Annotated in this window: 49 protein-coding genes and 2 pseudogenes (1 of these 51 cut by a window edge); 24 read left to right on the plus strand and 27 right to left on the minus strand. The window is 39.9% G+C overall.

Translation table 11 applies throughout. From position 1 onward, the window contains the following. The 13 genes and pseudogenes from D0T85_RS01865 to D0T85_RS01925 form a co-directional block, all read right to left on the minus strand. Positions 1-470: the 5' portion of a GyrI-like domain-containing protein gene (locus tag D0T85_RS01865; RefSeq protein ID WP_163209609.1), read on the minus strand. 391 nt of this gene lie to the left of the window's left edge; only the first 470 of its 861 coding nucleotides appear in the window; the start codon lies at positions 468-470; its stop codon lies beyond the left edge, outside the window. Between the two features lie 14 nt (positions 471-484). Then, positions 485-958, minus strand: coding sequence for a hypothetical protein (locus tag D0T85_RS01870; protein ID WP_163209610.1), 474 nt, complete (start codon positions 956-958; stop codon positions 485-487). 114 nt (positions 959-1,072) lie between these two features. Further along, on the minus strand, positions 1,073-1,279 hold the full coding sequence (locus D0T85_RS01875) for a hypothetical protein (RefSeq protein ID WP_239060617.1): 207 nt from the start codon (positions 1,277-1,279) through the stop codon (positions 1,073-1,075). 99 nt (positions 1,280-1,378) lie between these two features. Beyond that, positions 1,379-2,176, minus strand: coding sequence for a helix-turn-helix domain-containing protein (locus tag D0T85_RS01880; RefSeq protein WP_163209614.1), 798 nt, complete (start codon positions 2,174-2,176; stop codon positions 1,379-1,381). 1 nt (position 2,177) lies between these two features. Next, positions 2,178-3,107, minus strand: a complete 930-nt coding sequence (locus D0T85_RS01885; RefSeq protein WP_163209616.1) for a hypothetical protein — start codon at positions 3,105-3,107, stop codon at positions 2,178-2,180. Then, positions 3,104-3,601: a GNAT family N-acetyltransferase gene (locus tag D0T85_RS01890; RefSeq protein ID WP_163209617.1), complete on the minus strand. Its 498-nt coding sequence runs from the start codon at positions 3,599-3,601 to the stop codon at positions 3,104-3,106. Before D0T85_RS01890 ends, D0T85_RS01885 begins: the two co-directional genes overlap by 4 nt. A 96-nt stretch (positions 3,602-3,697) precedes the next feature. After that, entirely contained in the window at positions 3,698-4,930 is a 1,233-nt protein-coding gene (locus D0T85_RS01895) for a site-specific integrase (RefSeq protein ID WP_163209619.1), read from the minus strand. Between the two features lie 253 nt (positions 4,931-5,183). After that, complete coding sequence (locus D0T85_RS01900) at positions 5,184-5,714, minus strand: dihydrofolate reductase family protein (protein ID WP_163209621.1); 531 nt, start codon at positions 5,712-5,714, stop codon at positions 5,184-5,186. A gap of 272 nt (positions 5,715-5,986) precedes the next feature. Then, a pseudogene (locus D0T85_RS23150) lies at positions 5,987-6,831 on the minus strand (RteC domain-containing protein). 313 nt (positions 6,832-7,144) lie between these two features. After that, entirely contained in the window at positions 7,145-7,618 is a 474-nt protein-coding gene (locus D0T85_RS01910; RefSeq protein WP_163209623.1) for a hypothetical protein, read from the minus strand. 11 nt (positions 7,619-7,629) lie between these two features. Then, positions 7,630-7,836, minus strand: coding sequence for a GyrI-like domain-containing protein (locus D0T85_RS01915; RefSeq protein WP_163209907.1), 207 nt, complete (start codon positions 7,834-7,836; stop codon positions 7,630-7,632). After that, a complete protein-coding gene (locus tag D0T85_RS01920; protein ID WP_163209909.1) occupies positions 7,749-8,159 on the minus strand; it encodes a YbaK/EbsC family protein in 411 nt (136 codons plus the stop codon). Before D0T85_RS01920 ends, D0T85_RS01915 begins: the two co-directional genes overlap by 88 nt. A gap of 136 nt (positions 8,160-8,295) precedes the next feature. Continuing rightward, positions 8,296-9,018 carry a DNA alkylation repair protein gene (locus D0T85_RS01925; RefSeq protein WP_163209625.1) on the minus strand — a complete coding sequence of 241 codons (723 nt, stop codon included), beginning with the start codon at positions 9,016-9,018 and terminating at the stop codon, positions 8,296-8,298. Between the two features lie 95 nt (positions 9,019-9,113). On the opposite strand from D0T85_RS01925, the gene D0T85_RS01930 reads away from it, so the two are divergent. The 3 genes and pseudogenes from D0T85_RS01930 to D0T85_RS01935 all read left to right on the plus strand — a co-directional run. After that, positions 9,114-9,878: a LuxR C-terminal-related transcriptional regulator gene (locus D0T85_RS01930; RefSeq protein WP_163209627.1), complete on the plus strand. Its 765-nt coding sequence runs from the start codon at positions 9,114-9,116 to the stop codon at positions 9,876-9,878. A 112-nt stretch (positions 9,879-9,990) separates the two neighbouring features. Beyond that, entirely contained in the window at positions 9,991-10,245 is a 255-nt protein-coding gene (locus D0T85_RS23155; RefSeq protein ID WP_370459910.1) for a hypothetical protein, read from the plus strand. Further along, positions 10,215-11,441 (plus strand): annotated as a pseudogene (locus D0T85_RS01935) (3'-5' exonuclease); the annotation flags it as partial. The gene D0T85_RS23155 and the pseudogene D0T85_RS01935, both read left to right, overlap by 31 nt. Here the strand turns inward: D0T85_RS01935 and D0T85_RS01940 are convergent. From D0T85_RS01940 to D0T85_RS01955, 4 genes are all read right to left on the minus strand, one after another. Then, positions 11,424-11,882: a GNAT family N-acetyltransferase gene (locus D0T85_RS01940; protein ID WP_163209629.1), complete on the minus strand. Its 459-nt coding sequence runs from the start codon at positions 11,880-11,882 to the stop codon at positions 11,424-11,426. The pseudogene D0T85_RS01935 and the gene D0T85_RS01940 sit on opposite strands and share 18 nt — an antisense overlap. 212 nt (positions 11,883-12,094) lie before the next feature. After that, positions 12,095-12,679 (minus strand): phosphoglycerate mutase family protein, encoded by a 585-nt coding sequence (locus D0T85_RS01945; RefSeq protein WP_163209631.1) that lies wholly within the window; start codon positions 12,677-12,679, stop codon positions 12,095-12,097. A gap of 6 nt (positions 12,680-12,685) precedes the next feature. After that, positions 12,686-12,949 carry a hypothetical protein gene (locus tag D0T85_RS01950; RefSeq protein ID WP_163209633.1) on the minus strand — a complete coding sequence of 88 codons (264 nt, stop codon included), beginning with the start codon at positions 12,947-12,949 and terminating at the stop codon, positions 12,686-12,688. A gap of 20 nt (positions 12,950-12,969) precedes the next feature. Then, positions 12,970-13,473, minus strand: a complete 504-nt coding sequence (locus D0T85_RS01955) for a ClbS/DfsB family four-helix bundle protein (protein WP_163209635.1) — start codon at positions 13,471-13,473, stop codon at positions 12,970-12,972. Positions 13,474-13,583: 110 nt separating this feature from the next. On the opposite strand from D0T85_RS01955, the gene D0T85_RS01960 reads away from it, so the two are divergent. Continuing rightward, positions 13,584-14,789, plus strand: coding sequence for an NmrA family NAD(P)-binding protein (locus D0T85_RS01960; protein ID WP_163209637.1), 1,206 nt, complete (start codon positions 13,584-13,586; stop codon positions 14,787-14,789). Here the strand turns inward: D0T85_RS01960 and D0T85_RS01965 are convergent. The 3 genes from D0T85_RS01965 to D0T85_RS01975 form a co-directional block, all read right to left on the minus strand. Then, positions 14,699-15,946: a M28 family peptidase gene (locus D0T85_RS01965; protein ID WP_163209639.1), complete on the minus strand. Its 1,248-nt coding sequence runs from the start codon at positions 15,944-15,946 to the stop codon at positions 14,699-14,701. The two genes, D0T85_RS01960 and D0T85_RS01965, sit on opposite strands and share 91 nt — an antisense overlap. 86 nt (positions 15,947-16,032) lie before the next feature. Continuing rightward, on the minus strand, positions 16,033-16,827 hold the full coding sequence (locus D0T85_RS01970) for a helix-turn-helix domain-containing protein (protein WP_163209641.1): 795 nt from the start codon (positions 16,825-16,827) through the stop codon (positions 16,033-16,035). Between the two features lie 157 nt (positions 16,828-16,984). Beyond that, on the minus strand, positions 16,985-21,025 hold the full coding sequence (locus D0T85_RS01975) for a glycoside hydrolase family 2 TIM barrel-domain containing protein (RefSeq protein ID WP_163209643.1): 4,041 nt from the start codon (positions 21,023-21,025) through the stop codon (positions 16,985-16,987). A 273-nt stretch (positions 21,026-21,298) separates the two neighbouring features. On the opposite strand from D0T85_RS01975, the gene D0T85_RS01980 reads away from it, so the two are divergent. Beyond that, entirely contained in the window at positions 21,299-21,823 is a 525-nt protein-coding gene (locus D0T85_RS01980; RefSeq protein WP_163209645.1) for a hypothetical protein, read from the plus strand. A gap of 677 nt (positions 21,824-22,500) precedes the next feature. Here D0T85_RS01980 and D0T85_RS01985 read toward each other — a convergent pair. Further along, on the minus strand, positions 22,501-22,884 hold the full coding sequence (locus D0T85_RS01985) for a hypothetical protein (protein ID WP_163209647.1): 384 nt from the start codon (positions 22,882-22,884) through the stop codon (positions 22,501-22,503). A 505-nt stretch (positions 22,885-23,389) separates the two neighbouring features. On the opposite strand from D0T85_RS01985, the gene D0T85_RS01990 reads away from it, so the two are divergent. The 15 genes from D0T85_RS01990 (at position 23,390) to fabG (ending at position 40,025) form a co-directional block, all read left to right on the plus strand. Then, entirely contained in the window at positions 23,390-24,373 is a 984-nt protein-coding gene (locus D0T85_RS01990; RefSeq protein WP_163209650.1) for a site-specific integrase, read from the plus strand. Positions 24,374-24,842: 469 nt separating this feature from the next. Beyond that, positions 24,843-25,181, plus strand: coding sequence for a hypothetical protein (locus D0T85_RS01995; protein WP_163209652.1), 339 nt, complete (start codon positions 24,843-24,845; stop codon positions 25,179-25,181). Positions 25,182-25,200: 19 nt separating this feature from the next. Further along, positions 25,201-25,797, plus strand: a complete 597-nt coding sequence (locus D0T85_RS02000) for a DUF3575 domain-containing protein (RefSeq protein WP_163209654.1) — start codon at positions 25,201-25,203, stop codon at positions 25,795-25,797. A 154-nt stretch (positions 25,798-25,951) separates the two neighbouring features. Beyond that, positions 25,952-27,484: a DUF3868 domain-containing protein gene (locus tag D0T85_RS02005; RefSeq protein WP_163209656.1), complete on the plus strand. Its 1,533-nt coding sequence runs from the start codon at positions 25,952-25,954 to the stop codon at positions 27,482-27,484. Positions 27,485-27,657: 173 nt separating this feature from the next. Beyond that, the gene (locus tag D0T85_RS02010) at positions 27,658-29,322 is read left to right on the plus strand and encodes a hypothetical protein (protein WP_163209658.1); all 1,665 of its coding nucleotides are present in this window, start codon (positions 27,658-27,660) and stop codon (positions 29,320-29,322) included. A gap of 93 nt (positions 29,323-29,415) precedes the next feature. Beyond that, positions 29,416-31,026 (plus strand): Mfa1 family fimbria major subunit, encoded by a 1,611-nt coding sequence (locus D0T85_RS02015; protein ID WP_163209660.1) that lies wholly within the window; start codon positions 29,416-29,418, stop codon positions 31,024-31,026. Between the two features lie 61 nt (positions 31,027-31,087). Beyond that, complete coding sequence (locus D0T85_RS02020; RefSeq protein WP_163209662.1) at positions 31,088-32,146, plus strand: FimB/Mfa2 family fimbrial subunit; 1,059 nt, start codon at positions 31,088-31,090, stop codon at positions 32,144-32,146. Between the two features lie 34 nt (positions 32,147-32,180). Beyond that, positions 32,181-33,275: a hypothetical protein gene (locus tag D0T85_RS02025; RefSeq protein WP_163209664.1), complete on the plus strand. Its 1,095-nt coding sequence runs from the start codon at positions 32,181-32,183 to the stop codon at positions 33,273-33,275. Between the two features lie 44 nt (positions 33,276-33,319). Then, positions 33,320-34,381 carry a fimbrillin family protein gene (locus D0T85_RS02030; RefSeq protein WP_163209666.1) on the plus strand — a complete coding sequence of 354 codons (1,062 nt, stop codon included), beginning with the start codon at positions 33,320-33,322 and terminating at the stop codon, positions 34,379-34,381. Positions 34,382-34,398: 17 nt separating this feature from the next. Then, positions 34,399-35,646: a fimbrillin family protein gene (locus D0T85_RS02035; RefSeq protein ID WP_163209668.1), complete on the plus strand. Its 1,248-nt coding sequence runs from the start codon at positions 34,399-34,401 to the stop codon at positions 35,644-35,646. A gap of 2 nt (positions 35,647-35,648) precedes the next feature. Beyond that, complete coding sequence (locus tag D0T85_RS02040) at positions 35,649-37,508, plus strand: fimbrial protein (RefSeq protein WP_163209670.1); 1,860 nt, start codon at positions 35,649-35,651, stop codon at positions 37,506-37,508. Continuing rightward, positions 37,505-37,771 (plus strand): hypothetical protein, encoded by a 267-nt coding sequence (locus D0T85_RS02045; protein WP_163209672.1) that lies wholly within the window; start codon positions 37,505-37,507, stop codon positions 37,769-37,771. The genes D0T85_RS02040 and D0T85_RS02045 overlap by 4 nt, the downstream gene beginning before the upstream one ends. Beyond that, complete coding sequence (locus D0T85_RS02050; RefSeq protein WP_163209674.1) at positions 37,758-37,976, plus strand: hypothetical protein; 219 nt, start codon at positions 37,758-37,760, stop codon at positions 37,974-37,976. Before D0T85_RS02045 ends, D0T85_RS02050 begins: the two co-directional genes overlap by 14 nt. A 236-nt stretch (positions 37,977-38,212) precedes the next feature. After that, positions 38,213-38,893 carry a DUF1566 domain-containing protein gene (locus D0T85_RS02055; RefSeq protein WP_163209675.1) on the plus strand — a complete coding sequence of 227 codons (681 nt, stop codon included), beginning with the start codon at positions 38,213-38,215 and terminating at the stop codon, positions 38,891-38,893. Between the two features lie 403 nt (positions 38,894-39,296). Then, positions 39,297-40,025: a 3-oxoacyl-ACP reductase FabG gene (fabG, locus tag D0T85_RS02060; protein ID WP_163209677.1), complete on the plus strand. Its 729-nt coding sequence runs from the start codon at positions 39,297-39,299 to the stop codon at positions 40,023-40,025. A gap of 231 nt (positions 40,026-40,256) precedes the next feature. On the opposite strand, the gene D0T85_RS02065 is transcribed toward fabG, so the two are convergent. Beyond that, positions 40,257-40,616, minus strand: coding sequence for a hypothetical protein (locus D0T85_RS02065; RefSeq protein ID WP_163209679.1), 360 nt, complete (start codon positions 40,614-40,616; stop codon positions 40,257-40,259). 109 nt (positions 40,617-40,725) lie between these two features. Between D0T85_RS02065 and D0T85_RS02070 the strand changes: the two genes are divergently transcribed. Beyond that, a complete protein-coding gene (locus tag D0T85_RS02070) occupies positions 40,726-41,739 on the plus strand; it encodes a YafY family protein (RefSeq protein ID WP_163209681.1) in 1,014 nt (337 codons plus the stop codon). Between the two features lie 65 nt (positions 41,740-41,804). Beyond that, positions 41,805-42,221 carry a PaaI family thioesterase gene (locus tag D0T85_RS02075; protein ID WP_239060619.1) on the plus strand — a complete coding sequence of 139 codons (417 nt, stop codon included), beginning with the start codon at positions 41,805-41,807 and terminating at the stop codon, positions 42,219-42,221. Positions 42,222-42,685: 464 nt separating this feature from the next. Here D0T85_RS02075 and D0T85_RS02080 read toward each other — a convergent pair whose 3' ends face one another. Continuing rightward, positions 42,686-45,505: a xanthan lyase gene (locus tag D0T85_RS02080; protein ID WP_163209683.1), complete on the minus strand. Its 2,820-nt coding sequence runs from the start codon at positions 45,503-45,505 to the stop codon at positions 42,686-42,688. A gap of 181 nt (positions 45,506-45,686) precedes the next feature. Beyond that, a complete protein-coding gene (locus D0T85_RS02085; RefSeq protein WP_163209685.1) occupies positions 45,687-48,518 on the minus strand; it encodes a sugar-binding domain-containing protein in 2,832 nt (943 codons plus the stop codon). Positions 48,519-49,172: 654 nt separating this feature from the next. Here D0T85_RS02085 and D0T85_RS02090 point away from each other — a divergent pair. Next, positions 49,173-49,616, plus strand: coding sequence for a hypothetical protein (locus D0T85_RS02090; protein WP_163209687.1), 444 nt, complete (start codon positions 49,173-49,175; stop codon positions 49,614-49,616). Between the two features lie 160 nt (positions 49,617-49,776). Beyond that, positions 49,777-52,293, plus strand: coding sequence for a glycoside hydrolase family 2 TIM barrel-domain containing protein (locus tag D0T85_RS02095; protein ID WP_163209689.1), 2,517 nt, complete (start codon positions 49,777-49,779; stop codon positions 52,291-52,293). Between the two features lie 31 nt (positions 52,294-52,324). Here D0T85_RS02095 and D0T85_RS02100 read toward each other — a convergent pair whose 3' ends face one another. The 3 genes from D0T85_RS02100 to D0T85_RS02110 form a co-directional block, all read right to left on the minus strand. Next, positions 52,325-52,888, minus strand: coding sequence for a DUF1566 domain-containing protein (locus D0T85_RS02100; protein ID WP_163209691.1), 564 nt, complete (start codon positions 52,886-52,888; stop codon positions 52,325-52,327). 162 nt (positions 52,889-53,050) lie between these two features. Then, positions 53,051-55,936 carry a BACON domain-containing protein gene (locus D0T85_RS02105; RefSeq protein ID WP_163209693.1) on the minus strand — a complete coding sequence of 962 codons (2,886 nt, stop codon included), beginning with the start codon at positions 55,934-55,936 and terminating at the stop codon, positions 53,051-53,053. Between the two features lie 23 nt (positions 55,937-55,959). Continuing rightward, positions 55,960-56,967 (minus strand): fimbrial protein, encoded by a 1,008-nt coding sequence (locus tag D0T85_RS02110; protein WP_163209695.1) that lies wholly within the window; start codon positions 56,965-56,967, stop codon positions 55,960-55,962. Between the last annotated feature and the right edge of the window lie 704 nt (positions 56,968-57,671).

Raw genomic sequence — 57,671 nt, forward strand, 5'->3', positions numbered from 1 at the left:
TCGAGGCTTCCGTATTCACCTGTGAGTTTAATGTAAATGGCTTGCTTGGCTTCAATCTCCACTATTTTGGGTGCTTTTATCTTTAACTGCATGTCCTTCTTTTCTGCTTTCATAATGGTAAAATCTTTATTGGTACGGTATTCTGACGGCGAAATACCATATTGTTGTTTGAATGCTTTTGATAAAGACGCAGGAACATCGTAGCCGACACGGTAAGCTATTTCAGCAACAGACATATCGGTATATCGAATCAAACGGGCAGCAGTTTCCAGCCGAACCCTAATGATATAAGTTCCGATAGGTTCTCCCATAAACGCACGGGTAATGCGGTGGAAGTGATAGGGAGAGAAATGACTTATTTCAGCCAGTTTTGTCAAATCAACGGCTTGATCCAAGTGATTGTTGATATACTCCATAATGATATTGATCTGTTTCTGGTATTCCTCTATGGTCGATATTCGTTGTTGCATCTTATTTACTGAAATTAGATTCCTAAAACTCTCATTACTTCTTCCGCATGTTCACGGCAGTAAGCCTGAGTGAATGCTATAAAAGGAATTCCTATTAATACGCTTGTTAATAATCCGTTTCCTAAAGCCTTGTAATCTTTTTCTTTTAATGTAATCCATAAACCCAATACGATATTGAGCGTCATAATGATATGGGAGAATTGGGTCAAAAGATCAATTCCGCTTTTCCACGGAAAGACAAACAAGCCCATTGTTCCGAAGAACATCATCGGCACTACGGCAATTGTAAGCCACATTTTGTTCTTTGTTCTGAAATAGAAGATTAACCCCAGCAGGAATGCGATACTCGATGGAGCACATGCATTGAAAACAAGCCACTGAACAACGCTCACTTTAGCAATGCCCAGAAAATACCATGTACTGTTGGCAACGGTTAATAGAAGGATAACCGCCAGGATAATACTTGTAACTCGTTCTGTTTTTGTCATACTCATTTCTTTTATTTTATTTGTTGTTGCAAAGGTATGGTGAAAACAGATTTAGGACTTTTCCTATCTTGCTAACTTATCCATGATGACGCTATATTGCTACATGATATAAAATTATTGCTCCCCAAAATATTCTCTTCGTAACTCAACACGAGTAATATTCAGTATCCGAAAGATTTTGGAGTACTTGTTTTCGGATTGACTGGCTTTATTCACCTGTTCCAAAAAGCATCCATAGGTACTTTGCATTTCTTCGTTTGTGTTTTCTTGTGAAGATTCAGACAATAAGCTGAATAACTCCGTCTTTACTAATTCATTCATAAGCATAATTTTTTGATGATTAATATTGATTGTCAGACCGAAGTCCTGTTTTATGCTGAATGATTTTTTATTTATGTGTTTTATCGTTCTTACTACTTTTTATAATTCTGATGGGGATTTGTTTGTTAAATTCTTAGCTTCTTTTACAAAATGAGAAAAATCAGTATAGCCCAATTCGTCATATAAATCATAACTACCTTTGGCTCTATAGCTTTTCAATGCTGTTTTGAAGCGTAGGGCTTTAAAGCATTGTTTAGGCGATACTCCTAATACTTCTTTGAAATATCTGTTGAGAGTAGGATTTGATACTCCGACCTCTTTGCTTACAACATTTAGCTTGTAATCATGGCTATTATTAATGTAGTAAATTGCTTTTGTTACGGCTTTAAGCTTAAAGTCAGAACTAAAGATTTTCATATTACTTAAAAGCCAATTCTCTACAAACAGAACCCGCTCATCAAAAGAGGTTTTCAATTTTAGTTCGTCTATTATTTTTTGATTTAGATATTTTTGCAATGGCAAGCTATTATCTACCAAAGTCGGAATATCTTCGGATAAACAGGAGTATAAAACTCCCGGCTTGAATTTTATTGAAAATTCATGGGTTCCGGGAGCGTGTATCACGGCGATTGCGTCTGTCAAACTGCCGGAGATTTTATCTCCTGATGTATCAGACATACCCTGTCCACGATGAACTTTGAATGTTTGGCTCTTGTCTGACAAGTAAACTGAAACTATAACATTAGCATTGGGCAAAGCTATAAGTGAGAACGGATTTATAGAATTGTCCGGAGTTTTTATTTCGAAATAATACTCGACAATATCCTTTAGTTCAAAACAGGGATATTTAATCTCTATTTTTTCTTCATCTTCAAATATGACTTTGCCCTTTACCATGTTATTTTGTTATTATATGTAGTACCGAAAAGCCAATACCCATTGTCATCATGCGTTCTTTCCTGTTGGTTAGAAGTTGTTGTGTCCAGTCGAGCAACCCACCGTCGCCAATCTCAATCACATTCTCGCCTACTACTATTTTTGCTTTTATCCGAAAGCCATAGTAATAGTTATTTTCATAGTCGGGTTCGACAACCGATACTTTTATATGGTCGCTGTTTTTCTGAACATATGATATTGACTCTGTAATTAATGGGCTTTGACCGTCATACCCTTTGCATGGGATAATCTCGAAGTATATATGTTCAAAGCTGTAACTTCGTAAAACGTCATACGATGCTGTCAGGTGTTTAAATAGTTCCTCTTTTTCAAAATTAAAACTCCCTGTATCTTTACCACAGGAAATCAGGCAAATAACTGAAAAATGAGGAGTGAAATTAGGATTGTCAAATACCTGTGTCCGAATAATCCGTGAAATATTACTGTAGTTGTAGGTTCGGCTATCTAATCCGCCTTTTTTCTTTAATGAAGCATAATGCAAGGCTGTTGCATTGGTTGGGTCTGCCTGCATTTCTGTATTTCTTAAAGCCGTCAACACTTTCTTTTGGTCTACGGTAGCAACAACACTACTCGTTCCCAACTGTGCGGCAGGAGAATGTTCTATCGGTTCAAATCCTCTGCTGGCTAATACTTTATAGCACGTCAATTCTTGTTCTTTGTACCTTAAAACATCTATATTGGCAGGTTTGACAAGTTTATTCCCCTCGTATTTATTTAATAAAGACGAGGGCGTTTCTTGTTGGATGCGCCTGTTAAAAACCTCCAATAAAATAGTGTTCAGTTCCGACCCACTTAATTCATCGGATAGTATCTTAACTATATCCGGTAAATCCAATTTGCTGATAATATGTTCACCTATATCTTTTTTCATGTCTTTCTAATACTGTATAAATGTTCATCAATTATTTTCCCCTCTTTTATTACTGAGGATTTAATAACAGCCTCTTTTTCAAAACCCACTTTTTCTAACACTTTCATTGAACCTATATTATACTCGTAAATATTTGCATAAACCCTCAATAAGTTAAGTGCTTCAAAAGCAAAATTTAATAATAGCCTTACTGTTTCAGTAGCATAGCCTTTCCCCCAATAGGGTTCTCCAATCCAATATCCTATCTCTGCATTAATACGATATACGTCATGTTGTGGTATTAAACTACCACAACCGACAAATGTATTGTCCTCATATATTCCGAAAACATGCCCTAATACACCATTTTCGGCTAAACCGAGAAATGTAATAGCATCCTCAATCGTATAAGGATATGGAAACGCATCCCGTAGGTTTACAGCGATTGCGTGATTATTAGCTAATCTCTGTATTGCTTCAGGAGAAGTTAGGTTTATATTTTGTAATCGTATCATTTTAATATATTTATTGTTCTTTGCAAAGGTAACTCCATATATCAAATCAAAGAGTGTAAAAATGAATCAATTTTATCAATAGAATTCTTGTTTGATTCACATTCTTTCAATTATCTGCTTTTCCAATCCTTTTAATTTATGGGATAGGGCTTCCATATCCTGACTTATTTTCTCTTTGGTTATCTTGGCATAGATTTGGGTTGTTTTAATATTGGTATGCCCCATCATTCGGCTAACGGTTTCTATCGGAACCCCCTGTGAGACAGTTAATAAAATTCCGAAAGTATGCCTAGCCATGTGGTAGGTCAGCCGTGTTTTAATCCCGCATTGCTTGCCTATCTTTTTTAATATCGCATTACAAGTACCATTACCCGGTACAGGGAAAATTCTGTTATCCCTTGTGTAGCCTTTGTACTTCTCTATTATCCGTTTGGGAACTTCTAACAGCCGGATACTCGAATCGGTATTTGTTTTCTGTCTGCGGGTGATTATCCATAAATGACCGTCAAAAGACGTTTTAAGGTTGTCTTTAGTCAGGTTCTTTACATCCGAGTAGCTTAACCCGCAAAAACAGGAAAATACAAACAAATCCCTTACCAGTTCATATTGGGCGTTCTTCATCTTAGCGTTTACAAGCAAGTTGAGTTCTTCTTTATTCAGAAATCCCCTGTCTTTTACTTCGGGGCTTATCAGGTAGCCTGCAAACGGATTAATAGCTAATTGTCCCGAATTTCGGGCTATGGCTACTATATGCTTAACCCCTATCATGTAGTTCCATATCGTATTGGTGGAACAATTTCGTTCTGTTCGTAAATAATACTCAAAGCCATTTACAAAAGCGAGATTCAGTTCTTTAAGAAATATATCATTCCGCTTATACTCCTGTATGATATAGCTTTCCATGTGTTTATATAAGGTGCAATATTTGGAATAACTCGCTTGCGCCCTGTTGTATCCGACTTTTCGGGAAAATTCTTGGTTATGTTTGGCAAAGAGGGTTAAAAATGTATCTTGCTTTATTCCTAACCCTAAATAGGCGTTCTTTACCTTATCAGCCGTAACAAAGCCGTCCGTTTGCATTACTTCCTGATAGTGGCGGTTTATATCGACACGGATTTTATCCAAAGCGAGATTGGTTTTTACCGCTAATGTACTTTTACCTGTCAGCCTTCCGGCTTTGATATCCCAAAGATTTGCAGGAATATTCATTTTCAAACTGAACTGGCTGATTGTTCTGTCAATCGTAATTCTTCCCATTACAGGGACAGTTCCATCGGGCTTGGGGTTGTTCCGTTTGAGATAAAACAGAACCTTAAATGTTGATCGCATACTCAAAGTTTTTAATGATACAAAATTAATTTACTTTAAGTTACAAGAGGTTACGAGCGACAATGCAAGAAGCAGACAATTAGCGACTTATAGCCAATTTACATTTTTTTCGTTGGTAATGATGTGGTAATTGAACTTTGTCTTACCTTTGTCTATGGAAGGGATTTTTCTGTCCAAAAGAAAAGCCAAACAAAGAACTTTACCTACACATTATCAGGCGGTTGTCCTCGTTTGGCTGAAGCTTGCTTTTTTATCAGACTTTTATTTTATACTTCGCTTGTACTACTCCATTTGTATAACTTATGCAGCTTTGCAATTCCCATTGAGATTCTTTCGGCTGCTTGGGGAATAGCGCAATTCCATTTCCAAGAATAACGGGTATCGTGGTTATTATCATTTCATCAACCATATTCTCATTAAGCAACATGGCTGTTATTTTACCGCCACCGACTAGCCAAATGTCTTTTTCGCTTTCATTGCGGAGATAAGATATATTCTCAATCACGTTTTCCGTAATAAAGTGAATATTCTCTTTTGTTCCCATCGAATTGCGGGTAACAACATAGGTTGTTTTATCCGTGTATGGCCAAACGAAGTCCATATTTAATATGTCCCGGTATGTTTGTCCGCCCATAATAACAGTATCAATGGATTTATAGAAATCGTCGTAACCATAATTTGTTTCTGGATTTATCGGATATTTTGTTAGCCAATCCAAATCACCATCGCTTCGGGCAATGTACCCGTCAATGGAAGCTGCTATGTATAATTTTATTTTCTTCATGATTATCAAGTGTTATGCAAAATACGAAAAAAGCGTGGAACTTACACTGCTCCGACACGAGGCACTGGTATGCCTTAAGAACGAAACAGGCAAGTCCACGCCATACTTTCGTATAGCATGAACATTGCACATTCCATCTCGTTCTTAATTTGAAAATTACCAGTTTTCGTGTCGAGACGTTCAGCGAACGTTATGTTATATATCTATGAAGTATCTGATATACTTCTTATTCTCTTAATTTTACGCATACAAAGATACTATATTTAATTTATTTATCTGCTGTCCGCATCATCCATTCTTCGGGTTAACGCTTTGACCAAGCGGTTTAGATATTCCGTTCGATTGGTTTTACGACTTCTGATTTCTAAAAAAATATGGTAAATATCGCTCAAATCGACCTTGAAAATTCTTCCGAAAATGGTCGCCAATGCTTTTATTTCTATCATTCCTGCATTGATGCTTTTTTCTTCGTGAATGCTATATATGAGTTCTCCAAGTGCCGTTTTCTTGTCAGTCCATTGAGTAGGAGGCAATTCTTCATTTATTTGATATCCGTTTTCTTCCTGATACTTCAATTTTGATAACTCACAATTCAGATAAGCCGCCAACATATCGTTGGCAAGCAGTTTAGCAACCTTGAAATCAAAATTGGTCGAAAATTTAGGATCGCGCTCGAAATAAAAACTTTCCAGATTCAAATCCATTTCATGGCGTCCTCTTAAAAAATAGTACTTGTCAAAGCAGCTTTGACCGGAACGATAGTATTGAATAAATTCAGCATTCTTATTACAAAAGCCATTTATTTGTTCGTGCTCTTTTCAAGATACGTTCTTATAGTAGCGAAATTTGAGATAGGACGTTTGATTTCCAAATAATATATCTTGCGAAGGTAAATCAATTTGCTAAACAATATGGGTTTAGTGTATTTGAAAAACGTGATTTCTTCGTCAAAGGATGGGAATTTATATTCTGAAACGAGAGCTTTTAGTTCTTCAAAAGCGTTCTCCATCATTAATATCATAGAAGGAGCATTTTGTACTATATTATACAATTCTGTTTCGCCTACCTGTATTGAAGCATTCAACTCACGGACTATTTTTTCTATCTTATCTTTCATAACCGTTGTTTTAGAATGAGAGTGAAAGCTATTTAGAATCTGATTCTTTGCTTTTAAAATTTTAAGCCCCAAATAAAGGGAGCCAATTACCTAAAATTGTAAATAACAGACATACCTTAACTTTTTAGCAACAAAAACACTCATAGTTTCTCATGTGGTATATAGCGATTATGGCTGTCATTTCCAGATGATTTTCAATGATATAACACCTAAATAAGTGTGGTTGAGATAGCGGATTAACAGTCTTGATGTTGACTATGACTTGTGGAATAAAAAGCGGGAGGCCATAGATAATTTCTTATTTCTGGCCTTTTCATAAAAACAATTTCAACATCTCCTCAGCGTGTGCCTGATTATAAGACAGCACATAAGCTATGTAAGGAACGAAAAGTAGCATGCTGAATAATAAACCTATTCCTAACGCTTTATATTCTTTATGTTTGAAGATTACATAGAGTACCCACATCAAATTGAGTGTCATTATAATATGCCCAACATGAGCTATTATATTCGCTTCATTCCATGGTAAAACAAACATGGACATTGTTCCAAGAAAATAAATTGGAAGAAATGTTATCATTAAATACGAAGCGTTTTTCTTTACCAGAAACACTAAAAATAAAAGCAGATACAAGAAACTTGTTGGAGAACAAGAATTAAATGCAACCCATTGGACTACACTAATTTTCAATTTTCCCAAGAAAAAGAATGTGCTACTCAAGGTTATGAGAAATAATAACCCAGCTAAAATAACCCCAATAATCTTCTCTTTTTTCGTAAGTATCATATCAATAAAGATTATAATGGTTTTACAGGAATGCAAATATCCACGATGAATTTATGTTCAGGATCCGCACTGTAATCATTATGATAGTACTCATAAGTAGGGCTATCGGCAGGTTGAAATCCGCTTTCAGTTAGCCATGAACATATCGTGTTCCATGCCTCTTCAAACTCTGTCTCTTTAAGTTCGAAGCGACCAACAGCATATTTGCCGGCTGGAATTTATGCTGTGTGTAAGCAAGAATTCGCTCTGTCATTACTTTCATATATCCGGTAGTTGTTCCGTCACTGCAACCATACCATTTTTGAGAAAGCACATCTTTATCGAATACAAATTGTACATCGCTGGCTGTATCAAGCAACGCACTGAAAATGGTAGCAGCTCCTATCTGAGTTTCTAGTTTTTGCTGCATTAGTTCTGCTGGAGCAAACGAAAGTTGGGAAACACCAAGTGCTGCTGCGAACTTTTTTGAGCGGAAAGGCTTTTTAGCTGTTGTAACAAACAGATAAAACTCTGTTTGCTGACGATTGTAAAGAAACCCCAGTTGTTCGGCTTTTAGATCGCAGGGGGAGGTGTATTGGAAGAGTAACCGTGAAACATCTTATTAATTTTAACGATGCAAAAGATAACTGAAATATGATAAAATGTAGAGTTTAAGGTAAAAAATCATTCTTGATCGTTCATTTCTTCATTGCCTCCGTTCTTAAATCCGTAGGCATTTTTTCAATTGCATATCGTAAAGCCGTGCGCGGCATTACTGCTTTTTTCGACACCACATAATCGAACACTTCCTGCTGGTAAGCTTCACTGGCAGCTTTAAGCATCCATCCGTAACCCTTTTGCACTAAATCATCTTTGTCGAGTAGCAGAATATCGGCTATTTCAAAAATGTCTTTCAGAAACAATCCTTTGCGAGCGGGGATAATTAATGTAACAGCAGCAGCTCGTTTTACCCAACGATTGGATGATATTGCCCACTTTTTCAGTCTGGCAACATATTCGGGGTACATCATCATAAAGTTTCCGATTGTATGATTGCACAACGTGTCGCAATCTGCCCAGTTGGTCAAATAATTATGTACCCAATACTCGAAGGTACTAAAATCGGATGGTTCATATTGCTTATGTAATGATTCAGCCCAGATACAAGCAATTACCGCCTCTTCCAAATAACCCGACTGCCAAAGCTCGTCGCATAGTTTGAATATTTCTTGTTTGGGTAGTTTTTTTATTTGCTTGAAGCTCAGTTTGCCTATTTTGCTCACTTCACCCATTCCTACGCCATGAACCTTTGCCGCTTCACCTGTTTTAAAGAAGCGATTGGAAGAAGCAAGCACTTTGGGATTAATGCTATCCATTAGTGTCTGGCGAACATCTGATAACAATTCGTTTTCTATGCTCATATTTCATTTCTCTGTTACGATAAACATTTCACTGTTGGATGTAAAGTTATTACCGTTAGTTACTTTCAGAAACAGCTTTCTATATACAAATATACATGATTTCCAATAATATAACACCAAAAAAACTTTGGTCAAGACAGCAAATAAGTAGTATTGACGTTGACTATGATTCGTGGAATAAGAAGCGGGAATCGATACAGAGTTTCTCTCAAATAACCCAAAGTTGCATCTTCACTGTCGATGTATTCAAGGAAAGATATGACTTTGCTTCTGATAATTTTTCTACTATTTTAGGGTATAATCCCACATGGATAAGAACAATACAGAAACAGGGCGATGTATTGGAAGAGAGGATACATCCGGACGATCGCACTCAGTTGTTGGAATACCAAATTGAGCATGGACGGTTTATCTATTCGCTTCCACAGGAGGAAAGGAACGATTATCAACAGATGTTTCAGTACCGGATACTGAATGCTAAAGGGCAATATGTAAATGTAATCAGCCGTCAGCAGGTTCTTGAGAAGGACAGGAATGGCAAGGCGTGGATTATTATGGGAGTTATCGATATATCTCCCGACCAACTATTCACGGAAAAAATCAAACGAACAGTTATTAATAGTAAAACGGGCGAGATACTTGCACCGATGTTTATTCCGGCAGAAAAACAACTAACTAACCGGGAAAAAGAAATTCTGTTATTAATACGCCAAGGTTTCTTGAGTAAAGAAATTGCGGATAAATTGAGTCTTAGTATTTATACGGTAAATAATCACCGAAAGAACATACTGGCTAAACTGGATGTAGACAATGTAATGGAGGCAATCAATACTGCCCGTGACTTGGGAATCATCTATTAAGGCAGCCAATCTAAACCCGAAAATAGCTATAAATAGCCATTTCACACTCCACCAGAACGCAATAATTTTGCACACTCTTTTTGTGTCTTAATGTAATAACAAGGAGTGCTTTATGGTATTTAATAAAACAGAAGAACAGGAACGTGAATATTTGCAACAGGTTGTCAGCTTACTGAATAAAAGCATCAGTAGTGCAGATGCATCGGTAAAAGAACGAGTGAAAACCCTGAACGAGCAAAAGCAATATCTTTGGGATAACCGCGATATCGACCCCCACGAAATAACTCAAGTCAGAGGAAATATCCTGAATGTTTTTGCCATTGGCGAAGAGGTTAAAGTATCGAGCAAATCCTATCAGGTGTATTAGATAACAAATACAAACACCAGACTTTTTTTGAGCAGGTTAACAAATTGCTCAATAAGCCTGCCACAGACTTTATCGAACGGATACAGTATAAGGCTTCTTTCGACTTTATTTCCCAACTAGACCGGTTTATCCTGCATATTGAGAATACTTATTTCAAGGCTACAGATGTAAGACTGACTAAATTTGTAGCCATACCAGCCAAATACATCGAAGAACAATTCCGCCGTTTCAATCGCTATCCCATGCGCTTGCGGTTTGAAACAATGACAGATTATATTCTGGAAATGGCACAAATTCAATACCATATCACCGTTACCACCGCCCAGCGGAACATGCTCAAGAAAGAGATTCGGAATATGTTTGCCGGGAATAATGATATGCAGGTTTATAGAGATTTCTTTGAATGGGTAGGCAAACCGGAACTATTCAAGATGCGCAAGAACCGCATTCTCGAATATGCGGATCTCGCTCCGTTGGCCTATCTGCATATTGCCTTAAACGGAAATAATATGCAATCCTCAGTTAAACATCTTTTAGTGGATGAGATGCAGGACTATTCGCCCATCCAATATAAAATTTTACAGAAACTTTACCCCTGTAGAAAAACTATTCTGGGCGATGCCAGCCAGTCGGTAAACCCTTATGGCTCATCTACTGCCGAAATGATTCGGAAAGCCTTTGTTTTGGGTGAAGTAATGAAGTTATGCAAGAGCTATCGTTCAACTTACGAAATTACCGAGTTTGCACAAATGATTCGAAAAAACGAAGAACTGGACCCCGTTGTTCGACATGGTGAGAAACCGCAAATCTTGAAATGCAAGAATGAGGAAGAAGAGATTGTTGCAATTGCTAGATTAATAACCATTTTTAAGCAATCCAACAACAAATCGCTTGGAATTGTTTGCAAAACCGAGTCACAAGCACAAGTACTATCGGATAAGTTAAAAACCTATGTCAACGATATTTATTTCCTTTCTAACCAAAGTTCTGCTTTTGTGCAAGGCACCATTATTACCTCAGCTCACATGGCAAAGGGCTTGGAGTTTGATGAGGTAATTGTTCCACAAGTAACCAACAAGAATTACAATTCAGAAATCGATAAGAGTATGCTTTATGTGGCAGTGACAAGGGCAATGCATAGATTGACATTGACTTACGATGGTTGCTTAACAGAATACCTATTTGTTTGCCATTGATAATTCTTTCTTTAAATAAACCATATCAACAAGCTGTACCCCTTCTTCAAATATCAGATGGTCGTAATTATCTGTAAAGAAGTTCTTTATCCGATGCGATTGCTTAAATCCGCAACTCTCATAAAAGGAGAGATTTGAGGGAGTTTCACCTGTTCCAACAAGCATTGTTTTATAGTTTTTTTTATAGTAATCGGAAATAAATTTTATCAATGCTTTACCATAGCCTTTGCCTTGGAATTTTTTATATGTAGCAATATTTTTCAATTCGCAAATTTCGTTGTCTATCCGAAGTACAACGCAAATGCTTTTTAAATCATTATCATATAAGGCAAATAGATCTCCATTTGGTAAATACTTGTCAATCATGTTTTCCTGTTCGTCGGCTAGAAGCAATAAGTCGAGGAACTGTTTTTTATTTTTTGTGACTTTTTCTATTTTCATTGTATTTATGATGTGAGTAACCTTTAGTATCACGCCTGTGGTACAAAAGTGCCACGCTTGTGATACAAAAGTATCTTAGTAGTGATACTTTTGTACCACGCTGGTTGGTACTTTTGTCTCAGGCTTAAAATAATGGTGATACTTTTGTCTCAGACTTAAAATAAAGCTGGTACTGTAATTGATTGGTTGATTGTTAGTTGTGTTGTGCTGGTTTAAGGCAACCATTCCAAACTATTTGTCAGCGGATTGGTTTTGCGCCATTGTTCCAGTTCTTCATAAGTTTTCACTCCACCTGTAAAAACAGCGTGGTATATCTCTATGCCCGGAATCATAATTCCTGCTGGCACATCATATTTTATTTGAAGAATTGTTTGGCGGATTTCGGGTGTTAGTTGTTTAATTATGGCATCAGTTGCCCGCTCTACTGTGCCATCATATTTTGATCCCCGACGGATATGTATCATATCGAACTTCCATGTATTCAACTCTTTGTCCGTGTACAAAATATGCCATTCCATGCATTCCTCTTCTGTATCAATTCCATTGATATACTGAACCTCTTTTAGGGGTAGTTTTTCTGCCAATTCCTGCATTACAGAAAAGCTCTCAGCTATATCAAGCTTATCAGTATAAATATGCATATCTATATCCCGGCTTTTCATTAATAAACCAGATTTAAGTGAGCCTACCAGATTGACAGTTGCTCCAATACGTTCCCATGCCGGAATAATGTGGTTTTCTTCTAATATCCGCCAAGCGGCTTGCTGATTTTGTTCCGCGAGTTTAAGAATATCCATGTTTTTTTATTTAAGTTCAATAATCTTCTCTGCTATCACTTCGCATCTCATTAAATTTCCACTCATTCCCATACCAACCGTTTCTAACTGATATAGATGTCGGGCTATTTTATGAAGATCAGCTCCCTCTTTCTTTAATTTAAAAACATGTGGAGTGTAACTTTGGTATTCATCCCTGAGATTTTCATTGTCGTTTACACCTATCGGATCCCAATCTTTCCACAAGATTTCGTCGATGGCTATATATCGTTTTTTATCTGCCTGATTCATACATGCCTGTTAAATAACTTTTATCCGGCTTTTATATGATGTTTCAATTTCTTCATCGCCCAATCATAATGACTCGATGTGGAGGATATGCAATAACTGCCTAAGTTAGTAGTCCCAGTCCACGGAAAATACTTCTTTGTAAATAACTCCTCATCAGTAAGTGGCTCAATAAGTTGCATCACATTGGCATGGCTTTCTTTTAAAAGTGTAATCGCTTCTTCCAACGGAGTTGTTTGGTGCTTCTTCCAAAACTCAACATTCATTTGTGGATATGTTTTCCAGTTATAAGGTCCGGGCAGAAAATGAACCATATTACCAACTTGATTGGAACGAAGCCAATTCAGTAATAATTGATGCCACTCGTATAGATGTATCAATACATCGCGCAAGTTTTTATCTCTATCTTCAAAGGAAAATGTACCCACTCGTTTTTCTTCCGGCATGGAATCAATCATCTTCCACAGTTTCTCAAACTGGCCGTTAGCGGTTACTATTAAGTCTTGCTTGTTAGTTGGTCTTGGCATAATTTGTTGTTATAAAATTAGGCTACAAAAATAGTATTTTTAGGTATGAATCGTCGTATTGGAGTGAAGTATTTTGTTAGCTTTGTAATCTGAAACAAAACCAGAAATATATGAATATAGTAACAGGAGCCGGTGGACAAGTAGGCTCGGCATTAGTGAGAGAGTTAAGCAGAAACGGGATGCCTGTTACTGCCATCATAAGGAATCAGAGCAAGGCTAATCTGTTCGATTCAAACGTGCAAGTACGGATTGCCGATGTGTTTGAAGAAGAATCGTTGATTAAGGCCTTCGATGGTGGAGAAACTGTATTCCTGCTTACTCCAGAGAATTTTCATTCGGAGGATGTTCTTGGTGATGGTCAACGGATGATTGCTACTTATCGTAAGGCAATTCAGGAGACGGGCATCCGACGGGTCATTGGTTTGTCTTCTATGGGTGCTCATATAGCAAAAGGTACGGGCAACCTGATGGTTTCACACTGGCTGGAAGAAGCCTTTGAGGATCTGCCCGTCGAAACTGTTTTTATTCGTCCGGCATATTATTTCAGTAATTGGCTGGTATATGCCGATGTGGTGAAAGAGTATGGCATTCTGCCTACTTTCTTTGAACCCGAACAGAAAATCCCGATGGTTTCACCACAGGATGTAGCCCGGTTTGCTGCTTCCATTTTTGCGGATTCAACTTTCACCACAAAGGTTGTTGAACTTACCGGACCGCAGAATTACAGCACGCAAGACGTGGCTCGTATTTATGGCAAATATTATAAACGGGAAGTCATGCCAAATCAAACACCCCGTGAGGAGTGGGTGCAAACATTGATTAATGCCGGCTTTTCTGGTGATGCAGCTTTCAATATGGCAGCAATGACAGCTACTTTGGTCGACGGAAAAGATACGCCTACAAGTGGGGTTGTTCCAATCAAGTTAGAAACCAAACTAGAAGATTATATTTATAACGAAACAGGTAAAAGAGATATCGACTCCTATATCGCTGCTTCTCCCGAAGAAACTCACGCATATCTGAATGAAATCAGAAATCTGATTCTGCAAACAATTCCCCAACTTCAGGAAACCATCAGTTGGGGGATGCCTACATTCAAGCTGCATGGTAAGAACATTGTGCACTTTGCTACGCAAAAGCATCACCTTGGCTTTTATCCGGGTGAAGAGCCAATCGTTGCATTCAATACACAGTTAGCTGATTATAAAACTTCGAAAGGAGCAGTTCAACTACCTTGGGGTAAACCGTTTCCCAAAGAGTTAATCAGAGATATGTTGTTGTATATAGCCAAAGCACACTCGGCTACCCGTTCATAATTTACAATACTTAAATTATCTTTAGGAGTATGTGTTAGTTCCTGTGTTTCAAAATTCTCGATAAACCACTGCGAACTGACCGCAATTGCCGGACAGCCATTCTGTAAAAACATACTGTGGTCGCCTTGATACCATGGCAATCCTTCTACAATTTCGGGAGTATCCCAAAGTACTTCGTGTAGTGTATCGAGAATGTTTTCGGGAAGATTGAATGCCGAGAAACAGGAAAGGCCCTCTTTGTATCCGGCTCCATCAATATTTATGTTCAGCAGTATATTGCCAAATTTACCTGAATTTTGTTCAATATACTTCAGCTGTCCTGGTGCTCCGTAATAATCTTCTCCGTTAAGGATAACCAATTCTACCGGATTGTTGAACTGTTTTTCTTTCAGCAACTCTGCTAATAACAATATGATGGCTACTCCTGTTGCATTGTCAATGGCTCCGGAGGTGCCTATTTTAGTATCAATGTGAGCAGTAACCACAATCCGGTTGTTTGTTCGATTGTCACTTCGGCCAATAACATTAAATGCCGTTTCGGGAATACGAATAGCTTTTGACTCCAACTCTACCTGTTGCCCTACACAAGCGAGGAGTTTTTCGCCTTCGGTATCTTTCATGTAAACCGATGGAATGTTGAAGTCGCCATCCTCGAACAAAGGAAACGGATAAACACCTCCTGCACTTATCGAATTACGTTTGGTGGCACAAACCAGTGCTTGCGGACAACCTTCTTCCAACAATGAAACAATATGCTGGTGTTCCTCGGGATTCCAAAACGGAAAGTTCTTCGGAGCTATTTGCTGAGAGGCAATCTCTCCATGTAGAAGAACAATTTTGTCCTTAATATCAGCCTCTTCCAATTGAGCAACAGTATTAATAGCTATTAATTTGCCTTTTACACAACACCCTGATGAGTATTCGGAAGAAAACACTTCAAAAAACGCTCCGTTACATGTTAGGGTTGCGCCATCGGTTTTCCAGTCAATAACCGACAGTTCAGTTGCTTCGGTTTCCCAACCCAGACTTTGCAATACATTTTTTACATAAGCTGTTGCTTTACGGTTTTTTTCGCTTCCCACCCGGCGTTCGCCAATTGCCGAGCACAATACTTCTAAATGTGATTTTGCTTTTTCTGTTAATGTTTTCTTGTCCATTTCTTGATTGTATTAAAATTGATAGGACAAAAATAGAGATTGCAAAGTACCTGTAATTGTAAAAAAGGGACAATCGGGAATCGAAATCAAGCAAAATAGTCGGAATAAGGTGCACAGGCAACAATGTATTCGCTTGGTGTATAACCGGAAAGAGCTTTGAAGTCCTTGATCATGTGCGATTGGTCGAAGTAGCCGCACTCGTGTGCAAGGGTTGTGAGTGAGGTTTGAGGTTTTGTTTCAAGTATATGCAATGCCTTTTGAAAACGAATTGTTCGAGAGAACTCTTTGGGGTTAGCACCCACATGTTCGGAGAAAACACGTTGAAATTGTTTGGTGCTTAAGCAGGCTGTGTCGGCTAGCAGAGATACATCGCTCTGCCCGTTGTTAATCAGCTGAATACTTGCCTCTATCCGCTTCAGGTTATGTGCAGCCAGGTGGCTAAGGCGTTTCAGCAAGAATTGTTCAATCAGAAGAATGCATATTTGATCATCTTCCGTACTTGTGAGCGCGTTTTCTAACGCAGCCAGTTCTTTATCTCCCAGATCGTTTGCTGTTACCCGAAGATTATTGATTGCATTTATTGGCAAATCAAAGAAAGCTTTGACACCAATCGGACGAAAGACAACAGAAATCATATCAATTTGCCCGGTATATTCAAGGTCGGCAAAGGTTCTTTCGTGCCCGTTAAGGAATGCGCGGGGATGAAACTTGTCTTCGTAAACCGACAACAAACGGTTGCCCCGGTGGAAAATGAGATTCATCATGCCACAAGGAACTGTTCGTGCCAATGTTGGAGAATTGCTAACTGTTTTCAGCAACCAGTAATTCTTTATGTATGGCGCAAGCAGAGGCGATGGCTGTATGATTTGAAATTCTTCCATAAAATAGTTTTTGTTTTAGACACGGATTGCGCGGATTACACGGATTAAGAAACACGGATTAAATAAAAGAATGAATTTATCCGTGTATTTAAATCCGTGTAATCCGCGTCATCCGTGTCTAAAACAAAATAATCTGTTAATCTGCGGTTAACACAATTTATTCTGCCAGAATGCCTAATTCCGCACCCGAAGCATAATCCTGCCCACGCTGCTCATTAAGCGCAGTAAAGCGGATGTATCTTGCTTTTACAGGTTTATCAAATATCACTCTTTTCTCGCGGCTATCTCTGTTGAAAGTTCCTGTATACACAGGTTCTCCCCATTCTTTGGCATCATTACTAACATGTATGGTGTAATCTTTTACATTACCGTTATTGCCTTCTTGGCGGGGTAGGTATGTAAAGCCTTTGATTGATTTTACTTCGCCTGCATCTAAGTCTACCCAATGTGGATATTTAGCTACGGTTACAGAATACATGGTATGCCATATCGTATTGGGGTCACCGTCTGTAAGATGTTTGGCATCTCCATAACCAACTTCCTCACTGCTGGCAAAAATAACTTCGGTAGCAATACTTTCTATTTTTTCGAAAGTCACAGTTGTACTTATATCAGCATTATCTTTATACCATGCAGTAACTGTACCACCATTACGTAAAGAAAATGGTTCGGTATAATCCTTTCCTTTTTCCACTCTTTTGGGTTTAGAAGCAGCATCCTTAACCGTATACATTATTGTTGTATTAGGACGGGTGGTTGATAATGTAACCATACCTGCACGATTGCGTGCAATTGTTAAAGGAATTTCTCCGGCGGTGGTAACATTGGCTGTTTCGGAAAGGTCTTTTCCGGCTGCCGGACGAATAATAAAGCTCATGGTATGATTAGATGCAAACACACGGTCGTCGGTTAAAGGAGGTCCTTGTCCGCAACTGTTTCCACCCAATCCGGTTGAACCAAGATCAAGGTGAAGATACGTATCACCTGCTGCCGGTAACTGGAGAGGATGTGGAGCCATTGTCATGTCGAGGGCAGAGTAGGGTAAAGCAGCAACCGATAAATGAGTACCTGCTACAAATACCGCACCTGCTCCGGAGTTATTGGTTAATGCACACCAGCGTACATCTTCGTGGTTAGCCATATCCTGTGGTTTGGGGAAGTTAACGAATTCACCTTCAACAGTGTTTTTGTGAATCTCAATAAACTGTCCACTCTTACGGTCGGCATAGTTATCAATCGGACCGCGGCCGTAGTACGCAAAGTTAGCATACTTTTGCGGAACTCTCATCACATATCCCAAGCGTGGCAATGCTAACGTTGGGTTACTAGAGGTTATGCTTGATTGAAGTTCAATTGAACCATCCGGATACACAGTCCATATCTGATTGGTTGTGAATTTGAAATCGTTTGTACCAAACGGACGATCTGTTAATTCCTCCAATGTAAATCTGCCGGAATCGGCACGGCCATTAATGCGTGCTGCATTAGGTGCTTGCGATTCTACTGTAAACGATAAAACAACCGTACCATCTTTCTTCTTAAATATGCGGTTGCCGGTAGCTTTGTGTTGCAGGTTATGTAATCCGTTTTCAAACCATTGGCGATATGCCCAATTGTCATTGTTTACAAATGCACGGAAAGCATCCAGTTTTGGTCCGTTTCCATTGGCAATTATAGTTTCGTTTCCATATAATAAGCTGTGAATAGTACCGGTATTGGTATCGAATTGCGTTTCAAAAGCAGTACCTTTAATGGTAACTATGTTTTCGGTTATGCTAAATCCCAGTTGTTCAGTACTTGTTAACGCTTCTGCAATTGACGGACGGTTTACGGCTTCTCTGAGCAGAATCTGTTCTTCGGCCTGTACAAACGATTTGTTGGCCCATGGCGCATCCTTCTTCAATACAAATTGAATTTTCAGGAAGTATTCCGAATTAACCTTCAATGTTCTGAGCGAATAAGGAATCCGGATTGTTCCACGCGAGCGTGCAGGTATTGTACCCAATTCGGCAGTACCGTTTTTCACTTCCTTTCCGTTTTCGTAGACCGACCATTTTACTTCATAATCCGATAAATCCTTGAAGTAGTATTTATTGAATACTTCGAATTGGCCCATGGCCAGATCCGTTGCTTTTACATCAATGTGCTGATAAACTTTTCTAACTTCGTAATATTGGGGTTTGGGCTCCAGATCGGCAAACATAATACCGTTCATCACAAACTGTCCATCGTTAGGGATATCACCAAAATCACCACCATAAGCCAGGTAGCGTTTTCCGGTGGCTTTATCGTAGTTGTAAAGAGCTTGGTCTACCCAGTCCCAGATGGCACCACCACAGAAGAAGTTAGTCGATTCAATCGCTTCCCAGTAATCAACCAGGTTTCCGCAAGCATTACCCATTGAGTGTGCATATTCCGAAATATGGAATGGATATTTAATATTAAAGCCCCCTTTTACTGCATTGCGAGTCCATGCAATAGAAGGATATTGGTTAGATCCCATATCAACAATACTGTTGTTGCGCTCGTATTGTACAGGGCGCGAGGTATCAACTTTCTTCAACTCATTGTATGCTGTTACAAAGTTCTTACCCGGTCCGGCTTCATTACCCAACGACCAGATAACAACCGATGGATTGTTGATTGTGGCATGAGTCATTTCGAGTACACGTGCTACGTGTGCATTTTCCCATTCGGCAGGATGAGAGAGTGAAGCAGTTCCATAGTAGTACTGATGCGATTCGATATTGGCTTCATCTTCCAGATAGATACCATATTTATCTGCCAGATAATACCAGTATGGAGCAGGTGGATAATGCGAGTTGCGCACATGGTTAATGTTGGCTTGTTTCATCAACATAACTTCCTTTTCCATCATTTCGTGGGTTATGGTATGCCCTACAGCCGGATTTGTTTCATGGCGGTTTACACCTTTCAATTTCACCGGTTTACCGTTTATATAATAGTAACGTCCGGCCAATCCGAATTCATCTTCCGAAGCGGGAGTATCTTTAATTTCAACTTTGCGGAATCCTACATAAGTTGAAACAGTTTCAATGGTTTTGTTTTTCTTATCTTTCAGCTCGGCAACCAATGTATATCTGTATGGTAATTCGGCCGACCATTTTTTAGGTGTTTCGATGGTTAAAACTGCATCTGCTGCTTCAGTTATTCCGTTAGGATTTACTGTTGGGATGTATGCATCTTTACTTGCTACTACCGTATTTTCGTCAGAGTACAGTTTGTTTTCATACAACGTATATATCAACCGATAATCCTTAACGGCTTTCTTTCCTAAATTGCGGATATCCGCATTAATGGTAAGCGAACCATTGGTATATGTATCATCAAGGTCGGGAATAACAACAAGATTCCTGATGTGTGTTTTTGGGGTTGAGTATAAAGCCACCGTACGGAAAATTCCAGGTAAGCGAAACATATCCTGTGCTTCGAGGAAGGAACCATCGGAACTACGGTAAACTTCGGCAGCTATTATGTTCTTGCCCTTTTGCAAATAAGGGGTAATGTTAAATGCAGCAGCATTACGCGAGTTTTTAGAAAAACCAACATATTTGCCGTTTATCCATAGATAGAAGAAAGAATCTACCCCATCGAAGTTAATAAATACTTCACGACCATCCCAATCCATTGGGATATCGAACTCGCGGCGATAAGACCCTACTTCGTTACGATGTTTAAAGGTAGTCCATTCGGCAGGCGGAGTACGCATTACGCCACCGCGCCAGTCGTCTACTTTCACACTGTGTTGAAAAATAACCGGTTGATTTACATAAATAGGAGTACCATACTTTTGGCTTCCATCTTTTTGTATTCCATATATATTCCAGTTAGAAGGAACTGCAATTTCATCCCAACCCGAAACATCAAATTCGGTTTTGTAAAAGTCGGTTGGTCGTGAATCCGGATCGGGAGCCCAGTTGAACTTCCAATCACCGTTCAGCGATTTCCAGAATTTACTGTTTTCCGGTAATACTTTACGTGCACTCTCGGTATCAGGGAAAGAAAAGAACCGGGCACGTGGTTGCTCTTTGTTTAAGGCAATGTTTTCGGGAGATTCCCATTCATTACCCTCAGGCGCTTCTGCCTGAAAATAGTTATACCCTTTTAATGGTGGATGATCGGCCCAAACCTGCATTGTTGCCATACAGCATGCAAGCGCCAGGATAGTTTTTCGCATAGGTTTTCAGAATTAAAATTGGTTATTATTCTATGATTTATATAAAGAGACAAAGATATATGGTTTTATACTCATCTCAAGACATAAAAAAGAATAATTTAAGTTTTTTGTGCCACAAGCGTGTGTAAAATCCTATAAAATCGGCTGTATTTCATAGTTTTATATCAGATATAATGCCAGTTTGACAGATAAATAGTATTTTTGGGGACGAGGTAGAAATTATATGATAGTGTTAATTAACAATCGCTTCTTTTGAAGTATAAAAATAGAAAGATGATACCTGTTCCAAAACATTTAAAAAGTATCTTAAAACCGATAGGAGATAGTAATAGTGAGTTTGAAGTCACGGGGAAAATTACTTGTGATTGTGGGTCTGAGAGTTTTACAATTGAAATCGTTGCTGATGATTCCGATTACTCTAAAGAACAAGTAATCAAAGTAACTGAAATTGACGGAAACTATTTCTTGATAGTAAAAGTAAAGTGTAATAGTTGCAATAAAGAGCATTTGATTTTCGACAATGACTTTCACGGATGGAATGGATTTGTTTGTGGAGGCGATTCAAAAGACCAACCAAGACCAAGTACTAAAAAATGGCATTGTAACAAATGTTATAAATCTGAACATTCAATGATAGTCAATATTCATTCTCAAGGACAAGAAGATTTTATAGAAGAATGTGGAGATGAATTTGATAAAGATGATTGGGCAGAAGGTTTTGATTGGATTACAATAAAGACAATATGTAATGCTTGTGAGGAAGTTAATGATGAGTGGATTTCTTATGAAACAATGTAAACCGTCCGACAACTTGACCAAGATTACGTAGCTTGCGAGATTGTAATGGAGGGTTAAACAACAAGATGCCAGCGTGCAACTTGCGGTTTGCTATTTCCTCAGAAAATGTTTTTTCGCCATTTTGCTATCACTGCTATCACTAGCAGTGATAACATTCTGATAAACAGTTGATTAAATTAGTGGCAGATGCAGTGATAGTAAAAAATATCTACCACTGCTATCACTAAGGTGTTTTCTATTAGCTGCTAAATATCAGTGAGTTATAAAAATATAACTCATATTTATCCTCTACGTAGAAATTGGAAATCAAAATTTTCCAGCATGTGAGATGCACATGAAACAACTAGTTTCATTTTGGTTTTGTGCAGTGAAACAAGTAGTTTCATATATAGGAAACCAACTGTTTCCTACATAGAAAACAAGTTGTTTTCTACATAGAAAACTGTTGGTTTCCTACCGTGAAACTGTTAGTTTCCTACTGTAAAACTGTTAGTTTCTTACCGTGAAACAGTTAGCTTCCTACTGTGAAACCAGAGGAAAATTGAACCGCTGAGTTACGCTAAGTTACGCAGAGTTTTTATTTTGATGCCGCAGGAAAACTAAAACTCCGCGTAACTCAGCGGTTCAAAAACTCAGAATGGAATAGAATTGTGTACTTGGTTGGGAGTTAAAAGGAGTTATTGTCTATCTAAACTTGGGAAATTCTCCATACCTGGATTTTCTATAGTAATTATTTTGGTATATCCTTTTGCATCTGAAAGCATATAATTAACACATAAATAATATTCTTTAAGCAACAATCGTTCTGCGATTATTTTTTCACCCTCTATTTTTATACTTAACAGTTCCTCAATCGGGAAATCTTTATATTCTTCATCAACATGATAATCTTTTAATAATGTAAGTGTATAATCACCATTTCCACTAGAGATAACACTTTCGGCTTTGGGATGAAGGTGATCTATGGCAAGATGATTGCTGGTTATTTCAAGTGGATATCCTGAATCCTCAGTTTCTTTATCACTGGCACATGATGTCAAGCAGACAATCATTGTTTTCATATTCTTCTTATTTATTAGGTGTTATACCAATGTGTTTTGCGGTGTTAATCTTTCTATTAAGTCAATTTTGTTTACGCCATAATCCTTAGAGCATGATCCAAATATAAAAGCCAATAAAAAGAAATGATAGATAGAAAATTTTGTCATAAATTGGTTGGTTTTAGTTATTATTCGCTACAAATGTATAAACTAAATATGAATTACAATAAATTTAATATGAATTAAAAAGACCTCCCCTTTGCGAGGCCGCATGGTTCAACCGGAACGGTTGTTAATCTTGGTAGCCCGTTGCTTTAGCTTCGGGATCATAAGATGGCATAATCAATGCATGCCGAAGGTATGCTATCTTGATAATTACAATCTGTAACTAAACCAAAGAGCCGGTACAAGATTTTCTTCTTCCTTTTCTTTCTTATATCCTTTAAACTTCTTTTTTTTGTTATTGTTAAGTATATAGTTTAGTCTGAATTCTTTCAGGAGTTAATCAATTAAAATGAAAAAAAGGATGAGTCTATCAGAATTTGTAATTGGATTAGCCGACGATTATAAGCTTCATGGGCGTTATCGTACAGCTGAGACCTATTTAACTACCTTGCGTAGTATGTTGTTGTTTCATAAAAATGAAATTGAATTACACAATTGTTTTGCTCCGGATTGGTTGCTTGCCTATCAAAAGCACCTGATCAATTCCGGCCTGAGCCAGAATACTGTTGTATTCTATATATCGCATGTTCGTGCCATGTATAATAAAGCAGTAAAAAACGGTCTTGTTGAATCCCAATCCGGTTTGTTCGATCACTTGCACACCAAAACAGTTCCAACTTTGAAGCGTGCCGTATCAGGCAAAGTTATTTCTACAATCAGCGAAGCCGACTTTAGTAGTAATTCTGGTTTAGAATTTGCCCGCGATATGTTTATGCTCAGTTTCTATCTTCAGGGCATTGCCTATATAGATTTAGCCCATTTGCTTAAAACCGATGTTTATAACAATAATACAATTGTTTATCGGCGGCGTAAAACCACTTCAACTGTTCATGTAGCAGTCGATTCGGTTGCTTTGAAAATTATCCGGAAGTACGAGAGTAAAACAGCTAACTTGCCTTACCTTTTGCCAATACTTAATAGCACCAATGCGGAAGATACACAACGTTTGTACTCCAGTTCGCTTCGTACATATAACCGGCGACTAAAGAAAATAGCTGCGCAGTTAAACATCGAAGAGAACCTTACCTCGTATGTATCCCGACACAGTTGGGCCACTATAGCCTATCACGAGGGGGTTCCTACTGCTGTTATTAGCCAAGCTATGGGGCATCAAAGCGAAGAGGTTACCCATGTTTACCTTAAATCCTTTGATCAACCTATTCTGTTACGTGCCAATCAGGCAGTTATAAATGCTGTTTTAAAAATGAGTAGTAAGCAACAAGTGCAATCTAAGAAGAATAAACCACCTCGTTCTAATTGGCAGAATGATGCTTCGGGTGGTTAATAATGATTACACGACTTGGGTCTGTCTCTTGTTAGAAGATGGACATTGAATCTGTTGCAAAGATAGGCTAAATAGATGAATTGGCCAATAGTTAGCGAATAAATGCCAATTTTTCTTTTATCGAAGTTTAGTAACAGGATTATACAGTTACTACTTAATATATAATACAGATGAAGAAATATGATTACGATCAAATTATTCTTCACTCGATTCTTTAACTCTAATTAACGCAAATTGTTGTATAATCCTCCTTTTTCCTTCCAATTTCGCATACTTCCCCCTACCCAAATGCTTTTGGGGTCTTATTATTAAAAAAAGCAATAAAAATCAAAGTGTAATAGACAGCCTTTGATGATAATATTCAACAATTAATGTTGCATATTACGAATTGGCTTTGTGGTCTTAGTTGCTCGCTGTCCATCTTCTAACAAGAGACGGACTTTTAAACGACTAACGACTGATAGACGCGATGCTTAACGAAAAAACCTTGTACTTAATTTATCTGCTTCATAAAGCCAATACACTATGTGCAGATACCAACTTATCTATGTTCCGTACTGAGAAACGACGTAATGCTGTTTTAGAGCGTGTTCGTTTACGTAGTTATCTGGAAGGGGCTAAGAGTAATATTGACAACGAAACATTGACTAATATCCTTCTTAGTCTGCGTAAAGTGGTTGATTCTCCTTTCATTCCTACTGAATCAAAACGCGAGTTTCCCCGTAGTGTTTTACAGTTTAACCGTAGCTTTAAGCACTGGTTATCAGGGGTAAAATCTTCGTCCGAAGTGTTAAATGCTAAAAAGTAAAAAAGTAAATCGTAATCTCATGACCCGAATAATACTGATATTCATCCTTGTTTTCACGCTGGCCTCAGGGGTAGCTCGCAGCCAGGAAGTTTTCCCTTATCGCCTTTACGATCCAATTCCAAGTATCGCAGTGAAGAGTAATCTTCTTTACGATGTAAGCTTGGGGCTGAATCTTGGCGTTGAGTTAAAACTCAATAAGCGTTTTACCCTTGATGTGCCGGTAATCTACAACCCTATAAGTTTCAAGGACAACACCAAGTGGAAAAACCTAACCGTTCAACCCGAAGTTCGCTACTGGCTTTGCGAGTCGTTTGTAGGTCACTTCTTTGGTGTTCATGGTCACTATTCCAATTTTAATGTAGGTAACATAGGTTTCATTAGCGGCTTAAAAGACCACCGCTACCGCGGTTGGCTAGCTGGTGGAGGCGTTTCGTGGGGTTACCATTGGTTGCTATCTCCCCGTTGGTCCATGGAAGCCACTGTTGGCTTTGGCTATGCCTATATTGATTACGAAAAGTTCGAAGCACCCAAGTGCGGGCCAAAGCTCGACGAGGGTACTACACACTACGTTGGCCCTACTAAGATTGGGTTGAGTTTGATTTATTTCTTGAAATGAAAATGAAGCTACTGATTTTTGAAACGCAGATTAACGCGAATTAACGCAGATTAATCTCTAATTGGTAATTGCCAAAGTAATTATGAACACTTGCTTAAAATAATCTGCGTTAATCCGCGTTAATCTGCGTTTCAAACAAAAAAATAACATGAAGATGAAAAATAAAAATAAACTGAGTCGTTACCTACCATACGGCATCGTAACTCAAAACTCAAAACTCAAAACTCATTACTTTATAACCTTTATAACCCTTTTTATAACCTTTTATTCTGTTCCCGTCACCGCCCAAAATTACAAAGGCTCCGTTTACGTAGAGTCGACCGAGTTTTCCGAGCGCAACGACAGTTTAATTGTTTGTTTCAACGTAAATGTTGAGGCTAGTGCTGTGCCTAACTGTTCGGGCATGTATTTTACCCCCGAGCTTCGAAATGGTAAAAACACCCTCGATCTTCCTTATGTACAGCTAAATGGTAAAACCCGCAGCAAAATTAACAGCCGTTGGTTTATGGTTGCCAGCAACGAATGGCTTGCGCTTTACGATGCACCCCAAATGATTGTTAACACCAATAAATATACCGACGAGAGTATGAGCTACCAGATTGCTATCCCTTACGAACGTTGGATGGATAATGCAAGTTTGTTTCTTCGTCAGGAGTTGATAGGTTGTCGTAGTCAGGTAAATATGTATACCTATAAGTTGAGCGATCGTGTAAAACTTGCTCCTCGTCCCCCTTACGAAGTACAATCGCTGGTTGCTCTTGTTGATCCTAAAGTTGAAGTAAAAACCCGCAACAGACAAGGAAGTGCTTTTCTTGACTTTCAGGTTGGTCGTTCGGCAATACTTCCCGACTTCCGTCGGAACCCGGTTGAGTTAGGAAAAATCAACAATGCTTTCCTTGAAGTAATGAGCGATCAGGATGCCGAAATAACCGGTTTGTTTATTGAAGGTTATGCCTCGCCCGAAGGCAAATACGCCAGCAACGAGAAATTGGCTCGCGAACGTGCCACTGCCTTGAAAGATTATATAAAGAATCATTATATGCTGGCCGAAAATCTGTTTACCGTTCGCTCCATTGGCGAAGACTGGGCAGGTCTGAAAAGTAAGATTGAAGAGAGCAACCTTACCCAGAAAGAACAGATCTTAGCTATTATTGACAGCAGTGCCGATCCCGATGCCAAAGAAGCCCGTTTGAAAGGCTTATCGGTTTACAATGCTTTGCTTCGTGATGTTTTCCCCGAACTGCGTCGTGTAGAATATCAGATTGATTACGCAGTACGTAGTTACACCACTACCGAAGCCCGTCAGCTGATGAACACTAACCCCGAAAACCTGTCGCATCTGGAACTCTACAGTGTAGCTTTGGAGTACGGTAAAGGCACTGCCGAATATAAAAAGATTATTATGGAAACCATTCCTAAATACTTCGACAGCGACCCCGTAGCTTTGAATAACGCCGCTGCCCTGTTGATAGAGAATGGTGAAGAAAACACCGCCCTGCGATTATTAGAAAAAGCTCCCGCTTTGCCCGAAGCCTGGAACAACCTGGGTATTATTTACATGCTACGTGGAGAACTGGATAAAGCCGAAGACTTATTAAACCAAGCTTCTATTGGTGGAGTAACCGAAGCTGCCCACAACTTGCAAGAGTTGGCAAAGAAGAGAGAAGACGAATTGAAACGGAAATAATAATGTGCCAATGTGCTAATATGCCAATGTGCCAATTGGCTGCGCATAATTAATCAATTACATAATTACATTCCTATTGGCACATTTTTACATTGGCATATTATCCTATTGACACATTATCCTATTGGCATATTAGCATATTGGCACATTATCCTATTGGCACATTAGATTTTATGAGAGAGAGAAATTTATACCTATACCTGCTTTGTACCCTGTTGTTTGTATTAGCCTCCTGTGGCACTAACAACACCCGTAAACGCCATCTAACAGAACGCTTGTTTCTGGAGCGTAGTCGCATTACTATTACCCATCCGGGCGTACGTCCGGGGCAAGGTACTGGTAGTCAGGGACCGATGGTGTTGAACGAACAGGTAAACTACAGTGAACAGCCACAACTCGCAAACATTAACGATAACAATCCGGACGAATCCCGGTTGGATACCAATAAAGTATACACGCTGTCTCAGGTAACCGTTACTTCGCGTGCCCGCTTTGCCCCCGTGCGCGAAGGGCAGGTTAACATAGATTTTATTATCCATGTTCCCGAGGCCTACCTATCCGACGATTTTCAATTAACCATTACCCCCGAGCTGATTACTCCCGATTCGGTAGTAAACCTTGACGATGTGGTGTTGCGTGGTAAAAACTTTATCGAACTACAGAAAAAAGACTATGAACGTTTTCAGCAATACCTGGATGGAATTATTGATCCTTCGGCCTACGACTCTGCTTTTGTGAACCACCGTGGGGTGAACCGTGAACTGGGTAAGCGTCGTCAAACAGAACTCGACTCTTACTACAACAAATGGGCACTGATGCAGGAATACCGCGACTGGCGCAACACCCAACAAGCCAAATACGATGCCTATAACGTAAAACACAGTGAAGAATTACGCCAGAAGCTGATAAAGCACGAACAGAAGTACCGGCCACAGTTTAACCGCCGACTAGCTATGCGTGCCGACACCACCGAGCTGGGCCGTAAATACCGTGCAGAACGTAAGAAGATCATTGCATCGTCGCCCGTAAAACGGCAGATAACATTGGATGCCATTCCTGTGCAGTATCGTGAGTTTTACTTCAAAAACATCACTCCCGAAGATCTGGGCCCATTGCTACCGCGCGACAAAGACTCCATTGCACTGGCCAACGAGTATCTGTTACACGATAAAATAGCTGCTAACGAGGCAAGAGGTTCGCGCCAGCAAGAGGTGTTTAAGTACATGGTGCCTGCACCTTACCGTCCGGATGCCCATTACAGTACAACCATTGTTCCGGGTAAAAACTACAGCTACCGCTACACGCGTACCTATCCGGTAACGGCTGGTATGAAGAACCTGAAACTAACTCTTGGTGGTAACATTACCGCAGTAGACCGCAGCTACTATAAAATACAATATATAGATACGTTAAGCTACGTAATATCCTCGATGGACGAGCTGGCCGATGGCAGCTTGCTGGGTAACCCAGCCTTCACAGCCGATCAGCGTACCGAATATATGCACGCCCTGAAACTGTTGAGGAACCGCGAATACCAACGCGCCCTGAATATATTGAGCGATTATGATGATTACAATACCGCTGTAGCACTAACCTGTTTGGGATATAACGGCCGGGCATACAATATGCTTGCTACCCTGCCTCAAACAGCAAACACACACTACCTGGCCGCCATTTTATGTAGCCGGTTGAAGGAAATGCAGGCCGCAGTTGATCATCTGATGGAAGCTTGCCGACTGGATCCGGGCAAGATAAACAGGGCGCAGCGCGATCCGGAGATCAGTAAGATGATACAGGATTATAATTTACAAGAACACCTTAATGCAATTGAAAATTGAGAATTGCCATGCGGATGGTATTTAGACAGAAGAACAAAAGAACAATCGGGGAAACCCATAATTATTTATTAACCAATAAACAAAAAGATGAAAATGAAAATGAATTTTAAGTATGCAATGATGGCAGCTGCAATTTCTTTGGGATTTGCAAGTTGTTCAAATGACCCGGTGGCGGACAAAGACCCCATCGTTGACGCTCAGGAAGCCTATATCAGCTTTAAAGTAAAACAAGCTGGCGAAGCTACACGTGCGGTTTCCAGATATATTGCAACAGATGAAGAAAAAGCAGTTTACACATCAAAAGTGTATGTGTTTAACTCGAACAAAGTATTGCAACAGATTGTAGATTTGGATGTAAATTCAACAAACGATGGTGCTGAAAAGATTTTCAAAACTACTGTAGGTAATCACTATTTTCTTGCTGTTGCCAACGAACCGGTAATTCCGGTAGCTCTTGGTACTAGCTTAGACAATTTGGTTGAGGTAGTCAACAATTTGAATATGGCTAAGTTCTCGACCTTCCTTGACCCTTGCGATGGCGATGGTAACTTTACTGGCAAAACAGGAACAGGTTTCTTTATGACCAGTGGTGTTAATGTTGACGAAGGTACTAACAGATGGTACAAAACTATCGACTACTGGGAACAAGAAATTGTTGCAGCAAAAGATCCTGCAACCAGTACTGTTACAGTTGCTGATATCGATCCTAAAAACCGTGTTGTAGTGCCTATTGGCCGTGCAATGGGAAAAACTGTTGTTACAATGGATGCTAGCAAGTACGATGTGAAGAACGACAAAGGCGAAGTGCTTGGTAAAATTGAAACTCCTGAGTACGCGTTGGCAAATAATCCGGATGACATGTATTATTTCCCATTCTTTGGTACATTGCAAAGATTCCAAACTCCACAATGGACAAACTTCAACAAAACTACAGCTCCTCAAACCTATTGGCCTGCTTTGCATGCTGCCGATTTTGGTGATGTATCTGTATATGGTGAATATGGAGTTGATGCTATCAATGAAGTTTTTGGATACAGAAATGTTCCAACAAAACCGGCTCATGCTATGAGTGGTGCTGAAATTACAGAATCAGCTTTCTATGTTGTAGAAAACACCAATGAAGTTCCTACTTATGGTAATGCAACTATTGCTCAGGTAAAAACTAAATTTGTACCCGATGCTGCTGCTTGGGAAGATGCAGCTGTAACAGGTACTTTCTACCGTGTTTGGTTGCAACATGATGCTACTACCGGCGATGGAGAATTTGTGACTAAAACAAAACAAGGTTTCTGGGGAAGCAAATCAGCTATTTACGCAGCTTATGGTGTAGCTGATGATGCTGGACTTAAAGCTTTGGATATGTATATTAACGAATATACAGATGGTTATTGTTGGTATATGATTCCTTTGCGTAACACATACCTGCAACCTAATGATACAGATAAACAAAGGAACAACGATGCTATTGTTTACAGTGTAATGCGTAACCATTTCTATGATGTTACTGTAAACAGCATAACCGATTGTGGTTATCCTGGTCCTGGTGGTAAAAACATAGGAGATCCAGATCAACCAGGTCCTGGTGATGAAACAGATCCAACCGACCCATTGGATCCGGAAGGAACTCCTTTCATTCATGTATCTATCGAAGTTAAAGACTGGGTATGGGTTAGCCAGGGCGAAGATCTTGGTATCCGTGACTAATCTTGTTATCAACGGCCTCTAGGCCCTATTCAATTCAACCCCAGGCCAATGTGCCTGGGGTATGAAAACACACCTCCACAGTGATAAAAAAAACATTATGCGAACTGCTGTAAATAAAATAATAGTTTATCTTCTTCTGCTTCTCCCGTTTTTAGGCAGTTGCATTGGAGAGGGAGACTTGGATTGTGACCAATCCGAATTCGGAAGCGAACAATCACTAACTCTTCGTTTCCTTCATAACATCAATCCCGATTACAGTAATACCATACGCGATGTAATCGACTATATCGACCTATACCTCTATAAAGAATCGGGTGAGTTCTATCAAACCGTTCATCTTACCAAAGACGAACTGGAAGAAACCAACTATACCTATACTACCCGTCTTGATCCGGGTACTTACCGATTGGCTACCTGGATGAATGCCGGCGAAGCCTATAACATTGAAGATCATGAAGAGATAGGCACTGCCCGTATGCGAGTGATTTGCAACGGCGAACGTGAACTGTCCGAAAATACCCCTGCTGTTTTTTACGGATACGATGATAAACTATACGATATCGACTATGAAAACCAAGATGTTGTATTTACCATCAGCAAACATCCCGTAGAGAAAACAATTAACTTTGCCAAAAATACCAACCACATAGAAGTAGTAGCCAAGTTCGACCGCGTACTGATTGAAGGAACCGAACTGGATGTACGGATTGTTGGGCCAAACGGTATCTGTAACTTTGTGAATCGCTATGTAGATACTTGTCCTGATTACCTGTATTACCCACATACTACTACTACCCAGCAGCACGATCTTGATCCGCTTTTTGGATACAGGTACTATTACAGCCATATAACCAACTTTACCACCCAACGTTTGTGGCAGGGCGACGAGCTTGAACTGGTAATAACTTACACCAACTATAGCGGATACCCCGACGAACTGGCACGCTTTAAGCTTACCGACGAGCTGATTATGCAAAACCCGTTGTACAACAACAACTACCAGTTAGAACGATATGATAACTACCGTATTGTATTCTATTTTGATTACGATCGGGCATTTACCCTTACCGAAATTACAGTAAACGACTGGGTATTGATTAACCAGGAACAAGACCTGTAACCAAGGTTGAAAAATAACTAAACCCCTAACGTCAATGAAACATTTATATCTTATCATACTATCCATGTTGATGCTCGGTGCACAGTTTTCCTGTGTAAACGACTCACAGGATATTGGCCCTGATACTAATGATGATGATGGTGATGACACCGAAGTATCTGTTGATCCCGGAATTGTAAGAGATTTCAGCGAAGCAGTAACCGATTCCAGTTATATTGTGTTCCGTATATTGGCGTTCGATCATAACAAAAATATGAAGTGTACCCACAACTTTTATTATGGGTATGCCAACGACTCTATTTTTCGTTTCTATATTAAGAAAGGTACTTACGACTTTGTTTTTATTGCCAACGAAGTAAGCGACGAAAATGCCTCGCGTAAGCTTCAGCTAATAGGAAACCGCAATGCCGATAGAATTGATGAATTGAAAAACATATTCTTCGACCATACTGCTTTCGATAGCAAAAAGCATATTCCTATGGTGGCTGTTAAAAAAGAAATAGAAGTGCTGGGCGATACCTTGTATATGGACAACGGAACCCAATACGAGGGGGTGATGCCCATTGCCATGACACGGCTGGCTGTGCGGGTAGATGTTACACTAACCACCGAGGTTGAATTGGTAAAAAGAGATTTTCAAGAAATCAGTTTCACCAATATCCCTTCCCGGGTACCGTTGCTGGCAACCGAAGCCGATTGGACTACACCCATCCACAATGCCAATTTTGCTTCCGACCGAACCGGTTCGCCTTATATATATGTAAAAGCCAAAGGCGACAAACCCGATTGGGAGCAATACACCGAGGCAGGTGTTAAAAAATACAGGTGGAGTAAAGACCGTATTATAATACCTTCGTCAACATTTAGCGACCCAACCCAAGCAGCCAACGCAATAACTTTCAGAGCGAAACTGAAAAACAACCGAGAAGTAAAAGCACCGTTGGGATGGTACACACCCAATACAAGCGCAATAGACCCCGACCCCATTGAAACAACCCAACCCGATTACACTTTGCCACGAAACACACGCATTACGTTTAAGGGGGAGTTAACAGATTATATAAGGTTTGATATAACAATACGTGGTTGGGGTACAAGAGTGGATGTACCCGTAGAGAATGATTATTAATACGAATAATACAAATAAAAATTAATAACTTAATAATAAACAAGATGATGTTACAGAAAAAAAGTTTATGTGCCCTTTTTATAGGAGTTGCTCTTCTAAGTGCGTGTTCTTCAGACGAGATTGAAGATACAACAAATTGTATTCGTTTTGATTTGAATATAGAAGGCCAATTGGAGGCAGAAACCAGAGGAAAACCAGCAAATGGTACTACTACTGCTAATTATAGAAGCCAATCTTTTAATATGTTGGCTGTACAATACGAAGGAAATACAAGTGCACCTCTTGCTTCTGCTTTTGACAAAGCAACTGTTGCAGTTAATGCTTCTGGGAGCCATATTGCAAATAATAGTTACAAGAAAAACTGGCCCGACTATAATCTAACATTTTATGCTATGTCACCCTCATCAGCAGGAATGCTGCCTTCGACTACCACTGTTCCTACAGGTGCCAGCCCAACTTATCAAGCAGGTACACATACTATTGGTACAACATTTGGTACTCAAGCAGATCTTTTGTGGGCACGTACAGGTTCGGTAGGACCAGGTACAAATGGGGAGGTTACATTAACTTTTAACCATATTCTTTCGCGTATAACTTTCCAAGCTATAAAAACGTGTGATGATGTAGTGACAATAAAGAAGATTTCTATACTACAAGCATATAATAAAGCTAAAGGTAGATTTACCAATTCAGCTTTTACTTGGTATGATTTCTCTGATAGACAAGATTTTGCGATGAATTTTACTACTCCTGTAACAATAGCAAAAGCTACTAATTTTACAGGTGTACAATATCTTCGTCTGGGAACAGATACTTACAACCCCGATGCCAACGACAATAGTATGTTTATGTTCCCAATCAACACAGCAACCGGCAATCTAAATAATGTGTTTGGTACAACAGTGAAACTTGAAATAGAGTATACACTTGGTGGTGTACCTAAAAAGCATACCGAAAACATAAGTGGTTTAACAAGTACCCATAATTGGGCAATGGGAGCATGGACCAATTATCAGATAACCATTAATGCTAAATATATCACCTTTACACCTATTACTGTGCTTGGTTGGGGAGCGGCAATTAATGTACCCGTAACCGTAAACTAAGCAAAAAACAATACCAAATGAAACAAAGAATAAATATACACGTATTTCTGTTCGCAATATCATTGTATTTGCTTGGATGTACTAATGAGGACCATGTTGAGGAGTTGAACCATATTCAATTCGGCGTTTCATTACCAAGCAATACCAACACCCGTGGAAGTGTTATTGAGGGTGTTGGTCCAACTAGATTATTTGACGGCACAATGCAATTGTATGCATTACACACCGATAATGGCAGCGCCTATATAAATGGTGATAATGTAACTATGACTGTTTCTGGTGGTGTGCAAAGCACCACCTATCAAAAGAATTGGTCTGCACAAGCTCCACTTAATTTCTATGCTGTTACCCCACCAATGGCATTAGCTGTTGATGCTACAAATAAAAAATGTGCAATCACTTCCACTTCCCCATATATCATCCCCTCTAATGCTAAGGACCAGGTTGATTTAATGTTTGGCTCGGTTGGACCAAAATCCAGTGGTAGTGTAGGTTTTGAATTTAAGCATGCGCTTTCAAGAATTACTTTTCGACTATCTAAGAACGACGATTTGAATGGTAAAACCGTGGTTGTTGAAAAAGTAACTCTTAAAGGTTTGGACAATAACCGTGTAGGGAGTTTTCCTAGCGTTGGCGGCGTTTTTACATGGACTGGTACTGCAAGTGTAACAAATGCTCAGTCGTATGTTGTAGTAAACCAAACACTAGCAGTTACACCAACCACACCTGGTAATAATTATAGCGATAATATGTTTCTGTTTCCACACTCAACAAGCAGATTAAGTTCTGTAACATTGGATATAAAATTTGCCAGCACCAGTGCGCATAAAGCAGGTCAAACAGTTAGTGTACCAATTCCAACCACAACTGCATGGGAAGCAGGCAAGTGGGTAAACTATGATGTAGAAATTGCAGGAGAGGCAATAACCCTGTATGCAGTTGTAGACGACTGGACCGATGTGCCACAAACAGTTACTGACGGAATATATTATTTAACCGTTAGCCACGGTGATATGACTTTCGATTTTAATGGTACAAATGGGCATACCTTTGTTGTAACAGCCAAAACAAATCATCCTGATGGAATTAAGATGGAAAAAAAAGACATAAAAGGACCTGTGAATTTTTCAGGCAGTGATGGAGATATGACGAGGGAGTTTGACTTAAAGATTTATGCAGTTACAAATCCTCTAACGTGGGCTGGTACTGTAACAATAACTGCCGGAAAAAATCTAAAGAAGATAATAACGATAAAAAGAATTTAGGCATGAAACATCTTTTTTTGTATAAAGCACTGTTTGTTTGGTTGTTAATGTTTCTGTTAAGTGGTTGTGTAAACGAAGAAGATGATATAACCATGAACATAACCAAGAACGATGAAGTAAGCATTGCTGTAACTGTTCCGGAGCTGCAACTTCCTACAACACGTGCAATGACTGCCAATGAAGCGAAGATTACTACTTGTGATTTGCTTCTATTTGACAGTAATGGTACTATTATTAGTCACATAAAAGTTGCATCAACCAACATAATAAAAGGTACAGATGGAGATTATACATTTAAGTTTAACTGTGCCCACAATCCAAATGTAGTTACAATAGCTATTGTAGCCAATGCCGAGGCTGAGGTTACTACTGCTATTAATGGAAACACTACTAAAACAACTATACTGAATAACTTGATTTATACACAAACTGGTAAGTGGGGTGCTGGCACTCCTATACCTATGTATGGCGAAGTAACAGGACTAAATGGAATTACAGGAGGTGATGTACTGGGTAGCACTAGCAGCAGATGTTCACTGAAGCGTATGTTGGCCCGTGTTGATGTAACATCAACTGCGGCTGATTTTACAATTAATAAAATAACTGTGGCAAATAGCAATAATAGGGGTTATATAGCTCCATTAAGTTCATTGCCAGGATCTCAAGCTCCATTCGATCTGGTATATGGACAAAGTTCGTTATTAGCCGAAGCATATATTTGCGAAGCAGCTGCACCCACTGGTGTAACAAGCGATGTATGCCTTATTGTTGAAGGTACATATAAAGGAAAAACATATTTTTACCGTATAGATTTTACAGCATGTGAAAAAGATGGTAGTGGTAAAATAAAAGATGGCTACGGAAACCTGGAAGGCGACCCGGCTTTCGACCCCTCTTCCATTCCTTATATGGCTGTTAAACGTAATCATCTGTATAATTTTAGGATTACGAATGTTGAACCCGGATATGCCACATACACCGATGCAATCAATTCGTTGGGTATTAGAAATAACCTCAAAGTAGAGTTGCATGTTATTGATATGAACGATATGCAGCATATAATATATAGTGCCGGCGATGTATTGGCTGTTGGTAAAAACAGCAGCGACCAATCGAACGGATTATGGGTTGGAGATACCTTTTGTATTTACGATGAACCAGGGGATATAAAACTGAGTGTTAAAAGCAATTATTATACAAAAAAATGGACAGCCAAGCAAGATGCTGCTTCAACATCGTGGCTAGAACTCAAAACAGCAAGTGGCACAACTGATACTCCGTTGGAATTCTCTTTTCCCCGGCTTACAGCCGACAGCAACGAGAAAACCCAAAAACGCGAAGCCACAATAACCATTACGTCGGGCAGATTAACGTTGGTGTTTAAAATTTTACAAACAAGCTACATGTATGTGGGCTATTTTGGAGGCGAACTGAAAAAGAGTGCAGCAGGTGTGTGGAAGTATGAAAAGAAAGTATATGTTCAGCCTAACGATGAAGCGAAAAATCTATTATTGTCGGATAATGGAGCATGTAGCAATAGAAGAACCCATAGCGATTATGCATGGTTCACACCTGCAATACACCAGCTTATTGGAATTTGGTGTGTAACCAATAGTTTTCCACAAGATGCTAGCTTCCCGAATGTTAGTAGTTTGCCGAATGACAACCGATTGCACTATTTTTCGTATCTGAGTACTTCAATGAGGTATAATGTGAATGGGATTTTAAAACCTTTAGTTCAATATTTTGGTAATGTTCACAAACTGACGAATAATTCCAACTCAGAAGGGGGGGGAGATGTGGCTCTATATAACGATAGCAAAACATTTCATAATGCAGTACGTTGTGTGATAGAAAAATGAACATACAAGTCTTGTTGTTAGTAACCATGGTGTATATATTGTGGACACTGAATGCCTGTTCTATAGCAGAGGCAGAGTGTAGTAACTACACAGTTCGCCTCTTCTATCACTACAACCACGAAAACACCAGTCGCGAAAATGTATTGCCTCATTATGTAAAGTGGATAACGGCTTATATCTTCAACAGCGAAGGGGTGCTTTGCGCCATTCATCCGGTATTTTGGAGGCGAACTGAAAAAAAACAATGGCGTGTGGAAGTTTGAAAAGAAACTGTATGTGCAAGGCAGCGACGAAGCTACAGATATTGCATGGAATACCACAGATATTGCTATAGGTGCAACCAGTACATGGAATGGAAAGGCAAACACATTGGCTATGATTAATAGTATTGATGAAGCAAATAAGTTTACTGCCGCCAGTGTGTGTTATAAGAAAACAACTTATTGCAATTTGGTGTGCAACGAATGATTTTCCGCTAGCCTGCAAACTTAAAAAAATTGCATATTGGAGTTCAACAGAAGTAACAGAAGCTTCTGGTTCTAGCGCAATGAATATGTGGTTTGGTAATTTCCACCTTCTATATAGACCGGTTGAATCTGACCGGGGTGGAGAGGTGCAAATAAACAACAAAATAAAGCCATATTTAAGCAATGTAGTGCGTTGTGTTACAGAAGTTGAAGGTTAATTAATAAAACAGTAATAAAATGAAAACGAAAATTATAATAACAGTATTTGCCGTGCTTTTTGTTCAGGCTCTTTATGCACAAGAATTGTATAGAGACGGTAATAAAATAATTCTTGATTTAACTGAGGCTGCAGGTATGCCGGCGGGTTCAACAACAAATCAGTCAAAGACTGAACTTTTTGAGTTGTCGCCCAATACAACAGGTGTATATTTGGATAAAAACCTTGTTAATGGTTCTATTAATGCAACAGTGTTTGGAAAATTAGAAATTGCCCCTGCTGATCTTAACAGAGATGGTAACGGTTTTTATATACTTGATCCGGTGCGTATTTTTATTAATCCTGGCTGGATGATCGACGAGGCCAGATACCCTCACCTCTGGGCTGATGCTTGGAAGGGTTGTGTAAACCTAAACAAAGAGAGGGGAGAAGAAGGGTGGCGCTTACCAACACAACGTGAGCTATATTTAATAGCTATTTTTAATTCGGCTATAGCTGATTTTGTTGAGGAGATATACCCCGATTTTTATACTACCACGTTTTATACAGATAGATATGTGTCGGCTACAGAAGCTTACTATAATACTAATTATAACTACATGAGCATATATGTGTCAGGTAGTAATAATTTTATATCTTATCCATTATCTCCAAAGTCGCACAAAGGCTTTGTGCGTTGTGTTCGGGAAATACCACATTGATGTAGGTTAATAATCCCTCTGCCCCTCCCGCCAAGTTGGAGTAGCCACGGATTGCGCAGATGGCGCGGTTTTTAAAACACAGGTTTAATTCGTGTTTTAAAATCCGTGCTATTCGCGCAATCTGTTTTTGTATCATGCTTGTGGTACAAAAGTGTTTAACTAAGATACTCACCCTGCTTGGTAGAAACGTCCAAACATTATGTAATTGAACGCGATGGTAGCTATACCCAATACGAATTAAGCAATAAAAAATTTAATGTTTCTATAGAAGATAGTATCTTTACTGCAATAAAATGGTAAATTTGAAACGCAGATTAACGCAGATTAACGCGGATTAATAATCTGCGAAAATCTGCGTTAATCTGCGTTTCAAAACAAGAATAAAAACAATAAATAAACAAGAATGAAATACGCACTTGTAACAGGAGGGAGCCGTGGCATTGGTCGTGCAGTTTGCATACAATTAGCCGAAATGGGATACCCGGTAGTCATAAATTACGCATCGAACGAAGCAGCAGCTTTGGAAACCAAACGGTTGGTAGAAGAAAAAGGCGTAACAGCCGAACTACTTCCTTTTGATGTAGCATCGGTAGAAGAAGTAGATAAAGCCATTGATTCCTGGAACGAACAACATCCCAACGATTATATAGCCTTATTGGTAAACAATGCCGGAATACGCAGTGATGCTGTAATGGTTTTTATGGAAGACCAACAGTGGAACGATGTGTTAGGAATCAGTCTGAACGGCTTTTTCTTTGTAACCCGTAAACTCCTGAAGAATATGATTAGCAAACGGTTTGGGCGGATTGTTAACATTGTTTCTCTGTCGGGATTATCAGGCTTACCCGGACAAACCAATTATTCGGCTGCTAAAGCCGCAGTTATCGGTGCCACCAAAGCACTGGCCAAAGAAGTAGCATCGCGCAAAATAACCGTTAATGCTGTAGCACCAGGGTATATTGCTACCGATATGACTCAGGATCTTGACGAAAAAGCACTGAAAAGCCATATACCAGCCGGCCGCTTCGGTACACCCGAAGAGGTTGCCGCCGTAGTAGGATTCCTGGCCTCGGACCAGGCCGCATATATCACAGGAGATGTGATTTCTATTAATGGAGGGCTGTATACTTAAGGAGGGAAGGAGGTTAAAGAATAGAATTAAGAATTAAGGAGTTAAGGAGTAAGAATCCATGCGGCATCGCATTCTTACTCCTTAACTCCTTAATTCTATTCTCTACCTCCTTTACCTAACTTTACCTCCTTCTTTCCTTCAAAGCCCAGCCCATAAAGATTATCTATTAGTTACAAAAAAAATCGGAAGTTCTTCTCCCGATTCTTTTATTTGTTCCATGTTGTTTAACTTCTACTTCTGCACCAAATTACCTAACGACACTGGTGTGTCATTTTCTATCAGTTTAACCAGAGCCATTTCAGTATAAAGAACCTCGCCTTTTAATTTATAATTGGTAGATTCTACTGGCGTAAAATAAACATTCGGACGTTGAAAACTATACGTATATTTCACTGTTGTAGTTTGTCCATCTTCTGCAACTTCTTCATACGTACAATCTTTCTTTCCTTTAAAAGTTACACGTCGTGTAATTCCGCTCATAGTGCCCTCCCACGTGCTATTTTCGAGGGTTACCTTCTCTTCATCATACTCCCAACACCCGGACAACAGGAGTGGCAATATAAATAATAATCCAAATACAGTCTTTCTCATCCTTGTTTCAATTTGTTTTCGTTTACAAAAATACAGAAAAGAGCAGAGAAAAGCAAATTACTTTATTTACCTTTACCCTTTACTAACTTTAGCTTACTCAATTACTAATATGCCCGTTAATCGTAATGCTTTAATAAGATACAAAACAATAGATACTTGTTTGCGTAACCGATACCGCCGTTGGACCCTCGAAGATTTGATTGATGCCTGTTCTGATGCTTTATACGAGTACGAAGGTATTGATAAAGGAATCAGCAAACGCACCATTCAAATGGACATTCAAATGATGCGGAGCGAAAAACTAGGTTACAATGCTCCAATTGTAGTATACGACAATAAATACTATAAATATGATGAACCGGATTATAGTATAACCAACACCCCACTTACCGAGCAGGATTTAAAAGTAATGACCGAGGCGGTAGAAGTACTGCGACAGTTCAAAGCATTTACTAACTTCTCTGAAATGGGCGATATTGTTAACCGCCTTGAAGACCATGTTACATCGGTTAGGCAAAAAACAATCCCGGTTATTGATTTCGAAAAGAATGAAAGTCTGAAAGGGTTGGATTACCTGGATACCATATATCATGCCATAGTAAACAAACAAACCCTCGAGGTGAAATACCGATCGTTTAGAGCACGTTCGGCATCGGTTTTTGTATTCTATCCGTATTTATTAAAGGAATACCGCAACCGTTGGTTTGTTTATGGTACAAAACAGAAAGGTCCTTTGTTAAATCTGGCACTAGACAGAATTCATTCCATCACACCCCTCACAAACGAACCGTACAAGGAAAATACATTGTTCGATCCGTTAACTTTCTTCGATAACCTTGTAGGAGTTACCAAAAATGTAGGGCAACATGCTCAAACGGTTCGCTTTAAAGTTGATGCGGCAAATACACCTTATGTAGAAACAAAACCTATACATAAAAGCCAAACTGTTATTGAAAGATTGGAAGATAACTCTGTTATATTCGAAATAAATGTCATTATTAATCAGGAACTACAAAGGGAGTTTCTGGGATTTGCCGAAACGATAAAAGTACTTTCGCCTTCTACATTTGTTGAGTCGTTGGCCTATAAGATAAGAAAGGCCAAAAAAATGTACGACGAATAGAACGGATTATGTTCACTAAATCGAATATTTTCTTTAAGTTTGCCCGTTGAAAAAAAGAAATAAAAATGATGACTCCTGAAGTAAGAGAAAAACTGATAGACCGGGTACAAAGAAACCCTTATGTAAAGCATTTGCAAATAGAATTCACTACGGTAGAAGAAGGACTTGTTGAGGCTCGGATGCCTTTATTCGAAGAACAAAGACAATATAGTGGAGTAATTCACGGTGGTGTACTGGCTGCTTTTGCCGATACTGTTGCAGGCTTTGTTACATACACCCTAACCCCTGCCGACAAAGATGTACTGACAGCCGAATTAAAAACATCTTTCCTTCGTGCCACCTGGGGTAAGGAGTTAACAGCCAAAGGGTATATTATAAAACCGGGCCGGAATGTACATTTCAGCGAATGCGAAATATACTGCGAAGGTAAATTAGTGTGCAAAGCATCGGGTACTTTCAGCGTAGTACCTAAACAGGTATAATCCAAAAAGAGGATACCGAACGGTATCCTCTGGAAAGTAGTCGCTGTCTCAAATAATTCGTCGGAATTGTTTGAGGATCAACCCCCTCAAAATCATCATCAAACAATTATTCCTCAAACCATTAATTCATAAAGAACACAATATCTGAAACCACACAACTACTTTATATATTGTAAAGCTACTACATAAAAGAAATGCTTTTCCACCCCTAAAGGTTTGCTATCGGAGGTGAAATAATTGTTTTTTAGTGCTTGTTAAAGAGTTTTGGTTCAATTCGAGGCTTTTTTGAAACGCTGAGTTACGCTAAGTTACGCTGAGTTTGATATTATGCCGCATGGATTCCCCTCCTTGGCTAAGGAGGGGAATCCCATGCGGCATCGAAATAAAAACTCCGCGTAACTTAGCGTAACTTAGCGTTTCAACACCTATCTGAAATGAACTAAAAGTGAGGTAGATACTTTACTTCATTTTACATTAAAAAGATACAGAATACCTTTCATTAAGTGTGTTCTGTCTTCTTCGGATAAGATACTTTCAAAAGGAAATCCTAAAACGAAAGTCTTGTAGTTTTTTCCTTTATAAATAATCCCGGCAGATTCCATGCCACTGGTATAGGCAAATGCTGCATACGCACCTCCAACCGGAGCAATGCAATCCGGCTGAGGTACTGCATAAGTTGTTTCGTTTACTTTCCGGGGTATGGTAAAGTATTTATTTGCTCCGAATATCTCTCCTGAAAACGGGTTTTGCAATGTACCAGCCGGTTCATATTTAAGAACTTCACGCGTAAACTGCAGTTCGGTAGGAGATAGCATATCACTACCTATATAAGAACCACTTACAAGTATATTACCGCCACTTGTGCAGTATTGCCTGATAAGTTGCTGCATAACAGGAGTAAATGTTTTATATGATTTACTATAATAGTTATTATCCGGCGAAGCTTTTTCAAGCCCTAATATATAATCTACAACAGGATAATCTGTAAGGCGAACTATTCCACTTTCAACTGCCTCATCACTACAGGATACGAAAGAATAACCACCGGCTCTGCGAATAGCTTTACCATGAACAAAAGGGTAATCGAATGTATTGCCGGCTATTTTCACACCTATCAGTTCATCTTTGCTGTATCCCCAACCTTTTTCGGTTTCAATTCCACCATATTTACGTTCAAAGCCAGTTTGAATACCCGATAAGGAGGTTGTATATTGATAAGGTACACCGGGATCGCTTTCCAAATTGAATCCGGCTAACTCAGGGGTATTGATAACAGCAGGACCACTGAGGCGATCGAAACCATTGACTATTAAAACAGAACTTTTATTTATGGGCGATATATAGGCAGATAGAATCTCGGATGGAAAACTTTCGCCTCCTTTATTTATAGCTGATACTTTAAAACTATAAATTAGTCCGGGCTCTATTTTTACTGTGTGCGAAGTTCCTTTTACCAAAACGCCATTATCAAAGCCTCCATCTTCCAAGCGGGTATAGACCATATATCTTTGGGCTTTGGCTGTTGGTTCTAAAGGGTCTTCTTGTTCACGCCAGGTTAATTCAACAGTATTTTTCTTTCCGGGCTGTATAGCAAAATGGGTTACAGGCAGAGGTTGTACTACATAGTTGTTATCGTGCTGTGAAGATACAAAACGAAGAATGGATTTATATACCGAACGACTCATTGCAAACTTAAAGTTCGGATCGTGTCCTAACCGCATATCAGCAAAGTTCTGGTGCGATAGCATTTCGAGTATCATCGAAGGTACTCCTGGTATGCGGGTTTCGCCATAATTCTTATCCCACATACTGCGTCGTTGCCAGTTTGGAGTAAACAGTGTGCGAATATCTCTTTGAATATCCGTCATTACAATGTCGGCCAAATCGCGCGAAGCATATCGGGATATACCGCTATTTAATTTTCCATTATTAAAACCTGTAGTATATATACCAAGTGTACCTATTATATTATCTGTTTTGGAATAACCGGCATCACTATGAATTCCCATACTCATTACAAATGGAACACCCAATCCGCTTTCGGAAGGATTGTAAACGGAACCTCCGGATAAATAGTTTGTCATTGTTCCCCGCACAACAATGTCATCGGAGTAATCGTCATCCCGGCAAGCATAAACCGATGTTGGCATACCGGCCCATTGAGCCGAATAACGGGCAGCCTCCAGATAACGGGGTAAACCGCTTTTGCCTATACCACCACCAAAACGCACAGCATTGGCACTTATTATACCTTTTTCTTTGCTTTTGTTACTCAGAATTACCATACCATGATCGGATGATCTTCCTTTTTCGAAAAGGAAAGTACCAAGGTAAACCCATGTTCCTCCCCCTATCTGTTGGTTTACCAGAAATTCGGTTGAGCCGCCCTGATGATATACAATATAATTGGCATCGCTTACACTATTGGGCAGGGTTTGATAAGAAACATATACTGCATATTCGCCTGTTTCGGGAATATTGGGTACCCATTCGGCAAAGGCCTTGTGGCTCTTTTTTTCTGTTTGAACATGCCGTACATTGTTGTGACTTGTTGTCCACTTTCCTTTCTTGCTATTTTTATCAAGATATACCGATCCGTTGGAATTTCTATCCCTATTTACAATAACCTCGTTGCGCTGAATATCCCGTTCACGGGGAGTAAACACAACTGCACCGGCATTTTCAAGCATAGGAATGAGGTAGGGAACAACAAACGATTGGGTAAAAATATCCTCGCGGGTACAAAACAGTGGTGGTCGCTGCCACTTCCATTTATTTTCTTTTTTATCAAAATAATACCCATGGCTTTGCCATAGAGAAAGATGGTTGTTGTGTAAACCTGCTGGTATTTTATAAGGTCGGGAAGCATTTTCGACCCACGGATTATCTTTATAAATTACATTCGATAATCTTGTTTTATTTTTCTTCTTTTTACGGTAAAGATTTGGAATCAGTTCTTCAATAGATACTCCGTTTACATAGATGGTAATATCATAGTAGTTAACCGGCCCGGGGAGTACCTGTGCAATACGTTGATAAATGTTTTCTATGGTTTCGGGCAGAAAGGGTTGATAGCCGAAATTATCATTTGCATGGATAATAAGCCTCCGCTTATTGTGTTGAACTTCTACTTTATTAAGTTTGCATTTGCCTATATTGGCCTGAAAAGGAGTATATGTTTCGAAAAACTCCTGCAAACGTACTTCTACTGTTTGCTCTAATACCTGGCCGTGAACAAATAGGCTGCCTAACAAAAACAGGAAAGAAATGCAATACTTCTTCATTTGGTTTGGTTTGGTTTAAGCTGCAAACTTAATAAAAATATTATTCATACTATAGGATGGAAGGAGTTATCGCTTTGCTAGGAGTTAAAGGAGTTAAAGTTTTGAAGTATTTTAGAACTATAACTCCTAAGGAGCAAAGCTCCTGATAACTCCCTTTAACTCCTTCCATTCTGGAATTATGTCAATAGGATACATTCTTTACTCCCTCTATCGCCGGACCGCTGATGGTTCGGTTGAACAATGCAGATAACTCATTGGGCGAAATAGTGTGCAACGGATTGAAAGCGTTGGAGTTGACATATACCGACAGTGCATGCAACAACTGCTTACACTCTTTATATTCGCTTCCTTTAACAAGGTCGGCCATACAAACCAACAATTTCCCCTTTCCTACCTTGCATTCGAACATCACACCTAAATGGTGGTTGCGTTCGGTATTGTCGATGGCTTCTACTATCATCTCTACTTCGGTGGTAAGTGCATCCATAATTAGCGGACGTGCATTTTTGGCTGGTGCCCACCATTGCCAGTCGCTGTGCGATGCAGTGGGAAACAGGTCGAACAGCGGATGTTCATCATTTATCAGATAGCCCAACGTACCAGGTGATACGGGTTTCTTGTTGTTTTCGGAAATAGATTTAAACATTGAGAAGTTCCAGTAGTCGTTGGTAAACAACCCGCCTACTGTTTGCCCGGGATAGGTGTCGGCGGTAGGTATTAACAATGCCTTTTGTCCGCGAGCCAAGGCGCGCAACAACTCCTCGTTTACCTCGGTGTAGATTTTTACTTTCGGTGTTTTGGGTTGCTTAGCCGGATATACCCACACATTGTAACTGTTGCGATAGCGAGTGTCGCGTACAGAAAGTGTGAAGCGCAATGCTTGAGGCGATGTAATATCCGAGAGGTCTACCTCTACAGTACCCATCTCGGCAAGTCCGCGCGGTGTTTCGCGTTGTGATGTTACGGTTCCCTGTTTCAGAACATTACCATTGAGGTCGGTAAGTGTAAAATCAACAGCCGCATTACCCAATGGTCGCGCTGCATAGTTGAAGAGCTTCACCGTTCCGCGTAAAGGTTCATTTGTATAATAGGTGTAAGTATCGGCTTCCCAGAGCGGTACTACCTCGTCGTTGAACTGCCTGAATGTTTCGGGCGTAGTGATTCCTTTATTGTCCATGAAAGCATCGAGCATCCCTACCAGTGCAGTTCCTTGTCCGGGAAAGTCCTGAAGACTAAGCATCTGATAGCCTGCCATATTTTCTGTACGTAGCATCATTTCCATATCGGCTTTGTCGCATAACAAACTCAATGCACCACTGGCCTGAAAGAAACGTTCCACCTTATCATAACCATGTTTTATGGTAGCACGCTCAAGAAACTGTTCAAGATTATAGGGGCGTAACACACCAGTATATTTCTTCAGCTCACGCGCATTGGGATATACCTGAAACTGTCCTGTTTCGTGTGCAATGACCGGTTTTACGGTTTGTGCCACACCCGTATCGAAATTCATTGTGGTGTTGGGATAAGTAGCATTCAATAATCCTCCGTCGATAGCATCGGCAAACGAAAACGAACTACGCACGTGCGAACCATAGGTTTCGTCTTTATAAGGACCTACACGACACGAAACAATAAAGTCTTCCATACCCTGCTCGCCCAACCAGCCCAAGTTGAAGTTGGAGCCTAATGCATAAAGGTGACGATTATCATAGTCTCGCAATGTTTGGGTGATACCTTTCATGCCTTCAACACTGCCCCACAGCTCGTTACCGGTAGCAAAAAGCACAAACGACGCATGGTTTCCGAAGTGATCCATCAGTGCTTTGCCCTGCTCTATCAGGAATGCGTTAACAGGAGCATCGGCATTTGCTTCCACTCCACCCCAGATGGGTAGTTCGGGTTGCAGATAAAAGCCTTTCAGGTCGGCAGCCTCGAACGCTGCTTTGGGCGGACACCACGAATGGAAACGTACATGATTGAACCCCCATGCTTTCAGGATATCGAAATATTTCATCCAACTAGCCACATCCATTGGTGCATAGCCTGTTAACGGAAAGATACATCCATCGTGATTACCGCGCAAAAAAGTACGCAGTCCGTTGATGGTAAATGCCTGCCCTTTAGTGCGGAAATCACGCAGTCCGGCAGTAAGGGTATGGTGATTGTTGCCTAACGATAAGTTTAACCGATAGAGATTAGGTGTAAATTCACTCCAAATAAACGCATCGCTATTCAACGAATAGTGGATGGTATATTCATTGGTACCAGGTTGTATGGTAAGAGGCTCCTGCTTGGCAGGCGGTACATGGTTCTTCTCTGAATTAAAAAGGTATGCATCCACCAAAAGAGGTAGTGTTACAGCAGTTTCGGTAGTATTACGAATGGTTACTTTGAGATCGAACGCACGTTTCGCAACATCAGGATAAGCACGCACAGCGGCAATGTGCACCACAGGACGGGCGGTGAGCGATATTTCGCCTACAATGCCGTTCCAGTTGGTTTGCGTTTCGTCGCTCCACTGGTGCGACGAGCGTACCACTTCGGGCAGTCCGCAGTCGGCACCATTGTCTACCAAAACAGTAATCTGGTGCTCGCCGGGCGTTAGGTAAGGCGTTAAGTCGTACTGCTGGGGTGATGCAATGTTGCGAGAGGTACCTATCTTTGTATCGTTAACCCATACAGTGGTTACTTTGCTGCGTTCCAGCAAGAGCTCAATGCATTGTCCGCTCCAATGTGCAGGGATGGTAATGCTTTTACGATAGTATGCTTTGCCTTCGAATGTATAATTGCGCAACAAACGCATGGTGCTTCCCGACTCCTGTTTTGTTCCGATGTGGGCTTCATCGAGTGTGGCTGGCAGTACTATACAATTGTTAAATAACTTTTCATCGCCTACACGTAATTCCCAATATCCGCTCAAATCAATTACTTTCGAGGTTTGTGCGTTGGCCACATGAGCAATGCAGACAAACAGTAAGCTTGCTGCATACAGTTTCATTTTTTCTATCATAATATTGTTATTAGTTTTCTTCACTGCTAATATACGGATTGTTGTCTTGAAAGACAATCGGATTTTCTTAAACATTTACCTCATATCCCCCATAAACCCCTTTATGAAACATTTTATATCCATCCTAAATACAAATCATACCTTTTAATATAACAAAACGATAACCGTAAATTCTGGTAAAGGGCGTATTTTTACAACAGGATAATGTGCCAATATGATAATGTGCCGATGTGCTAATTGGCTGCGCTTTAATAATGTGCTAATGTGCCAATACGACAATATGCTAATTGGCTGCGCTTTAATAATGCCAATGCCGATATGCTAATGTGACAATATGCTAATTGGCTGCGCGTTAATCATTAATCAATGTGCTAATGTGCGCAATTGTTCTTTGAGTTATTATGAAGTTGTAAGCAATTACCCTGAAAGGGGAATATTTGCATAACTCCGGGTGAGCAAAGCGTAACCCGGGGTATAACTCCTCTCCATTTCCTGAGCCCCGAAGGGGTTCAACCCTTTCAGGGTTGTTGTGAGTGGAGGTTTACCTACCCCGGGTTACACTTCGTTCACCCGGGGTTATGCATAGTAAAGCCCGTAGGGCTTATGATTGCTTACAATTATCACATTATATTACTAAATAATAAAAAACAAGAGATGAACACTATCCTTTTCTTTGTGTCGGTTTTACTTCTCGTTTCCAGCTCATTGGGATATGAGAAGACCCAGAATGGTGTTATAGTAAAAGTAAAGCAGAATAATAGTAACGATGTGCAGTTAGTGCGGCTGCAAGTAGTTAACGATAAATTATTCATGCTAGTGCAACCCCGGAAGCCGTTTCTCTACAAACGAAAGCCTTATACGGAATTTACTGTAACTAAAACCAAAAACACTGTGGCAGTTGCTACCCTAGTAACTGCCACTGTTTCTCTTACCACCGGCGAAGTAGAACTGTTTCAGTACAACACCAAAGTATCTATGCTTAAAGAGCGTACATTTAATGTAGTTGTTGTTGATAAAAACAAGCCACAAGGTTATAATGTAAAAACAAAAGGACAAGTGGTTAAGTATGATGGTGGTGTGCAAACTATAAAAATATAAATCTTAGACTGTTCTTAAAGGTCCTCCTCCGCCCTTTGGGCACCTCCTCCAAAGGAGGATACCATGCGGAAATGCTATAGCGCAGCCTATCCTCCTTTGGAGGAGGTGCCCGAAGGGCGGAGGAGGATCTTTTAAGAACAGTCCCAATCATTTTACTCCCATGAAAAAATACAGTCTCATATATCTGGCAATAATATTATTATTGTTTATCGCTTCCTGTCAGCCTATTACCTCAGTGCGCAATCGCTCCAGTTTTAATACTGGCTGGACATTCAATTTAGGTGATATTCCCCAAGCTGCAGAACCATCTTTCGATGATGTTCAATGGCGAAAACTCAACCTCCCACACGATTGGGCAATCGAAGGAGCATTCAGCGAAACCAATCCTTCGGGTGCAGGGGGCGGTGCATTACCCGGTGGTATTGGCTGGTACCGCAAAACCTTTACTGCTGATGCTTCGGCTCAGGGGAAGAAAATATTTATCGACTTCGACGGAATTTATATGAATGGTGAAGTTTTTATAAACGGAACCTCTTTAGGCACACGCCCGTACGGATATATTTCATTCCGTCATGATCTTACTCCATACATTAAATGGGGAGAGAAAAATGTGATTGCTGTACGTGTAGACAACAGTGAACAACCAAACTCGCGTTGGTATAGCGGATGCGGAATTTATAGAAATGTATGGCTCACTGTTACCAACCCCGTGTATGTTGATTTATGGGGGACGTATGTTACCACTCCTCAAATAAGTGATAAAGAAGCTACTGTAGCAATTGCAACTACAATTAAAAACGAATCAACTGATACGCAAGTAGAAATCTCGTCCATTATTCTTAATGAAAAAGGAACCGAAGAGGCTCGTGTGGTAACTAATAGTGCATCTATCCCACAAAATAAATGTTTGGAAGTGCAACAGGAAGTCACTTTGCCAAGTCCTGTTTTGTGGACGCTTGAAAGACCATATATGTACACTGTTCGTACCGAACTTCGGGTAAAAGGCGAACTGATGGATAGTTACGAAACGCCTTTGGGGGTACGCACTTTCTCTTTTGATACAGAAAAAGGATTCTTCCTGAATGGCAAAGCCACAAAAATCCAGGGGGTATGCCAGCATCACGATTTAGGATGCCTGGGTGCAGCCGTAAATGTACGCGCCATAGAACGCCAACTGGAAATACTGAAAGAAATGGGTTGTAATGGAATACGCACTGCCCACAATCCACCCGCACCCGAACTACTTGAACTATGCGACCGGATGGGATTTATTGTACAGGACGAAACTTTCGACATGTGGCGAAAGAAAAAAACAGCCCACGACTATTCACGCTATTTCAATGAATGGCACGAACGCGACCTGACAGATCACATTTTACGCGATCGCAATCATCCTTCTATCTTTATGTGGAGCATAGGTAATGAGGTGTTGGAACAGTGGACACATGCCGACGCTGATACATTAGATATTCAAAGTGCCAATCTGTTGTTAAACCTGAAACGTGATCCCAACACTTTGGCTAAAGAAGGCGACGAGATGAGTGTTAACTCCCTATTAACAAAGAAATTGGCTGATATGGTTAAGGCACTCGATCCAACAAGGCCTATCACAACGGGCAATAATGAACCAAGTCCGTTCAATCATCTTTTCCGTTCCAATGCCTTAGACATCATCGGTTTTAATTATCACGATGAAAACTTTAAAGAAGTTCCGGAAAACTTTGTTGGAAAGCCATTTATAGTAACCGAATCTACTTCCGGATTAATGACACGCGGCTACTATCGTATGCCTAGCGACTCTATGTACATCTGGCCGGTACATTGGACCATTCCGTTTCACGATCCTAGTTATTCCTGTTCGTCTTACGATAACTGTCATGTGCCATGGGGAAGTACTCACGAACACACATGGCGCGAAGTTAAAAACAACGACTTTATTAGTGGAATGTATGTGTGGACAGGTTTCGACTATATTGGAGAACCTACTCCTTATTGGTATCCGGCGCGTAGTTCTTACTTTGGTATTATCGACCTTGCTGGTTTCCCCAAAGATGTATATTATATGTACCAAAGCGAATGGAGCGATAAAGATGTTCTCCACTTGTTTCCACACTGGAACTGGGAAGAAGGTCAAACCATTGATATGTGGGCATATTACAATAATGCCGATGAGGTTGAACTGTTTGTCAACGATGAGTCGCAAGGAATAAAAAGCAAAGCGAAGGACGAGTTCCATGTAAGTTGGCGTGTTACTTATGCCCCGGGAACAGTGAAAGTAGTAGCGCGTAAAAATGGTATTCAGGTAGGACTTAAGGAGATTCATACAGCCGGAGCCCCTGCAAAACTCCGTCTGACAGCCGATCGTACAAAGATTCAATCGGATGGTAAAGACCTTAGCTTTGTTACAGTTGAAATATTAGATGCTAATGGTAACCTTTGTCCCAATGCCAACGATCTTGTTAAGTTTGAGGTTAACGGACCTGCATTTATTGCTGGTGTTGATAATGGTAGTCAAACTTCGCTGGAAAGTTTTAAGGCTCCACAACGCGAAGCTTTTTATGGCAAATGTTTAGTGGTTTTACAAAATAATGGAGAGAAAGCTTCGATAAAGTTAAAGGCAACAGCAGAGTTAAGCGGTAATAATACGTTTACAGAGCTAACGGTGCAGGCGTATTAATTATACGCCTGTATACAACCACATGCGGCAATTACCACCGTACTTCCCTTACACAACGACCATAGTAAAGTCTTATCTTATTAGTGTCGCTAGTATAGCCCGAGCCACCTAAATTCACATACCACGCTCCCCAGTCAGAATCCTCTGTTGCGCTCCAATAATTGTCCTTGAATGCTACACCGATTAATGACTCTAATGCAGGCTTAAAAATGTACATCAATATTAGTTCGCGCTGGGTAGGTAACCGCCATCCAGCTCTTTTGCAAGCATTAAAAGCTGCTCCCCACTCCATTTCCTGAGTTCCGGTTGTGCCAATTATTCCATAAGTGTTTATATCATTGGGGGCTACCTCTAATTTCCAAAAAACAGTGGCGTTTATACTACCAGTAACATGGTTGTTTTCACCCATAGTAGAACTGGGTGCGAATGAATCGTTGTATTTGGCTACACCGGTAGTCGCATCTTCCGGCATGCCGGCAGATGATGATGAATCAAGAATCACTCGATTGGAAGCATCTTTATATACTTTTTGAGCCATAAGTTGAGCCGGCAGTAGTAAGCTGGCGAGTATTGCTGTTATTAAAATCTTTTTCATTTTATTCTGTTTTACAATTATTATTCATTATTTTCAATTATCGTTTATTTAATACAAGTGGCAAGTTATAAATTGTAAGTATGCCGCATGGTTCAACCGGAACGGTTGTTAATCTTGGTAGCCCGTTGCTTTAGCTGCGGGATCACAAGATGGCATAATCTATTAAAGTTCCCTAACACACCTCACTGAACGGGGGTAATCCTTAGTGCTGTAGGCCGTTCCTCCATCACTAAAATCCACGTAGCACGCGATGTCGGGCCTCCCCCCCCCCTCTGTAGAAGTCCAGACGTCGCCATGACCGAATTCATTCGTACCAAAACTATTATGTACCACCCATATAGACATTAACTGTTTTTGTGCAGGAAGGAACCATTTGTAATTAACATTATTTACACTGGTTATATTATCATAGTTGGCATTTTTCATAAAACAAAGGTTAGCAGCAGGAAAAGCAGTTGCACTCTTTTTATGAAGATTATACGTATTACCTTTACCATTATTTACATCAGTGGTAACACCTGAAAGTGTTTGATTTCCTCCCCATATTATACCTCTGCTCTCATGCGTACTCTGTACCACAAGCTCCTTCTCGAACTGCCATACACCACCCTTATTTACCAAAGCACCTCCAAAGCGACCGACATACAAGACTTCGACTGCAGTAATTACAATTCTATACGTAGAGTTTTTATCCTCAGTGTTGGTAAAGGTTATGGTAGCTTTTTTTCCATCCTTCGATTTATCTTTGGTTGCTGCGGCCATGGATAATTTTATTTTGTTGCCATTTCTGCTTGTTAAACCTATTAGGCTATTTTTGTTTTGTAAAATGTTATCGTTGTCTATAACGGAGGCTATTTTCCATGCGAAGTTGGCTTGAACGGTTAGTGTTTCTTCTTGCCCATTAAGCATATATTCATTTTTTACATCTGTTACCAGATTGTAACATAACTGCCGCAAAAGGATGCTGGTTTTTACATTATCTACAGCAAATTCTACTTTGGATACTTTTTCCAAGAATGGATTGTTATTTTGCTCGGCAGCGGTAAAGGCGACTGGCTGGATGGGGTAACTAATGGTACCTGTACCCTTGTTACCACCTGTTATGGTACCGCTGGTTGGGGCGCCTGCATTTGTTGGGAATGCAGTATTACCAACTTTGGTAGTGGTAACTGCGAGATCTGCATCTTTGGGCGACCAGTTTACGGTCAATGTTTGTTTGTTGGGGGCAACGCCGACCGGAGATACAAAAATGAGTTCGGTAATCTCCTGGTTGTTGGCATTTACTGTGCGAATACCAGGGGCGGCGGCTTGGGTAAACAGTGTTTCCTGAAATGCAATGCCTTTATAGAGCACCCATAGTTTCCGGTCGATGGGTTCCCAAGTGGTGTTGGCAGGAATAGTTACTTCCAGCGTGTAATCGGCAGCAGTATCCAAAGCGGGTTCGGCCATGGAGGCTTCCACACCCTTAATGTTAGTACTGAGTCCCCAATCCGTGTTGGTATGGACTTTGGCTCCTATCTTGCAGCCGGTGTGGGGAATATTCAATCCGGTGCCATTATCATTGATGTATTCAATAAAACTAAATACAACATCTCTTTTACTTTGCGTAACGGTTAGTTTGGCTTCCAACCGGGCAGCTTTAATATAAATATATCCGGTTCGTACCTCGCCTGTTTTGTTTTCACTTACAACAATACTTATGGCCGTTTCTGTTCCCCCTGCACCATAAAATGTATTAATTGTTTTGTTGGTCGATAGCCATCCGTTGTTCACTGTACCGTTGGCCTCTGTGATCTTTGTGATTTGAAAACCTGCTGGAACATCGGTCTTCACATTAACCGTTTCCATATCGGCGCTTTTTGAGAAGTTAAATACCATTTTAGGACATATAGAAAGATGGTATTGGCCATCAAATATCACATCACCGGCTTGTCCATTATCCCACTCCACCACCTCGGCAACTATATTGAACGATTTGGAGTTAAAAGCTTCTTCGGGTGTACTATACCCGCTTCCTAATACCTTTAGTATATTCATGCGGTAAAGGTGATTACGTAACAGGTCGCGGTAGTAGCTGTCGGTTGTTTCTTTTTTAAGAAAGTCGAGGCGGTAATAGGTTGGTTGCGAATCGGTTCCGTAGGTTCCACCCACTACCACACAAGTAGCAGCCGAAGCCTCGGTTTCCTGTTTGCCGGTTGCTTCGAACAGGTATATGGTGCGCACAAATGCTGTTTTCATGCTTGTGGGTACCGTATAAACCAGTGGACTGGCATTGTTGATATTGCCTGCCGGTACGGTAGCTGCTTTCACTTTGGCAGTGTTTAATAAATTGTCGGTATCGGGCACTATTCGACCTTGATTCTTACTATTGTACACATATACTTCGTTCAGGGTAAAATTATCGGCATCTATAATATCCTGGCTTAATAACAAATCGAAACGGGCAACTCCCCGCACCAAGCTAACACCTGATATTTCTGTTATCCGATCGTTTATGGTTTCTTTCACCTCTCCCCACATAGGAAAAGCAGTGAAGGTTTTCGAGGCATCATCCTCGGCCGCATCGTTGTTGGCGTTCCATTTTCCGTTATTCGAATAAACTAACTGTGCCAATAGTTCATCTTTGTCTGTTCCTTCGGCAATCTCGCCCAAGGCTTCCAACTGTGAGTTTACATTGGCAAGGATTACAAGGGTTTGCTGTTCACTATCCTTCATAAGTTTTACGGTAAACTGTTTTTTTGCTTTTTTTGCATTGTCTTCTTCAACATCACTGATAGAAGTTCCAACAGCACTGTAAGCAAACGCCCAGCCCGAATCTTTGGTGTTATCGGCTTTAAAAGCCAATACGTTTATGTCTTCAATGTAGTTCTCGTCGATTTCCGAAATAGCACGAGTTGTCAATATTGACGCTGCGGGCATTTGCAAAGAAACATACACCTCTACCCCTTTGTCTGTTACTATATCTACTTTGTTGTGCATTTCATCTGCAACACACGAATAAAGTAAAGCAGGCAGAAGGAGATAGAAAAATAGCCTAAATTTGTTCATATCGTTTAATTATTAGTTGTTGTTTATAATTCGTGCCAAAAGTCTTCACTTGCCCAATCTTTGATAGCGGTATCGAATATGAAACTTGACATTTGAACAATTCCACTAACATCGAAATAAGTATTACGAGGAAGTGTGTAATTGTTACCCGGATCAAGACACAGTATTCCCGAAGCAGTTTCGTTGGTGCCAAATTCCACTGTCAGTGTTAGCGCTTTGGATTCGTTTGTTATATCAAGAAAAGTATTTTCGGGCAAAATAATACGTTTGCATTGTATCTCCTTAGTGTAATCGTTGATAGGATTAGCAATATCTACTATATCAACACTGGCAAATGGCACTGTTATTCCAGCAGGTATTGTTGTTCGGTTATTTGCTACAAATGGAAACAGGTATACACAGTTGGGTACATTGGTAAAGTATAATTTTCGGTTAGTAACAAACTTATTGTATTGTAATTGTGTTATCTTTAATGACAAATCAAGCCGTATGCCCAAACGTTCCATAGCTATTGGCCACACACCTGTTTGTGATGCCTGCATATTGGGGGTTTGATACTCCTCGTTGTCAAGTATTAACACATTGTTTACACATGTAACCATTGGTATATTTTTATTGGCCACAAATGCATCGGCTGCAAAACTCATGTCATATAGGCTACGCTTTTTATGAACACCTGGTGTTAATGCAGCCAGTTGTGTGGCCAATGCAGAATCGCTACCTTCGTTAGCTATAAATACAAAATCGTATTTGCCTGTTTTTACATCTAGTTTTGTTGGATTGGTTATCGCAGGCACAGGTATGTTGAATGCTAGTTTTCCACTAACCGATTCGTAAACCAATACACGCAGTGTAGCTATGGTCCGGTCGGCCGGATCTCCTTGGTTACTATTAGGAGAGTCGGCCCTCGATTCGGCAGATACTAATATTACCACTGGGGTTCCACCCTCAACCTCTCTGTCGGTACACGAATTAAATCCTAATATTAGAATAAAATACAAGACTCCTAATAAAAACATACTATTTCTCATCTTTCAATTTAAGTTTTTAACAAAAAGTATGAAGGTAAAGGAAGTTGAGGTAAATGCCACTCTCCTTCCCATTCCTTTGCCTTCTAATAATTAAAAATGAAAATGAATTTTTCAAAGGACAAAGCTACAGGGTTATTTTCTTTCAAAAAAGACAAATGCAACCGCCTTCTTTTAGCAAAAAAACATATTTGTCAGAAATCAAATTAACAACTGTGACAAATAATCATAAATCAAGGATCTTCATCTATGTTTGCAACATGATTTGCACACTCGCAACAACAATACTGCTCTTGTTGACATTATTGTTGGATGATCTGGTTGTATAAACGCACCTATTTACCTATTCCCCCTCAGGAGATTTTCGACGAAAAAAGTGTCACAAGTGTCACACCTGCTATAACTAACTATAATACAGTTAATTACAATGTGACACTTCGTGTTTTTAAGAAAAATAAGTACCACCGAAGTGTCACACGCAGGTAAAAAAGGAGGTAAAAGGAGGTAAAGTGAGGTAGAGGTAAAGTGAGGTAAAGTAGTGCGATGCCGCATGGAATTCCTCTCCCTAGAGGGGAGAGGTGCCCTTTAGGGCGGAGAGGGGGGACGCAAAGGTTGCGCAGCCACTACGGGCTCCCCTTGTGTGCCCACATAGGGGAGCCCCTACACCATGCGGATTTCAAAAACTCAGATTGGAAATGAAATATAGA

Source organism: Bacteroides sp. 519 (assembly GCF_010500955.1).
Taxonomy (GTDB): domain Bacteria; phylum Bacteroidota; class Bacteroidia; order Bacteroidales; family Bacteroidaceae; genus Bacteroides.

What these genes read in the sequence shown, in the direction of transcription:
- D0T85_RS01985 (WP_163209647.1), bottom strand. Translation starts at nt 22,884, where the DNA reads ATGAAAACAATGATTGTCTGCTTGACATCATGTGCCAGTGATAAAGAA.
- D0T85_RS02035 (WP_163209668.1), top strand. Translation starts at nt 34,399, where the DNA reads ATGAAACAAAGAATAAATATACACGTATTTCTGTTCGCAATATCATTG.
- D0T85_RS01875 (WP_239060617.1), bottom strand. Translation starts at nt 1,279, where the DNA reads ATGAATGAATTAGTAAAGACGGAGTTATTCAGCTTATTGTCTGAATCT.
- D0T85_RS02055 (WP_163209675.1), top strand. Translation starts at nt 38,213, where the DNA reads ATGAAAACGAAAATTATAATAACAGTATTTGCCGTGCTTTTTGTTCAG.
- D0T85_RS01925 (WP_163209625.1), bottom strand. Translation starts at nt 9,018, where the DNA reads ATGAGCATAGAAAACGAATTGTTATCAGATGTTCGCCAGACACTAATG.
- D0T85_RS01870 (WP_163209610.1), bottom strand. Translation starts at nt 958, where the DNA reads ATGACAAAAACAGAACGAGTTACAAGTATTATCCTGGCGGTTATCCTT.
- D0T85_RS01930 (WP_163209627.1), top strand. Translation starts at nt 9,114, where the DNA reads ATGATTTCCAATAATATAACACCAAAAAAACTTTGGTCAAGACAGCAA.
- D0T85_RS01895 (WP_163209619.1), bottom strand. Translation starts at nt 4,930, where the DNA reads ATGCGATCAACATTTAAGGTTCTGTTTTATCTCAAACGGAACAACCCC.
- D0T85_RS01945 (WP_163209631.1), bottom strand. Translation starts at nt 12,679, where the DNA reads ATGGATATTCTTAAACTCGCGGAACAAAATCAGCAAGCCGCTTGGCGG.
- D0T85_RS02020 (WP_163209662.1), top strand. Translation starts at nt 31,088, where the DNA reads ATGAAAACACACCTCCACAGTGATAAAAAAAACATTATGCGAACTGCT.
- D0T85_RS02040 (WP_163209670.1), top strand. Translation starts at nt 35,649, where the DNA reads ATGAAACATCTTTTTTTGTATAAAGCACTGTTTGTTTGGTTGTTAATG.
- D0T85_RS01955 (WP_163209635.1), bottom strand. Translation starts at nt 13,473, where the DNA reads ATGCCAAGACCAACTAACAAGCAAGACTTAATAGTAACCGCTAACGGC.
- D0T85_RS02010 (WP_163209658.1), top strand. Translation starts at nt 27,658, where the DNA reads ATGAGAGAGAGAAATTTATACCTATACCTGCTTTGTACCCTGTTGTTT.
- D0T85_RS02070 (WP_163209681.1), top strand. Translation starts at nt 40,726, where the DNA reads ATGCCCGTTAATCGTAATGCTTTAATAAGATACAAAACAATAGATACT.
- D0T85_RS02110 (WP_163209695.1), bottom strand. Translation starts at nt 56,967, where the DNA reads ATGAGAAATAGTATGTTTTTATTAGGAGTCTTGTATTTTATTCTAATA.
- D0T85_RS01880 (WP_163209614.1), bottom strand. Translation starts at nt 2,176, where the DNA reads ATGGTAAAGGGCAAAGTCATATTTGAAGATGAAGAAAAAATAGAGATT.
- D0T85_RS02105 (WP_163209693.1), bottom strand. Translation starts at nt 55,936, where the DNA reads ATGAACAAATTTAGGCTATTTTTCTATCTCCTTCTGCCTGCTTTACTT.
- D0T85_RS23155 (WP_370459910.1), top strand. Translation starts at nt 9,991, where the DNA reads ATGGTATTTAATAAAACAGAAGAACAGGAACGTGAATATTTGCAACAG.
- D0T85_RS02030 (WP_163209666.1), top strand. Translation starts at nt 33,320, where the DNA reads ATGATGTTACAGAAAAAAAGTTTATGTGCCCTTTTTATAGGAGTTGCT.
- D0T85_RS02025 (WP_163209664.1), top strand. Translation starts at nt 32,181, where the DNA reads ATGAAACATTTATATCTTATCATACTATCCATGTTGATGCTCGGTGCA.
- D0T85_RS01975 (WP_163209643.1), bottom strand. Translation starts at nt 21,025, where the DNA reads ATGCGAAAAACTATCCTGGCGCTTGCATGCTGTATGGCAACAATGCAG.
- D0T85_RS02045 (WP_163209672.1), top strand. Translation starts at nt 37,505, where the DNA reads ATGAACATACAAGTCTTGTTGTTAGTAACCATGGTGTATATATTGTGG.
- fabG (WP_163209677.1), top strand. Translation starts at nt 39,297, where the DNA reads ATGAAATACGCACTTGTAACAGGAGGGAGCCGTGGCATTGGTCGTGCA.
- D0T85_RS02090 (WP_163209687.1), top strand. Translation starts at nt 49,173, where the DNA reads ATGAACACTATCCTTTTCTTTGTGTCGGTTTTACTTCTCGTTTCCAGC.
- D0T85_RS01885 (WP_163209616.1), bottom strand. Translation starts at nt 3,107, where the DNA reads ATGAAAAAAGATATAGGTGAACATATTATCAGCAAATTGGATTTACCG.
- D0T85_RS02000 (WP_163209654.1), top strand. Translation starts at nt 25,201, where the DNA reads ATGACCCGAATAATACTGATATTCATCCTTGTTTTCACGCTGGCCTCA.
- D0T85_RS01890 (WP_163209617.1), bottom strand. Translation starts at nt 3,601, where the DNA reads ATGATACGATTACAAAATATAAACCTAACTTCTCCTGAAGCAATACAG.
- D0T85_RS01960 (WP_163209637.1), top strand. Translation starts at nt 13,584, where the DNA reads ATGAATATAGTAACAGGAGCCGGTGGACAAGTAGGCTCGGCATTAGTG.
- D0T85_RS01900 (WP_163209621.1), bottom strand. Translation starts at nt 5,714, where the DNA reads ATGAAGAAAATAAAATTATACATAGCAGCTTCCATTGACGGGTACATT.
- D0T85_RS01910 (WP_163209623.1), bottom strand. Translation starts at nt 7,618, where the DNA reads ATGATACTTACGAAAAAAGAGAAGATTATTGGGGTTATTTTAGCTGGG.
- D0T85_RS02065 (WP_163209679.1), bottom strand. Translation starts at nt 40,616, where the DNA reads ATGAGAAAGACTGTATTTGGATTATTATTTATATTGCCACTCCTGTTG.
- D0T85_RS02075 (WP_239060619.1), top strand. Translation starts at nt 41,805, where the DNA reads ATGATGACTCCTGAAGTAAGAGAAAAACTGATAGACCGGGTACAAAGA.
- D0T85_RS01950 (WP_163209633.1), bottom strand. Translation starts at nt 12,949, where the DNA reads ATGAATCAGGCAGATAAAAAACGATATATAGCCATCGACGAAATCTTG.
- D0T85_RS01970 (WP_163209641.1), bottom strand. Translation starts at nt 16,827, where the DNA reads ATGGAAGAATTTCAAATCATACAGCCATCGCCTCTGCTTGCGCCATAC.
- D0T85_RS01980 (WP_163209645.1), top strand. Translation starts at nt 21,299, where the DNA reads ATGATACCTGTTCCAAAACATTTAAAAAGTATCTTAAAACCGATAGGA.
- D0T85_RS01940 (WP_163209629.1), bottom strand. Translation starts at nt 11,882, where the DNA reads ATGAAAATAGAAAAAGTCACAAAAAATAAAAAACAGTTCCTCGACTTA.
- D0T85_RS02100 (WP_163209691.1), bottom strand. Translation starts at nt 52,888, where the DNA reads ATGAAAAAGATTTTAATAACAGCAATACTCGCCAGCTTACTACTGCCG.
- D0T85_RS02085 (WP_163209685.1), bottom strand. Translation starts at nt 48,518, where the DNA reads ATGATAGAAAAAATGAAACTGTATGCAGCAAGCTTACTGTTTGTCTGC.
- D0T85_RS02095 (WP_163209689.1), top strand. Translation starts at nt 49,777, where the DNA reads ATGAAAAAATACAGTCTCATATATCTGGCAATAATATTATTATTGTTT.
- D0T85_RS02015 (WP_163209660.1), top strand. Translation starts at nt 29,416, where the DNA reads ATGAAAATGAATTTTAAGTATGCAATGATGGCAGCTGCAATTTCTTTG.
- D0T85_RS01965 (WP_163209639.1), bottom strand. Translation starts at nt 15,946, where the DNA reads ATGGACAAGAAAACATTAACAGAAAAAGCAAAATCACATTTAGAAGTA.
- D0T85_RS01990 (WP_163209650.1), top strand. Translation starts at nt 23,390, where the DNA reads ATGAGTCTATCAGAATTTGTAATTGGATTAGCCGACGATTATAAGCTT.
- D0T85_RS02080 (WP_163209683.1), bottom strand. Translation starts at nt 45,505, where the DNA reads ATGAAGAAGTATTGCATTTCTTTCCTGTTTTTGTTAGGCAGCCTATTT.
- D0T85_RS02005 (WP_163209656.1), top strand. Translation starts at nt 25,952, where the DNA reads ATGAAAAATAAAAATAAACTGAGTCGTTACCTACCATACGGCATCGTA.
- D0T85_RS01995 (WP_163209652.1), top strand. Translation starts at nt 24,843, where the DNA reads ATGCTTAACGAAAAAACCTTGTACTTAATTTATCTGCTTCATAAAGCC.